The organism is Loktanella agnita, from assembly GCF_046640325.1.
In the GTDB taxonomy this organism is placed as follows: Bacteria; Pseudomonadota; Alphaproteobacteria; order Rhodobacterales; family Rhodobacteraceae; genus Yoonia; species Yoonia agnita.
Map to the genome: position 1 here is coordinate 222,037 of NZ_JBJMBF010000005.1, position 51,373 is coordinate 273,409.

The window sequence follows — 51,373 nt, forward strand, 5'->3', positions numbered from 1 at the left end:
AGGCCTTCATGCACCAAACGACAAAACAAATCCTCGGATTTGTCGGCATCAAACCCACCCGTTACACGTGGTTTTCCCCGGCGAGCGAGGCAACAGAACAGCAAGTCAGACGCTGGTCAAAAACCGTAAGCAATCTTGGGAAAATCGCAGCCTGAATCCTGTTGGAATAAGTTCTTCCAAAACCACAAAATCTTGTGTCATTCGCGTGACAACCTCCCCCAAAACGCATATATTTTGGGCAAGAAGTTACGGGACAAGTTACATGGCCGAAGATAACAAGAACAACCAAGAATATGGCGCCGATTCTATCAAGGTTCTCAAAGGGTTAGAAGCCGTCAGAAAGCGCCCCGGTATGTATATCGGGGATACTGACGATGGCTCTGGCCTGCACCACATGGTGTATGAAGTCGTCGACAACGGCATTGACGAAGCATTGGCCGGTCATGCCGACCATGTTTACGTGAAAATCAACGCCGACGGGTCGGTCACCGTCGGCGATAACGGGCGCGGTATTCCGGTCGGCATCCACGAAGAAGAAGGCGTTTCCGCGGCCGAGGTTATTATGACCCAGCTCCACGCGGGCGGGAAATTCGACAGCAACTCTTACAAGGTCTCGGGCGGCCTTCACGGCGTGGGCGTGTCGGTGGTCAACGCGCTGTCCGATTTCCTTGAACTGCGCATCTGGCGCGACGGCAAGGAGCATTACGCCCGGTTCGAAGGCGGCTTCACCAAAGAACATCTGCGCGTCGAAGGCGACGCCAATGGTCGCAAAGGCACAGAGGTCACCTTCCTCGCCTCGACAGAGACATTCAGCAACCGGGATTACGAATTCCACACGTTGGAAAAACGGCTGCGCGAACTGGCCTTTCTGAACTCCGGCGTGCGGATCATCCTCGAAGATCTGCGGCCTGCTGAGCCGCTCAAAGTGGATTTATACTATGAAGGTGGCGTTAAGGAATTCGTAAAATACCTCGACCGCTCCAAGACCCCGCTGATGGACGCGCCGATTTATGTTGTCGGTGAACGTGACGATATCGGGGTTGAGGTCGCGATGTGGTGGAACGACAGCTACAATGAAATGGTGCTGCCCTTCACCAACAATATCCCCCAGCGCGATGGGGGGGCCCATTTGGCTGGTTTCCGTGGCGCTTTGACCCGCGCAATTGCGAAATATGCTGCTGAGACCGGGATCTCGAAAAAAGAAAAAGTGTCGCTGACCGGGGATGATGCCCGCGAGGGGCTGACCTGTGTGTTGTCGGTCAAAGTGCCGGATCCAAAATTTTCCAGCCAAACCAAAGACAAACTCGTCAGTTCCGAGGTCCGTCCCGCAGTGGAAAACCTGGTGGGTGAAAAACTGAACGAGTGGTTTGAAGAAAATCCACAGGTTGCCAAAATGATCATATCAAAGATTGTTGAAGCCGCCGCCGCGCGAGAGGCAGCGCGCAAAGCCCGCGAAATCCGACGCAAATCGGCGATGGACGTGAATTTCAACGCGTCAAAGCTGAAAGATTGCTCCGAAAAAGACCCTTCGAAGACCGAAGTTTTCTTGGTGGAGGGTGACTCTGCCGGCGGCTCCGCCCAGACCGGGCGCGACCGGAAAACACAGGCAATCCTGCCCCTGCGCGGTAAAATCCTGAACGTGGAACGGGCGCGGTTCGACCGGATGCTGTCCAGCCAAGAGGTCGGCAACCTCGTCATGGCGCTTGGCACCGGCATCGGGCGTGACGAATTCAACATCGATAAACTGCGCTACCACAAGGTGGTCATCATGACCGATGCTGACGTGGATGGCGCACACATCCGGACCTTGCTGCTCACGTTCTTCTTCCGGCAAATGCCAGAGCTGATTGAAGGCGGATACCTCTACATCGCGCAGCCCCCGCTCTACAAAGTGTCACGCGGCAAGTCAGAGGTTTACCTCAAGGATCAGGCCGCGATGGATGAATATCTGATCGAACAGGGCATTGACGGCGCGATGCTGCGGCAGGGCAATGGCGAAGAAATCGCTGGGGCCGATCTGCGCCGTGTCGTGGATGACGCGCGCCAGCTCAAACGTGTGCTGGACGCATTCCCGACCCACTACCCGCGCCATATTCTGGAACAGGCCGCCATCGCCGGGGCCTTTGTGCCCGGCGCGGTTGATTCTGATTTGCAAGGCGTGGCGGACCGGGTGGCCAAACGGCTGGACCTGATTGCATTGGAATGGGAACGCGGCTGGCAGGGGCGGATCACACAAGATCACGGCATTCGTCTGGCCCGCATCCTGCGCGGCGTGGAAGAGGTGCGCACGCTGGACGGTCCGCTGCTCCGCTCGGGCGAGGCGCGCAGAACCGGCTCCTTCACCCAAGGCTTGCAGGACGTCTACAACCTGCCTGCGACGCTCGTGCGCAAAGACCGCAGCCAACTTATCCATGGCCCGCTTGATCTGCTGAAAGCGATCCTCGAAGAAGGCGAAAAGGGTCTTTCGCTACAGCGCTACAAAGGGCTGGGTGAGATGAACCCAGACCAGCTCTGGGAAACAACATTGGACCCCGATGCACGCACGCTCTTGCAAGTCAAAATCGATGACGTCGCCGAAGCGGACGACCTGTTCACCAAGCTCATGGGCGACGTGGTCGAACCACGGCGCGAATTCATCCAGAACAACGCGTTGAGCGTCGAAAATCTGGACTTCTGAACGTTGTAGGATCGCGCATAACCTTACGTTCGACCCAAAGGTTTGCGCGATTCACCCAATAGTTTGCGCTGCCCCCGTTTGAAGCATTTTTTTCAAGGTCGAATTTTCTGCATGATCGGTGTCGTTTTTTCCGACAGTGAATTTTTGCCGAGTAGTTCACGGCGAGCGACAGAGGATCGATTACTACTCTCTATGATGTCGGTGTGCGTCGGGAGCAGTTTGCGGGTTACCGCAAAGCCCTGCTCGGGACATAACGGATGTAGCATTCGGCCCTATGCCGCCGTTCACTCAGGACGCTGCGCCGCAATGCGGCACCTCCGAAACGGTCGTTCGGTCTCCGGTGCAGCATTTCTAAGTGTAAAATGGTGGCTATGTTGGCAATGCTGATATTGCTAAGCCGCGCCACTAATGGGAAAAAGGGTGAGCGTCGGCTTCATCACTTTCGTGAATCGATATGGCGAAGCCGACACCATTCGCGATTATTTAGCCGCGAAGGAAAATATCGATGACTTTGCGCGCCAGGACGGCGCGCGCAACTGGACCATTCCGCTTGGGGTGGAATGGCGGATTATCGGCGGCACCTGAGGAGGTAGCGACATAGCACCATCAGATGGCAGGCCGCTTGAGATGAAGCCATGGAGGGAACCGAACAATGGACCAACAGAATACTGAGCCCTCGAACGAGGCCGCAGCGCTTGCTGATATTCTGAAATGGTCTGTCGATTTGCCCGGCTGGCAGCGCGACGCCTTGCGCCGGTTGTGCAGCCAGACCAAGTTGGAACCCGCAGATATCGCGGCGCTTGTCGCTGTCTGCAAGGGCAGCAATTCCGCAGCTCCGCTGGACGCCAGTCACATTCGTGATCCTGCTGCAAACCATGCGGTTGTTAGCCTCAGCGCCTTGCATGGACTATCGAATGTGAATGCACTCGCGCCTGGCGAGCAGCTGTCCTTCGGCAAGACCGGTCTTACCGTGATCTATGGTGACAATGGGGCTGGCAAATCCGGATACGCCCGCGTCCTCAAACAGCTTTGCCGGGCACGCTCACCGAAGGGTGATACCATCCTTCCGAATATCTATACTGGTGCAGGCGGCGTACCGACTGCCAGCATCGACTTCTTCATCGGCGGTCAGAAGCGAAACGCGACGTGGAATCAGGGTGGAGCGGTCGATCCTATGCTGTCCGCCGTCAGCGTCTTCGACTCCCGTACCGCCAATATCCATGTCGAGAACACCAACGATCTTGCCTATACGCCCCTTCCTCTCCGCATTCTCGCCGGCCTCGCGCAGGCGTGCCAGGATGTGAAAGCCGAACTTTCGGCCGAAATCCATAAGCTGCAACAGCAGACACCCGTCGTCCTCTCGAAACCCGAATGCAAGCCGGATACGGCGGTCGGCAAGATGATTGCCGGATTGTCTGGAAAGACCAAACCAGAAGCCATTGAGAAGCTGGCAGGCCTGAACGCGCAGGAAGACGCTCGGCTTCAAACCCTCATTTCCGACCTCGCCAGAGATCCCGCCCGGACAGTACGTCAGCTCCAGGCTAAGGAAACCCGTATTAATGCGGTGATCGAGCAGATAAGTAAATTGACCGCCGCCGCCTCTGACCAGAAACGGACCGCGCTCCGCGAGGCTCATGGGCGTCTTGCGACTGCGCGGGCGGCTGCGTTGGCCGCATCCGTCGATCTTTTCGCTGCGGAACCTCTCCCATACATTGGCTCGGACATCTGGAGAGCCCTGTGGGACGCGGCTCGAACCTATTCACGCGAAGCGGCCTATACCGAAAAGCCTTTTCCCGTGACGGACCCCGATGCCCATTGCGTCCTGTGCCAGCAGCCGCTCAGCGAGGAAGCCGCTAACCGACTGAGCAGCTTCGAAGCCTTCGTCCAGAACGAAAGCAAACGTCGTGAAGAGGAAGAAGCCGCAGCTTATGCCGAGCTGCTGGAGCAGCTATCCTCGCATAGCTTCCCCATGAAAGATCTCCCCTCGTTCGTCACTCTGATCCGCGACGATGTCGGCAAGGACGAGCTGGCGAAGACCATTCGCCGCCAGATCGTCCAGCTGTCCTGGCGACTACGGGCGGTGCTTCGAACCCACGCCGACGAGGTTTTGCATACGTTGCCGCCGGACGTGATCCCGACACCAGAGGAATTACGTGATGTGCTGGACGGGATCGCCACGCGCATCGAAGGCTTGGAATCGGAGGCAGGCTCTCCCCAACGTGCCGCCCTTATAAATGAGCGCGACGGCCTGGCCGACCGGAAGTGGCTCGGCGTTGTGCAAGCCGATGTTTTTGCCCAGATTGAGCGCCGCAAGGCCATCGAGGCCCTGGAAAAAGCCAGAAAGGACACGACCACAAATAAGATCACGACGCAGAGCGCCCGGATCGCCCAAGCTCTTGTGACCAATCGCCTGCGCGGCCGCTTCGCGACCGAAGTCGACAAGCTCGGCGTCGCCGGCCTCGCCATCGAGCTTCAACAGGCTAAGACCTCAGCGGGGGTGCCCTTTTTCTAGGTGCGTCTCATCAACAAACCGAGTGAACCCGTCGGTAAGGTTTTGAGTGAAGGCGAGCATCGTTGTGTAGCGCTCGCCGCCTTCCTCGCCGAGCTGTCGACCATCGACGCGCAGTCGGCCATCGTTTTCGACGACCCGGTTTCCTCTCTTGACCACCTGCACCGCGATCGGGTCGCCGCACGCCTGGCCGAAGCGGGTGCCACCCGCCAGGTGATCGTGTTTACGCACGACATGGCCTTTCTGCTGCTGCTCGACGAAGCCTGCCGTGCAACCAAGGATCGCGAGGCAACGCCGGTCGCGTACCGCCTGATTAGCCGTGGCACCGATAATTCTGGCTTTTGCCATCAGGATCCGCAAGCCAGCGTCATGCCGCTCGACAAGGTGGTCGACGGCATGAAGGCTCACCTCGCCAATTTGAAGATTCATCACGAGCGCGGCGACCAGGCGAAATGGTTGCGGGAGGTGACGTCCTTCCAAGACCAGCTTCGCACTTGCTGGGAGCGTGCGGTAGAAGAGGTAGTCGGACCTGTAATCCGTCGCTTGTCGCGCAAAATCGATACGACTGGCCTGATCAAGCTTACCATCCTCACGGACACAGACTGCGCTACGATGCGTGAGGCCTTCGGCCGTTGCTCCGCGCTCCTTCATAGTCAGCCCGGCAAAATCAATCCCCGCTTGCCCTCAGCGTCGGTGATCGAATGCGAAATCAGCGCGCTGGCGAACTGGATCGACGACATTCGAGCCCGCCAGGAGAAGGTTGCATGATGTTGCTCTGTCGCGCCAATGAGATGGCAGAAGAGGACCGGATAGTTGTCAACGACGATCGCGACATATTTGCCAGAATCAATGCTGATCAGGATCGGTCCCGATCTGCGAATCCTGGATGAGAGCGGCGCGCCGATTCCATTCCCCACCGCTGAGGCGTTTGCCTGGTTTTTCCATGAGTATGTGCATTACCTGCATAATATCTCGACGGCGAGCGGTATTGCCGCTTTCGTCAATACACTTGAGTTGTGGCGGTGCTTTCGCCCGACGATAGACGAAGGCGGCAATAGTCTCGGTTCGGCACCTTTAGAAGCCGAACGAAACCGGCATTTGCAGGAGCTAACTGCGTATCTGGACGGCGCTCGGCGTAAGAACGTGCCGCTGATAAAACGACTGGTTGATGTAGCCTCGGTCAAAGTGCTGTCGATGAGCAAATCGTCTGGCATAGTGACGAAACAGGGTACGCTGCTGTCCGTTGTCGTATGTGAAGCCGAAGCGATGGATAGGGGCGGACAGACCGAAGCGCTTACCGTTAAAATCGGAACCTTGGAGTTGCTGGAAGGCGCAGCTTGGCTTCTTGAAAAGAAAATGGCCGTTGCCATCGATCCCTGCGCAAATGTTGTGCCGCCGGCCGTCTTCCCGTACCGGATCGCTGAGGCGGTGGTCGACTACATCATGCCCGGCGTTGATGATGAGGGTGTGCTGGCCTTTATCCTCGCGGCACTCCAGAGTTCGGATGCACCCGGCGGGTTTGCGGAGTTGCTTTCCGCCGCTCAACATGTCGAGTTGGACCCAGATGACGCGCCCGCGTATCTACGCGCGCAGGCGGAATGCGCTATCGCCCAGAACAAGGCAGGACTGGAGGCACAGCTTAGCGCCCTTGAAGCAGAATTCGCCAATGAGGGGGCTATGGCGAAAGCGGTCCTTCATGTGATCAGCATAGCCCGCCAGAGCTTCGCGGAGCGCGAACGAGACCCATTTTTTGAACTGGAGATGATCGCGGCTTTTCGGGATGAAACCCAGAATCCGGTTCAGGTGCTCAGCCAGCTTCTGCCCTGCGCCGTCCTACAACAGAACCCGGGTCCCGCAGATCAGGTACAGCGGGATTTTCTTTTATCGTTTTATCCGGCCACCGATATTGCGGATGAGGACATAGAGAGCCTGATGCGCGTGGTGCAGGCTATCTTTCATTATGTCGGTGTTCACCGCTCTGTCTCCGGTTTCGTGGAAACTCAGCGGGCGACGCACCGGCCATGCCCGTTCTATTGTTGCTGCAATCTCGCACTGCGGCGGGAAGACCCGGCTGTCTGCGGTCAATCACCGTGGCAGGCGGCAGATTGGCAGACTTGGGATGAGAATAAGGGTATGTGCTGGTATGGTGCCGCCGTGCGCATTACCCGCCCGCCGCCCGTGTGAAAACTATCGGCATCAGCCCGTCGGCGTCGGCGGATCTGAACCGTAGTACATCCGTCGGGAGCATGGATATCAGGTTGCCCCGGCAGCTTCACGCCAACCACTCGTTCGAGCGGAAGTGCCAAGCCCTGCAATTCTCCCTAAATTTCGGAAAAGCGTGCCTTAATGTTAGCGGCCACTATACGCGACGCGACCGGTTAAGCAGGGAGGCGAGACGCTGAGGACTTTTACTGGCTGCAAACAGGTATCCGGGAAACTTTTGTAGAATCTGATGAGTGTTTGAAGCATAGAAAAGTCTTTCCATAGTCAGACTGAACGCACCGAGCCGTGGCCGAGGGACGCCAGTTTAGAAGAGAACCGCAAATTAAAAAAGGATTGCGGCGATATGTGTCGAGCAACCGCTTACACAATTCCTGCAGGCGATTGGCTCAGTGCCCGTTTCGTAGATTCGGGCAAGATCTGAAGAAAATGAACCTCAAGCATTTCACCCTCAAACGAGACGGTGATAAGGGCAGGTTTCATCCAGTTCATGATATTTCCAGTACCTTCACCTCTCGTACATAAGCGCCAACCTGGTATTCAACTGACTCGCCAACTTCTGCGTCGAGCAAAGCAGCTCCGAGAGGAGAGTGTATTCCCACCAAACCTTGGTCTGGATCATTCTTTCCGTCGACAAGCTTGAAGGATAGCTTCTTACCGCCGTCGGAAAGACTCTCGACCTTGACTTTGCTACCCGGACCGATCGCAATCCGTTCCGTCTTAACCTGAGGCGCGAAGGTCTCGGCAGCTTTTTCTGCCGCTACACGGTGCGAGAATAGATCATCGCTGTCACCGATAGGTAAGGCTTCTTGCACCATGCGCCGTGTATGCGCTTTCTCTTCAACCGGACCTTCCGACATCGGGCGGTCAACATTTCGGACGATATCATCGATCATTTCCATCGCGCTGGCGGGAGACAACTTTGGAGGAGCTTGTCTCGAGGTTCTTAATAAAAAAACTCCTCTAATGAGTCGTTCTCCTCCTCCCATTTAGAAACAAAATCTTGCACGATCTTATTGCGGTCCCGTTCCCGCTCGAACTCATCGATGATCAGGTCCTTCTGGTCACTGTTCATCGTGCAGACGCCTAATGACTGATCTGGATGACGGGTCATGTGTCTTACAACAGCACTTACAACTGCCCGAGCCTCAATCTCGTTGCGACCAGATTTGTAAGCGCCAGGCACCTCAACTATATGGACACCCATGTAAGGGTCGTCCTCTTGTGGCGATGGGAAGATAGTCAACTCTTCCTTGTACATCATCTTGTTGGAGAACTGGATTAGGGCCGAGTGCCGAGATCTATAATGCCAGCGGAGCTGGCGGATCGGCATGAAGGCGACGTTCGCCATGTCCAGAATGCTTTCGCTATCCTCACGCAGGTCCTCATCGATATCCTCATCGTCCAGCATTTTGCGAAAGAACGATGTCGGAGGGAGCTGCTTGGTATCCCCGACGACCACCGCCTGGCCAGCACGACTAAGCGCCCCGATCGCATTCTCCGGAGTCATTTGGGACGCTACATCGATCACCACGAGATCGAATTCCATGCCCTCATGCAAATACTGTGCTACTGCCAGTGGCGACATCATCCAACAAGGTTTCAGCTCCAACAACGCTTGGCCAGCCCGCTGAGTAAGCTCTCGAATGCCAAGGCGATTCCGTCGCTTATTCATCTCATTAATTATCAGGCTCATTTCGGTATAAGTCGACTTGCGACCGATACCGTTTCCCTGCGGCGGACGAGCATCGCGCAACAAACCCTGACGAATGACCTTGCGCGACATCCGGATAAGTTCGCGGTCACGCTCGATGATTTCTTCACGAATCCGGTCAAAATCCTGCCCGTCGTAGTCCTGCAATGCAGAGCCGTGAATGGTGAATGCTTTGTCGACCATATTTTTGGCGATGATCGCTCGCATCACCTTGGCAAGCCGAGTGGGATCAAAATCCTCTAAATCACTGTAGGCCCAATCGACCAATTCAGTGTACCCTTGACGACGCAAGGTATCTTCGGAACGCTTGAGTTGTGCACGATCCAACAAAGCGTCTGGATCCAGCGACGCCGCTTCCAAATCAGATTTGTGATCAAACAAAAATTGCAGGGACCTATAATCTACCGGCAGATGGACACTATCGCAGAATTCTCCAGCCCGTGCGGCCAAATCGTTGCGACGCTCATCTATTTCCATGACTGTTCGCAACAGGGAATCCGCATCGGCTGAGCGCAGGATAGATACTGCCAGATCAGTATTTTCGAAATCGAGTATCGCCCTCGCCAAACGAACCTCTCTTTCCACAGCCACGATCGCGGTAGCTTTCCCCAGATAGCGATCTCCAAGAATGCCCCCAATCTCAGAAGTCGCGAGTGAACTCTCCAATGATTGGATGCGGGCCCTGTTTCCGATAAATTCTTCGATTTCGTGCAGATCAATATCCGAACGGCCTTGGAATAGGGAAAGGTAATTTCGCGATGCAGTAAGCGCGTCATTTCCGGCAGTAATATCGTCGTTCAGGATTTCGGTATCTCCGCGGAGTTCAGATAGGGTTGGGGCAGTTGAAATCCCATAACCAATGGCTTGATGGACAGTCATACCAGTATGCCCCAAGGGCTTACCCAGCGCATCGAGGTAGCCTTGCAAGATAGCCCGCCGGCGTTCCAGAGCGTTCTTGCGTGACTCAAAGTCACGTCCTGCGGAATCGCCGCCACGCCCCAGCGCTATACGCTCCTCAAGGCTTTCATAAATCTTCTCGCGCGTCCCGCGTCCCGCCTGTAGGGGCAGTATGAAAGGACCAATATCGGCGGCCTCGAGGCGGGCTTTGACCACATCGAGAGCGGTTAGCTTCTCGGCGACGAAAAGGACCTTTTTTCCATCAGCCAGTGCGGCCGCGATTAAGTTGACGATAGATTGGCTTTTCCCAGATCCAGGCGGTCCTTCGAGAGCCATGTTATCGCCTCGCGCCGCGTCGACCAAAGCCGAGTATTGCGAGGCATCAGCGTCCATGACCAAGTGTGGAACCATGCGGGCTACTTCAGGGTCATCAGTTTCATATGTCTCCGCATATGACCCGTCTCCCACGCCCGAACTTGCCAACATTGTGGCGACGACCTCGTTGTCAGCAAGTGCGCGGCGCGACGGGTCAAGATCGTGATACATGGCAATTTTTGAAGATGGGAATATCCCAAACATAACTTCTCGCCGTATCTTCCAGTCCCAACCCTTTGGTGCAGCCTCCTCCGCTAAGAGAAAATAGTCCTCAATACTGCCGCCTTCATATTCAGGTAACGCAAGGCCATGCTCAGATTGCAGCTTCTGCATAAGCGTGGTGTTCATCGACATTTTTTCGATGCCACTAACATGGAACTCAGCGCTTCTGGGTGACTGCTTTCGGTCAACCCGGATCTCAATAAGTAGAAGGGGGCTGAGGAATTTAGAACGTTCTGCTGGATCTTTCCATTCCAAAATACCGAAGGCTGCATGGAATACGTTTACGCCGGTTTCTCTCTCAAAAGAGCGCCCTTTATCGATGATGCTTTTTGCTACACGTGTAAGCCGATCGGGCAGCATTAACGTCTGAATATCGGTGTCCTGGTGGCGCCCATCCTCATTTTCATCTTCAGGCATCGGTAAGATGTAACTTGGTGAGATTCCATGGTTGTCCGCATGCCGGACCAGATTTAGATCCTCTTTTGTCTGCCGCACAGGTAGATTCAGCGCCTCGCGAACTCGATCTTTGAGTGCGCGTTCAATCTTCAGAAGTTTGCCCTCTGCCTTCTCAGACTCGGGGTCGACCTTTGCTATTTCGGCAAGATATAGCTCATCCTCTTGCCGTGCTGCGTATAGCGCCTCGAGAAAGGTATCATCTTGCTCGTCGGGAAGTTCCTCTTCCAGGGCGGGCAGTGGAACGATGCGCATCGACTTGCCTGTCGTTAGGTTGTGGCGCAAACCTCGTTCGCAGCATCTGGGACATCTCACGCGCGGAAATGGCTGGACTCTACGATGTCGATGCGAACGTATTGGACAGGAGCGATGATCCGGCGCGTGATCTATCGCGCTTGGCCGGCATCAGCCGCTTGATGACCGACAGCCGTGCCTATCTGAAAACCTGCATTTCATGGCGAAGAGAGATCACCGAAAAGCAGGATCAAGATGCGCAGCTGGTTGACAGCCCGGCTTCGCAAGATGGTTCTTTATGAAGCGGGGTCGCGTTAGGTGCAAACTTTCGAGATAAAACCTGAGCCTAAGTCTTTCGGCTTCCTGATAGGGACGCCCACCCACCTGTCTGCGCTCAACTACTCGTTTGAAGTTGCGGACGACGACTTTCCCCGGGTTTCTCTGGACCAGAACCGGCCCTTCCAGCCCGAAAAGCTTTCCAGTCCGTCGAATGCGCGATTCCTCGAAATCAGCGGGCAGGCCAACTCGATCGCCGTGGCAGCGACCATCCGGTCGAATGGATCAAGGTGACTCCAGTCCATTCCGCCTGACTGCACCGCCATCTCGGCAGTGATGGGGGTTACAACTCCCCCTGTGCCCGCAACAAGGCAGGGAGTCGGGCCATGATGACGCCGATCTCAGGCCATTTCCCGGATTGATGCTATTGCATGATCTCGTTGAAGCTGCGGGGTGAAACGTAGAAGGTCTGCGCAACCGTTATTGCCGCCCTGGCCACCGGATCGATGTCCGGCATATCGAGGAGAGTGCAAACCAACGTGTGTGTATCCAACTGGACTGTCGTCATTCCCAAAGAGCAATCTCTTCGTCGGACATGGGCTTGAGGAAGTCCGGAACGCATGTCACCTCACCTGCGGCAACGCCGAATCTGAATTTCGGCGTTGGCGGGGCCGTCGGCACAAGGCGCACAACCGGGTGCCTGCCCCGCACCAGCACTACCTCCTCGCCGCGCTCCGCGGCGGCGACAAGTTCGGACAGCTTCGCCTTTGCTTCTGCGGTATCCATCTGCATGTGATGTGTCGCTCCTACTTTGTTGGAAGAACACCTGGTCCAGGTTGGTCGTGAAAGTTCAAAATGGCAAGCATGGTCCTGCAACCGGAGTTCCGGTAACAACTCGCCTTCACGCCGCCGCTCGACAGCAGCAACGGCTGTACCCGGGCGCAGGGTCTTGGCCAGGTTCCATCCTTTAACGGCATCAGGGCATTTGTCGATCCACTCCGAAGTAGCCGATCTCTGATCAGGTAACCGTGCGGTAGGTGGGGTTGAGACACCAGATACCTTCGACTTGAGATTTCGATAGCATTTCGCCTGCAAGTACAGGGAGAAGACGATGCGCTTTGGTGCGGCCAATAGTTCCGGCCGTTAGCCAGATCTCGTTTGTGGGTTCGGCTACCTGCCGATCACATCGCTGCGTGAGCGCGCCAAAGTCTGAGGCAGCGGATGTTATAGCGCCCCGCCTTTAACTTGCGACATATCCTGCGGCCTTGAAGTAGTTCCAGCATTCTTGAGGCGAGTAGAGATCGCACACTTGAGCGATGGCCTCGAACATATCGGTGAACGTCCTCGCGCCGATGCGCCTGAGATGGGCCTTGAGCTTTGAGAAGGCCATTTCGATGGGGTTCAGGTCCGGGCTGTAGGGCGGCAGAAAGAGGAACCAGCAGCCAGCATTCTGCATCGCCTTGGCCGCGACCGCGTTCTTCTGCGTGGCCAGGTTGTCCAGAATGACCACGGTGCCGGGTTCCAGTTCCGGGATCAGCACCTTTTCGACGTAGGCCGCGAAGGCCGGGCCAGCCATCGCGCCCTATAGCGTTTGACGAAATACCTGAGACATGACGTATCTGCTAACGCGTTGAAATCTATGATTTCAGGCAGCGTTAGCTGATGCAGGTTTTTCGCATAACGCTTTAAGTGCGTCCGGCAAAGGTGCTGACATGATACATCCTCCCAAACAGGATGAATCACAATTTAGCTCTCATGGGAATCCCAATGATTCAGGTTTTCGGCGGGAGGCTTTAGTCCGAAGGGCGAGGTGCATCCTCATAATCGGCAAAGCGAAAAATTATGCTCTCACCAAGGGAAAAAAATTCAGCTCAGCTATCACCTATCCCCTTGGATTTCAGTAGGGGAAGCGCAAAATTATCCGCACCCCTACAACGTGGCCGCATCGGGAAATACCTAAAATGGGTCTATGACAGGCTGCGGCTGGTCATAGGGCCTTGATCGCGGGTGCAGGCTTTTCAGCCTGCGCCCGCGCGAGCGCTTCATGTTTCGGGGCCGCCGCGCCAAAATAATTGCCCTGCGCGGTCTGTGCGCCCATCGCGCGGACGATGTCGGCCTGCTGCCGGGTTTCGATGCCCTCGACGATTACGGCCAGTTCCAGATTTTCCGCGATATCCAGAATGGAATCGAGCAAAAAACGTGATCTATCAGAAGTTTCCACATCCTCCACCAGCGAGCGATCAATCTTGATTTCATCTGCGATGGTCGTGCGTAGATAGGCCAGTGACGAAAACCCAGCGCCAAAGTCATCAATCGAAATCTTCACCCCCAGATGATGCAGCGCGGCGATGATCTGTTTGGCAGCGCGCCAGTCTTGCATTTCTGCCGATTCTGTCATTTCGATTGTCAGAAGGCCGGGTGGCAGACCGGACATGGCCAGCGCATCGGCCACCGTATCGACAAAGCGTTGCGACGTGAAATGTAAGGTCGAGAAATTCACGCTGACTGCAAAACGCGTGCCGTGCTGAAGGTTGTGGGCGGCCAGATCACGCGTTGCCGCCCGCAGAACGCAGTAGTCAATATCGGTGATCAGCGCGCTTTCCTCGGCAATTGCGATGAAATCCAGCGGAGAGATAAACCTACCATTTCGATACCAGCGCACCAGCGCCTCGAACCCGTGGGTTCGACCCGTGTGCAGATCGACCTTAGGTTGCAAGAAATAGTCGATACTGCCATCCGCAATCGCGCGAGGGAGCTGGTCAATCATGGCCCGCCGCTCAAGGTACTTTTGCTCTAAAACCTTGTCGTAGAACGTAAACCGGTTCTTGCCCTGCGATTTTGAGGCATAAAGCGCGAAGTCAGCAAACCGTGACAGGCTGTCGACATTCGTACCAAATTCCGGATGCATTTGCCGGCTGAGCGCCACGCCAATGCTCGCGCCTGTACTCAAAACCTCGCCCTCATAAAGGATAGGTTCACTGATTTCTGCAATCAGCCTACTGCAAATATCACTAATTTCTTCGCAGTCATGGGTTTGCACGATGATCGCAAATTCATCCCCGCCCAGCCGGGCGACAAATGCCCTGTCGCGTTGGGTATGTCGCTTCATTTTTGCTGACACGTGGCGCAAAATAGCGTCCCCGGCCGCATGCCCGTAGGTGTCGTTGATCAGCTTGAAACCATCGAGGTCAACCAGCAGCAGGGATACGATGTTTCGACCATTCAGCAAGGTATCCAAGTAGTCCTGAAATGAGGTTCGATTGGGCAGACCGGTCAACGTATCAAAGAATGCAAGGTGCCTGATCCGTTGCTGGGCAAGATGGCTCGCGCCACGGGCCCGCACCTCGCGGTACAACAGAAAGACCGCCACAACGGCAAGGGCTAACAGACAAATCAGCGTGCCCCAGACCACGCGCTGCTGTCGGGCAATTGCATCCGACTGCCGGACAGAAATCCGATATTGTAGTTCTTGCATATCATCCAGATAGCTGATCAATGCACGGCGGGCCGCCTGTGACCGCTGAGTCAGGGCGATTGATGTGTTACTCAAGTCGGCAAAGTCGGTGGCGAGCAAATGATCGGCGAGCGCCTGCACTTGCTCCAATTGCCCAATTGAAATCATCATCTTATCTGCGCTAGCCCCGTCCTCCAAGGCGCGACCCAGATTGTCGATCCGCACGAACAGAAAATCGGCAGCGGCTTGAAAATCCGCTGCGGCCTCTGGCGAAACCTCTCCTTGCCACGCGGCTTCCTGCAAAATCGCCACCAAACGCTGCGCATCGTTCATAGCAACAAAGCCATTGCGCAGTTGCTGGTCATAGATGGTGCGGTGGGTGTCCTGCAACTGTTGCATTGTGACCTGAATGTATCTGCCCGCCACCAGACAGACCGCAAGAATACCAAGGATGCAGACACCCAAAATCACACGGCGAAACACCGATCGGTCGGCCCGATGCATGGCGTTTTCTCGTGCAATCTTGGTGTCCGACACCGGGTTTACTCGGGCTGAATTCGTGCGGCCATCCAAACCAAATATGATTCATTGGCTACCGGGGACGATGTATATTCATCCATCGGGATCACAAATTGAATCGGCCCGCGGGCGCGTCGGGTGTGGGGCTCACCATCCACACGTGTCGCGACTAACACTGTCACATTTTCCCACAATTCACGGGGGATCGTCGTCGAATAGTCATTTTCGGCGAGCGTACGGATTTGATCCAAACTGTCCAGACCGGCAGATGCCAGTAAATCGCGCAGCAATATCCCATCAAAATCAGCGGGTTCATCGCGCCATGGTGTGGTCGTGCGCAGTCGATAGGTTGGAAAATTTTCCAGTGTCTCGGGCGTATAGCTGGTCTCGTGCCCGTCGGGGTGGACAAGAACCAATTCGGCCTCTGCGTGGGTGATCGGCTCAAGGGTAACAGGGTGCAGTTCTGCCGCTATGGCCGCCGAGGCCGAGATGACAACCGCGCAGGCAGAAAGTATAAGTCTGAACAGCATAGCACGCTCCGGTATGTGGCGAAAATCCGGGACGTTATAGGGGCTGAGAGTTAACCGCACGTATGTGAGCGTCACTGCGATGCGCGATATTTAGGAAAAATTGCCAGCAAGTTTGTTGAACAACATCATTGTTTAAACCAGCTAGCTGCCACAGAAGGTAAAATCCTTACAAAGGATTTTCCCCAGATTTTTTGTAAAAGTCTGACTGGCGCTTGCCGTCGCCTGCGCGGCTTACAGCCCACCGATGTGATGCGTGCCACGGGACTTGGCCAGCGCGATCTGCTTTTGCCGCTCGCGGAAACGGTCCTTGTCGTCCTCAGTCGTCTCATCGACACACTGGTGACAGGCTACACCTTCTTCATATGCGGGGTGGTTACGATCCGCAGGAACAAGGGGGCGGCGACAGGCATGGCACAGGATATGCGGCCCCTCTTCCAGCCCGTGACCAACGCTGACCCGCGCATCAAAGACGAAACATTCCCCGTCCCATTTGCTATCTTGTTGGGGCACCTCTTCAAGGTACTTCAGAATGCCGCCTTTCAGATGATAGACGTCCTCAACCCCTTGACCCATCAGGTAATTCGTCGATTTCTCGCAGCGTATGCCGCCGGTGCAAAACATCGCGATCCGCTTGTTATGGAACCGGTGCTTGTTTGCTTCCCACCAGGCCGGAAATTCACCAAAACTTTTGGTCCCCGGGTCAATTGCCCCGTCGAAACTACCGATGGCGACCTCATAATCATTGCGGGTATCAATCACCGCCACATCGGGGGCGCTGATTAGATCGTTCCAAGCGGCGGCCTCGACATAATGCCCAGTACCATTGGCAATCGGGTCTACATCAGGCTGACCCATTGTCACGATCTCGCGCTTCAGGCGGACTTTCATCCGGTGAAACGGCGGGGTGGTGGCAGTGCTTTCTTTCCACTCCAGATCCGCACAGCCGGGCAGGGCGCGAATATGGGCGATGACCGCATCAATCCCCGCACGATCTCCCGCAATCGTGCCGTTGATCCCCTCTGCCGCCAGCAACAGCGTGCCGCTGATCCCGCGCGCCTTGCACAATTCCAGCAACGGCAAGCGCAGCGCAGCCGGATTATCGAACCGGGTAAAATGATAAAGTGCAGCAACAGTATACATGGGCAAGCAAATACGCCGATGGGGTCAATTGGGCAAGTCGCGCGATGCGGCGATTGCCAGCCCATCAGCCACAGCGGTAAAGGCTTCAGCGCTTTCCTGTGCGGCATGCGGAAACAGCCCGCCCATGACGTCCCGGACCACCTGCAACAGGCTGGACCCACCGACAAAGACGATCTTGCCGATCCGGTCGGCCGGGATATCCGCCATAGAAAGGGTTTCGACAGCACATTTGTGGATCGCAGCGGCGTGGCTGGCCAGCACGGCATCCATCGCGGCTTGGGTCAGCGGGGCCTGCAACTGCGGGGCAATCACACCCAGCCGGATCGCGGCCTCTGTCACATCGGGGGCGTTCAGGTCAATCTTGCCTGCCTCGACCGCAAATGCAATGTCATGGCCCAGCTCCATCTCAAGCACGGTTTTCAGCCGGGCAAAACGGGCAGGATCAACGCCCAGCTTGGCGAAATCTGTGGCCATGCGCCGGTTTTCGGGGGTATAGACAAAGGGAATTTTCTGCCATGTCGCCAGATCGTTGAATATCGCATTGGGCGCGGTGTGGCTGCCGGAACCCATCACATTGCGCACCTCTGTCCCGCGGCCCAGCAACGGCATGACCTCGGCAATACTGATGGCGCGGTCAAAATCGGTGCCGCCCACGCGGACACCATGGCTGGCGATGATGCGGGTCGCGTCTCCATCGCGCGCGAAGATCGAAAAATCTGAAGTGCCACCGCCAATATCCACAATCAGACCCAACGCGCCGGGGGCAAGCGGGCCACTGGCCAAGGCGGCGGCTTCGGGTTCATACATGAAATCCACATGATCAAACCCGGCCAGCCCATAGGCAGCGCGCAGGTCAACTTCGGCTTGGGCATTGCGCGCGGCATCGGTCGAATGAAACTGCACAGGGCGGCCTGACAGGGCGCGATCAAAACGCTGCCCGGTTTCCGCCTCCGCGCGCTCACGGATCATACGCAGAAAGCGGGCCACGACCTCAATCAAGGTCAGCCGCTCATGGGCGATGCGGCGCTTTTCTTGCATCAGCGGGGTGCCGAGCACTGATTTCAGCGCGCGCATAAAGCGGCCTTCGCGGCCCTCGATCAGGGCGGCATTGGCATCGGAACCATAGGTGGTGACCTTGCGATCATAATCAAAAAAGACCGAGGTCGGCAGTACAGTGCGCCCCGGCTCAACCGCGATCAGCTGCGGACGACCATCCCGCATCACCCCTGCCGCCGTATTGGAGGTGCCAAAGTCGATACCCAATGTCGCCATGATTACCTCCGTATTCATCAGGGAAAGGCGGGCCTGATAGACAAAACAGGCCCATCGCACAACCCCGCACCGGACTTGATTTGGAAAACCTGCCGGGCCAACGTGCCAAAGAAGGAGACCACCCCATGACCAAGATCATCTGGATGACCGATCCGCATTACCAAAGCGCGGGCGATATCGCCGGGCTTAACCCGCGCGTGCGGCTGGCCACAGCAATCGACCATATGAACACGCATCACGGTGATGCGGCATTGGCGGTTATCTCAGGCGATCTTGTGGGTGATGACATCGGGAATGATTACGCCGGTCTTTCCACTTATCTGGCGCGGTCAAACGTTTCCATTCACGCGCTGGTTGGCAACAATGATGACAGGGCGGGCTTTCGGGCGCATCTGCCGCTGCCAGAGGATGCGATGCCTGACTTCGTCCAATATGTACTTACGGTCGCAGGGGCACGGCTGATCTGCCTTGATACCCATAAACCCGGTTCGCATGCGGGTGAATTCTGCGCAACACGGCAAGATTGGTTAAAACAGATGCTGTTGCAGCAGCCCGATCTGCCAACCTATATCTTCATGCATCATCCCCCTATGGCGCTGGGGTTGCCAAAGCAGGATGAAATCAGGCTGGAAAACGGCGACGCTTTCCTCGATTTGATCAGCGGCTACCCCAATGTCAGGCATCTCTTCATCGGGCATGTGCACCGGCCCACCTGTGGTACAATCCGGGGCATTCCTTTCGTGACCTTGGGTGCGCTGTCTTTTCAGGCACCCGCGCCCCAACCTGATTGGGACTGGCAGAGCTTTAAAGCGGCGGAAGAACCCCCGCATTACGCCGTTCTTTCCATTCAAAATGGCGATATTACCGTGCAATTCACCCAGTATTGCACCTATGCGCATGGGATGGAGGCTGCACCACAGGCCTGACCTCGCACAGGTTTTCTTCCACCTCCAACTGGGCTAAAAAATCCTTATGCAACGCGTGATGATCTGTGGCGGGCCGGGCTCCGGCAAGAGCACGCTCGCCCGGATTTTGGGCGAACGGACAGGGCTGCCTGTCTATCACATGGACCATATCCATTACGCCGCAGGCTGGGTGCCTCGTCCAACAGAGGATAAAGACAGGATGAGCTGCGACATCCATCGGCGCGAATCCTGGATTTTCGAAGGCGGCCATTCACGGACATATGCGGACCGGGTGGCCCACGCAGATACGTTCATTTGGCTGGACCTGCCGGTTGGCCTGCGCTTTGCTCGGGTGATCTGGCGCACCCTGCGAGACTACGGCAAAACCCGACCGGACATGGCACCCGATTGCCCCGAAGGCTTCCACGCGGAAACCTTGCCCTTCTGGCGGTGGATCTGGCGCACACGCCATGCGTCGCGGATCAAACTTGCACGGATTGCCGATCAGCCCGGCCACCTGACCGTCTACCATCTACAAAGCCGCTCGCAGGTACGGCAGTTCATTGCTAACCTGCCCAAAACAAAGGAGCCCGCCAATGACCCATGCCCTGCTTGTGATTGATGTTCAGAACGACTTCTGCCCCGGCGGTGCGCTGGCCGTGGCGGGGGGTGACGACATTGTGCCCGGCATCAATGCGGCGATGAATGACTATGCGGCGGTGATCCTGACGCAAGACTGGCACCCGGCGGGGCACAGCTCTTTCGCCTCCAGTCACGGTGCCGACCCGATGAGCATGGCAGAGATGCCCTACGGGCCGCAGGTGCTCTGGCCGGATCATTGCATCCAGGGTTCGGTTGGGGCGCAGTTCCATCCGAACCTGACTGTGGACCGGGCCGACATGATCATCCGCAAAGGCTATAACCCGGCCATCGACAGCTACTCCGCGTTTTTCGAAAACGACAAAACAACGCCAACCGGGCTGGAAGGCTACCTGCGGACACGGGGGATCGCTACGCTGACGCTGGTCGGACTGGCGACGGATTTCTGCGTCAACTACTCTGCCGTAGATGCGGCACGGCTTGGGTTCGATGTGACCGTGCAGACCGATCTGTGCCGAGCCATTGATTTTAATGGATCACTGGCCGCCGCGACGAAAGAAATGATGGATGCGGGCGTCGTGCTCAAATAGCAGTGCAACGCAGTCCCGGACCCGATCCGGGACCTCAGTTGGCGCCCCCATCAACGTCCCCGCCCCGCGAACCAGACTGACGACGCGCCTGCCAGCATGATGACGATCAACCCGACAAGGCTCAACTGATCGGGCCATTGGCCAAACACCAGCAGACCGATGATCATTGCCGCCAGCAACTGACTATAGATCAGCGGCGCAATCACCCCGGCGGGCGTTGTGCGATTGACCAAAACCAACAGCAGGTTTCCCGCAGCGGACCCCAAAGCAGATACCGTGATCATCCCCAGCACTGGCCACGTCAGTGCCGGCACCGATTGAAACGCAAAGGGCAGCAACAAAACCGCCCCGATCAGCAATTGCGACAACAGCAGAAAACGGGGGCGAAATTCACCTGCCAGCCAGCGGGTCGCCACCAGATAACACCCGTGAAAACAACCCGCCAATATGGCAAAGCCCATGCCCGCCGTCATGCCAAAGCCGGGGCGGACAACCAGCAAGACGCCCAGAAAACTGACAAGTAGCAGCAGGGTGCGGGCGACGCTGATCCGCTCCCCCAACAGCAATGCCGACAGAAAATAAGACACCACCGGGCCTACAAAGAAACCGCCAAACACATTGGCCATCGGCTCTGTCTTCAGGGCGGTCAGGATGCACAGAATCCCGCCCACGATCAGCCCCGCGCGCAGGGCCAGGCGCCAATCCAACATCAACGGCAGCTCCGTCCGTTTCAGCCCTGAAAAGGGCAACAACAGAACAGCCGCCAGTGCAAAGCGGGTCCAGGCCACAAATGTCTGCGGAAATCCTGCACCGGTCAGCACGGTCGCCGCGGCATCGCCACCGACGATAAAAAACATCGCCACCACAACCATGCCGACGACCTGCACGGAATAGCGACCCATCGGCGCAGGGGGGCGGGATGTCAAATCAATCCAGCGCCATCAAAGCGGCAACCCCGATCAGGATTACCCCCAAGGCCAGACCAACCATCGCCAAACCTTTTGCGCGGGACGGCTGCATCGCCCGCATGATGTCATCCTCGTCGAATTCAAACGCCTCACCGTTATCCGTCACACTGACGGTAGGCGACGTTTCGGGCTGGGACACCCGCGCTTCAGCCACAGGGGTGACAGGGCGCGGCTCTCGCTTGGGCGGGGCAGGCATCTGGGATGCGGCAATCGGTTCTGCCGTTCCCAGATAACCCAGAAACGCACGCAGATCGAAACCGCCCCAGTTCAGGCCTTCGACATCCACGTGATGCACATTAGTGGTCAGCTTGCCGATAATATCCGCGCGGGGCTCTTCATCCGCTTCGGGATAACGACCGGACGGGGCACCGCTGTCATAGGTGGCCGCGCCAAAGCCTGAATCGCGGAAATATTTCTGCACAACCGGATCGGCGCGGCGCAAGGCGGCCAGCACTTCCGGATCGCGCCACATGGCGACTGGGGCGGTGCCGGGCACGGCGGCAATATCAAAATCATACTGTAGCGGCATCAGCGGCACCTTTCCGGCAATATGTCCCATGCGCGCGTGATCAATGACATCCGGGCATTCCCCTCTCCCTATACGCAGGTCAGATCACCGCAACTTTGGGGAAAATGCAACCGATGCTTCGCGAACCGGCCAAATCGCGCCGGGGGAGCGGGCCAGCAGGGCTTGCCTCCGCCGCACACGCTTGGTCTAACGGTGCGGCAAAACGGGGGGACCCTATGGTCGATATCGCCACACGCGTCTGGAACCACAAATGGAAGATCGACCCAATTGTGCGGTCGCTCATCGACACGGATTTCTACAAACTGCTTATGTGCCAGTCGGTGTTCCGCAACCACCCCGACACGCAGGTCACCTTTTCGCTGATCAACCGCAGCAAATCGATCCGTCTGGCCGACCTGATCGACGAAGGGGAACTGCGCGAACAGCTTGACCATATCCGGTCGCTCTCGCTCACACGGGGGGAAAGCACATGGCTGCGGGGGAACACCTTCTACGGCAAACGACAAATGTTCACCCCGGCCTTTATGGAATGGTTCGAAAACCTGCGGCTGCCGCCCTATCACCTGGAAAAGCATGACGGGCAGTACGAACTGACCTTCGAAGGTAACTGGCCAGAGGTCATGCTCTGGGAAATCCCGGCGCTGGCGGTGCTGATGGAACTGCGGGGGCGGGCGGCGCTGCGGGACATGGGGCGGTTCGAATTGCAAGTGCTCTACGCGCGGGCGATGACGAAACTCTGGGAAAAAGTCGAAAAGCTGCGGCCCATCGACAACCTGCGGCTGGCCGATTTCGGGACACGGCGGCGGCATTCCTTCCTCTGGCAGGACTGGTGCGTGCAGGCGATGACCGAAGGGCTGGGGGAACGGTTCGCCGGGACCTCCAACTGCCTGATCGCCAAGAACCGGGATATGGAGGCGATCGGGACAAACGCCCACGAACTGCCCATGGTCTACGCCGCGCTGGCTGACAGTGACGCGGCACTGCGACAAGCGCCCTATGACGTGCTGGCCGATTGGCATGAAGAGCATGAAGGGAACCTGCGGATCATCCTGCCCGACACCTATGGAACCAAAGGGTTTCTGGACGGGGCACCGGACTGGCTGGCGGGATGGACCGGGATCAGGATCGACAGCGGCGACCCGGCAACAGGGGCGGAAAACGCGATCAACTGGTGGAAATCACGGGGGGAGGATCCGCGGGAAAAACTGGTCATCTTCTCTGACGGGCTGGACGTGGACAAGATCATCGAGCTGCAAAAGCAATTCGCCGGACGGGTGCGGGTCAGCTTCGGCTGGGGGACCATGCTGACGAACGATTTCAAAGGGCTGACGCAGAACGAAGCACTGGTGCCATTCTCACTGGTCTGCAAAGCGGTCAGCGCCGAGGGGCGACCCACGGTCAAGCTGAGCGACAACCCCAACAAGGCGATGGGACCGGAGGACGAGATCGCGAGGTATAAGCGGGTGTTCGGGGTCGGCGAGCAGGTTGGGATGGAGGTTGTGGTTTAGGTTGTTTTTAATTATTGAAAATCAATCTAAAGGATAAGTAATGATTACTGTTCAGCTCCCGAGACAATTTGAGGCCGATAGACTTTTTCTCTTCATTAAAGAGAATTTTGGAACCTTTGAGTCTGTGCCGGACGCTGTTGAATTCGATTTTTCAAGAATGAATTTTGCGTTTCCTTCGGGCGTCGTCTTTTTAAGCAACTTGACACGTTTCCTGCTGCGTCAGGGTTGTGAGGTAAGTTATTCTGGTATGGATACGAACAAAGAGTGCATCAAATTCTTAGACGACTCGTTGTTCTTTCAACAGCACCTTCGAGAAAAGCTATCGCAGCATAGTGCCCCTCGCGTCACCACTCAGCCGCTCATTGAGTTGCGCCATAAGGATTGTCATGCGTGGATACATAATATCTTTGCGCCTTGGTTGAGCGAGATATCAGGCGTTCCAATGTCTGGGTTGGCTGAGTTTCAGACCTGCATGTCTGAGTTGTTCAACAACATCAATGATCATAGCGCTTTCGACGTTGGTAGTGTCTTTGCTCAATGGTACCCACAAAAGAAGAATCTGCAAATCGTCATTGCAGACTTTGGGCAAGGTATCCCGGAAACCGTCCGAAGAATTGAGCCTCACCTGTCGGACAGCGAAGCGATCATTCGTTCATTTGATGAGGGTTTTTCATCACGGAGCACACCACAGAACCGGGGTCAGGGACTATACTACCTGAGGCAAAATGTGCTTGAACACCTTGGTGGTGCGCTAACCGTTCGTTCACGTGAAGGTGCGGTGACGTTCCGAAAAAGTGGAAATTCTTTAACAGTTGTGCCATATGTTGTTCAAGGGTTCTGCCCGGGAACAATGATTGAGTTCAACATACAGACTGATGTGATTGAATTTGAAGAGGAAAATGGCGGAGACTTCGAATGGTGGTAAGCGTCAAAAATTTGGTCAATGGCTGCGATACGAATGATCAAGGTATCGTGATCTATAAACATGTCTCCTCGTGTCTTAAGGCGGGCACTAAGGTCACTCTCGATTTCTCAGGGATCTCGAACGTTACCTCTTCGTTTGTCAATTCTTCCGTCGTTCAGCTTATAGATGATTTTGGCTATGATCATGTCCGGTCGTTACTGGTGATTAAGGGTGTCAATAATCAAATTGGAAGCCTTCTTCGGGAGCGCATGACGAAGATTGCAGCCTAATATTCGGTGGGTGCGTGCAAAGCACACACCCTACGTGTCCGGATCGACTGCCCCCCGCAACGCCTTCACTTCTCCGCGCACCTTCTTCCCTTTCAACCGCCGTTTGACCGACCCATAGGTCGGTTTCGTCGTTATCCGGCGCTTGGGGGTGACCGTGGCTGTCCGGATCAGATCGGCCAGCCTGTCCCACGCGATCTCGTGGTTGCGGGCCTGGCTGCGGGTGTCTTGCACAAAGATCACCAGCGCCCCGTCCGTGGTCCAGCGCCGCCCTGCCAGCCGCCGCAGCCGCCGTTTCACCGGGTCGGGCAGGTGCGGCGAGCGTTCGGCCTCGAACCGCAGCTCCACCGCCGTGGACACCTTGTTCACATTCTGCCCGCCGGGTCCGGACGCGCGGGTGGAGTTTTCGGTCAGCTCCCAATCGGCGATGGTGATCCGGTCGTTAATTGTCACAGCCTGCACCGTGCGTAGGGGGCCAGCATTTTGCCGACACTTATCCGGGACCTCAACAAACTATTAACACTCACCAAAGCCACCGTGCCGTGCGGACCGATGGAAGTCCGACGCATATCCGACGTAATTCCGCATGCTGAAAATTGTAGCAATTGGCCATCGATAACGAAAAAGGGCCACCCCGGCGATGGGATGGCCCTTTCCTGAATTACGGAGGCGGGTCGGTTAGGTTGCCCACCTTATGGTCTTCTCAGCCAAGGGCTGCCTCAGCTGCGACCCCCATAAGTTGTCCCGACACACTTCTCCAATACCTCATGATGCACTGGATCACCTCCTTTCAATATGTTTCGCCTACAAGAAGGTTCGCACAGATTTGGTATATTTCAAGTAAAATTATACCATTCATAGCGATTATATGGCGGGTTGCAGCCGATGCCTAACAATCAGGCGGAACGGAATCAGCGCAATCAAAGCCACAAAAACCTTCACCCCCCAATCCGCCACCGCCAACGACACCCAAAGAGGGACCGTGGGGCCGGTGTTCAGGAAGGGGACCATGTCTTGCGCCCAGATGATCTGCTCTGCGGCGAAGCTACTGAAACTGTTGAAAAAACCGGCGAAGGCAATGGTGAAGAAAATTGCCGTGTCCACGACAGACCCGACAATCGTGCTTGCCAGTGGCGCTTGCCACCACGCGCCGCCGCGGAACCGGTTGAACACCACGATGTCTAAAAGCTGCGCCACTAGAAATGCTGTTGCGGATGCAATCGCGACCCGGATCGGCACGGCGGGCCCGAACTCCAGCATGATCTGCGAGCCAATGAGGCTACAGATGATTCCGGCGACCAGACCGGCAAACACCACTTTGCGCGCGGCGGCGGGGCCATAGATCCGGTTCATCACGTCGGTGACCAGAAAGGCCAGCGGATAGGTGAACGCGCCCCAGGTCAACAGACCGTCTAGGATCAAAAATTGTACAAGGATATTCGACGCCACAACGATGGCGGCCATGGCGATAACGCCGGGAAGGATACGTGTCATGATGCTGTATTCCGTTTTGACAAGGGTGCGGCACTTGGTCCCCGATCCGCCGGGGACAGCGCGCAGTAACGCCTCGTGCCTAGTCCGTCAATCTGTATTCCACGATTTCCGTGCGCTGGAAGAACTTGAAATTATCGTCCGAGATCATGGTCAGCCGCAGCCCGTCCGCATCCTGCCAGACACTGATCCCTTCCAGATTGTCATGCAGGCGACTACGGGTTTCGAGCAATGTTTCCTCACCCGTGCCATCCATGGCAAAGCGGCGCACGCGGGTCCGGAATCCAAGTCCGGTGAAATCCCGTTCTAATAGATACAGCTGATCGTCCGGTCCGATGTCGGCACCGACGATCAGGAATGGGCCGCGACGCGGAATGGCAAAGGGCTGATCCCAGATGCCCTGCCGTAGTCGATATACCGGGAAAGGTGTGCTCATCCAGCCTGACCGCTCGGGCAAGGTATAAAGGGTCCCATCTGCGTCAATCGCCAATGCTTCCAGTGATGCGTTGGGCTGCATTGTCGCAAAGGCAGGCGCGGTGATCAGATCTGTTCCGGGTTGATCAATGCCGGGAAAGCGGCGCAGCCCGTGATCCCACTCGAAAGAGACATAAATCGTCCCATCGGGCGCGATGGCCAAGCCTTCGCTATCGTTGTCAGGGTGACCAAGTGCGGCACCATCGGGACCGCGCAGCGGAACCATCGCCCCGGACGTCACGCCAGTGATCACCCCATCCTGCCGCTGAAATACGCCGCCGAAAAGATTGCCCCGATCACTGAGCGCGAGAAACCCCGTTCCGTTGGGCGAGAGGGTGATCGCGGAAAACCCGCCAAAACGCGGGTCATCATGTTTCCATGTGTAAGCCCCGATCAGCACGGCATCGGCCAGCGCAGGTGCGCCGCAGAGCAGCGCGATCAGGCAGAGAAGGTGACGCACTTATTGTGAGTTCAGCACATTCAGGCATTGGCCCGGCAGGGTCGCCATCGTGATTTCCGCACGCGGGCGGGGTGGCGGTGCATTCGGGTCCGGGGGTGGCGGGTTCAGGATATTGTTCACCCATTGTTGCGCATCCGCACAGCCATCGCCAGCAGGGGGCGGGGCCTGGTCAGTACAGCCAACAGCGCCTTCGGGGCAGTTCAACCGCACGTGGAAATGATAGTGATGTCCCCACCAAGGCCGGATTTTATTCAGCCATGTCCGGTCACCGGTTTCGGCATTGCACATGGCCACTTTGGCGCCGGGAAAGACAAAGATACGGGCTACGCGCGGATCGGAACCTGCTGCGCGCAGAATTTCCATATGCTGCGGTGTCCAGCTATCATTGGTGTAAGCCCCGGCGTTACGGCGCATCGAGATTGAGGAGATCTGCTCGCGCTCTTGCACGCTCAGGTCCAGTCGATCCGGGGGCAGCATCCAGATATCCGCGTCCAGACCCGTCTGGTGGCTGGCATGGCCGGTCAGCATCGGCCCGCCGCGCGGCTGGCTTAGATCGCCGACATACAGGCCTTCCCAGCCGGGTTGGGTCGCGGCAAAACGGCTGAGATCCTGAATAAATCCAATCGTTTCCGGTTGCGCCCAGTTACGGTTGCGCGACAGGCGCATGGCCTGCCAGGTGGGGCCGGTTTCGGGGAGTTGCTGCGCGCCAGCTTGGCAGCCTTTGGCATAGGCACCAAAGGACTGCGGCTGCTGCGCCGACCCGCGTGCCATCGCACCAAAAAGCGGCTTGGCAAGGCGCAGATCACTAATGCTCTGCGATGAGACCTGCGGCGCGGGTGGCGGGCTAGACTCGTCTGCTTGGCAAGCGGCTAGGCCGAAGGCGAGGGTGATTATTGCAATGAAGCGGACCATTCTGCGCGATCTCCGTCTTTGTTGACCCACCGTAGCAGCAAAAGTCCGCCGATGAAAAGAAGAAGAACAGGCGCATAGCCCAGTTGCACGCTCCCCGTCAGATAAGAAGCAAGCGCGATGAGCGCAGGCGCAAGAAAGGCCGTGGCCTTGCCTGACAATGCAAACAGGCCGAACGCCTCGGCCGGGCGGTCGGGATGGCTATGGCGCACCATCAGCGAACGCGACGCCGCGTAAACCGCCCCGCCAGCCCCGCCGATGATTGCCCCACAGATGAAAAAGATCGTGTCGGGCAGCGTTGATTCTGCTTCCAATGGTATCCCGAAGAGCGCTGTGCGCGACATGCCGACGATCACGACTGAAACGCCGATCATCGCCCAGAGTGCTGTGATGATGACCGGCTTCGGGCCAAAACGGGCATCGGCCAGCCCGCCCGCCCACGTGACGATGGCGGCAAAGATTGCCGCGACAACACCGAATATTCCGATATTCGTGATCGACCAATCCAGCACCAGCGCAGCATAGATACCCCCATAGGCATAAAGCGCATTCACCCCGTCCCGGTAGAGCATGGAGGCCAGCAGAAAGTTCCGCAGGCTTTTCCGCTTTGCGACGCCTTTCAGATGCCGCCCCAGATCACGAGCGACCGCGCCCAACCGGACCTTGCCTTGCTGCGCGGGGGCCGGATCACGGACCCACATAAAGAAGGGGATCATGAAAACCGCGTACCAGAGGGCGATGAACGGCCCTGTGGCGCGTGTGCCTTCCATCTGGTCCGGGTTCAGACCGAAAAGCGGCGCGCGCCCGATCAGGGTCCGGCCGCTGTTACCGTTTTCAGCAAAGAGCAGCAGGATAATCACAAGTGCCGTCACCCCGCCCCAATAGCCAAAGGCCGCACCAGAGCCAGAGATGCGCCCGACCTCTTTTTCATTGCCGAGGCTGGGTAGGATGGCGTTGATGAAATTCAGCGCGGACTCGGCGGCGACGAAGCCGATAAAGAAGACCGCCATGTAGAACCAGACCGCCTCGCTATCAGGCATCATGCCCCAAAGCGATGCGGCGGCGATGACGTAGATAACCGAAAACAGCGCGATCCATGGGATTTTCCGCCCTGAATGGTCCGCATAGGCCCCAAGGAATGGTGCGGTAAAGGCGATAAACAGCCCGGCAAAGACCTGCCCCGTAGACCAGATCGACTGTGCCTGCGCGCGAGCGGTGTCGTCATCTAGGCCGGTTCCCAGCAGATAGGCTGTGGCGACCGAGGCGAAATAAGGTCCGAAGATGAAGGTCAGGCCGAGCGTGTAATAGGGCTGCGAGGCCCAATCGAATGCCATCCATCCCCAGATGCGTTTCTTGTTCGCCGTCATGACCCTGCCCTTGATTATGCTTGGGCGGATCAAACACTGCAATGCGGGCCGGTGGCAAGTGTTAACCTTTACGTGTGGGCAGAGGTCCCGGATCGGTTGTCCGGGACGAGGTTACACCCCATTGCCGTCGTCTGTCGGGGGCCACGGGCGGGTGGCGTCGGCGTCAATCCAGCGCTGCACCCAGTCCGGCAGGGTCGGTGCCTCGCCCGTGTATCCGATGGCATCAAAGACCCGTTGCGGCACAACGATCCCGGATTTGTCGGTGACCGCCGACCGGTAAAGCGCCTGCACCGCGCATTCATCCCCGATCCAGATCGACTGATCGAGATAGAAAAACCGCTGATCCCAGCCCACCGCTTTGCTGACCGTTCGGAATTTTACAAAGGGGCGGATGCGTTTGCGATAGCGGACCGATACGCCTGCCATGGTTAGCCCCCACCCATTTGCCCGCAGGGTGCGCAGCAAGCCCACCCGGTGCGCCAGAGTTGTACGCCCCAGATCAAGGATGGTCAGGATGCGCCCATTGTTCATTTCCATGAACAGGTCGATATCCTGCGGCCAGCACCGGTGATGTGACACATGGGTGCCAAGCGTGGGCAGTTCCCCGGCTTTGCGGTGCAACGCAAATTCCTTGGCAAGACGGATCAACGGGTACATCTGGGCTCTTTCCTGCAATTCCCCGGCGGCCATGATGCAGATTGACGTGCGCGTCAACTTTAACTTTGCGGCAAGGGAAGGCTTGTCCGACAGGGCGCAACCGCTTACCTGATGGAAAACCAGACGCAAAGGGCCCGGTCATCATGGTATCCGTCATTCAAATTCTGCTGCTGCTGCTTGATGTGCTGTGGTTCTTTGTCATCGCTCATTTCATCATGAGCTGGCTGATCCGGTTCGAAGTGCTCAACGTGCGGCAGGAATTCGTGGGTCAGGTTTGGTACACGCTTCAGCGTATTCTAGAGCCGGTATACAGACCGATCCGACGGATTATGCCTGATCTGGGCGGGATCGACATTTCCCCAATCATCGTGCTGCTTGGTATCCAGATCCTGCGCATCCTGATTGTGAATAATGCCGGTGCCTTTGTGTGACGGCTTTCCGCGCATTCGCCCTGTGCGCGGCAGCGAGTGCTTGCGCGTCTGGGTGAATTCCTGAAAACTGCCCCTGTGGAATAACAAGGCGGCTCACGCAGTCGCCGAAACATAGGGACAAATACATGGGTATTCTGAATATCAGCAAAAAGGGCATGGCCATTGCTCTGTCAGCACAGTTGGTGCTGGCAACACAGGCGGTGACACTGGCGCAGGCCGAAATGCTGGGCACTGATGCGGCGATCAGTAAATATACTGCCTTGTCCAATCGCGCGGTGCTGATGGATGAATTGCAGCGCGGTGATGTGCGCGATCAGATTGTCGCCATGGGCGTTGACCCGGTCGAAGCCGAAGCGCGCCTTGCCGCCCTGTCTGACGCCGAAGTGGCAACTATCCTGACCCAAATGGAAAATGACAGTGCCGGTGCCGACATCCTTGGCATTCTGTTCACGGTCTTTGTGGTTCTACTGGTCACCGATCTGTTGTGCTTTACCCGGTTCTTCAACTTCACCCGGTGCGTACGCTAAGCTTTCTGCGTCGGGCGGCGGCGCTGGCATCGCTTTGCTGGCTCGCCGCCTGTGCCGCGCCTTTTGATCCAGATGCAAGTATCACCGCCGATGTGCCCACGCGGGCGGCGGTGCAGGGCGTGCCTCTGATCGAACAAGCGTCTTTTTATTGCGGGCCTGCTTCTTTGGCGATGGTGATGCAATGGGCCGGGCGGGATGTCACGCAGGATGAGATCGCGGCGCTGTCCTTTACCGCAGGGGCGGGCGGTACCTATACGGCGGATATGATCGGCAGTGCCCGGCGCATGGGCCAGATCGCGGTGGAACTGCGCACGCTTGACCAGCTTTTGGGCGAAGTCGCCGCAGGTCATCCTGTCATTGTCTTTCAAAACCTTGGGGTTGGTATCGCGCCGGTCTGGCACTACGGTGTTGTCACCGGCTATGATCTGCAAACTGATACGGTCTCCCTGAACTCCGGTCAGCAGGCGCAGATGGTGCTGCCTTTTGGCATTTTCGACCGGTCTTGGGAGCGGGGTGATCGCTGGGCGCTGGTGATATTACCGCCGGATCAACTGCCCGCGACTGTGCCTGAGGCGGATGTGCTATCTGCCGCCGCTGGGTTGGAACGGGTAGGGCAGTTGGACGCGGCAGAAACTGCCTATAAAACCGGGGCGGCGCGCTGGCCTGAAAATTGGCTTTGGCAATTCGGGCTGGGCAATACGCGCTATGCGATGGGCGATTTGCGCGGGGCGCGCCGCGCATTGCGCCGCGCCCGTAATTTGGCCCCCGATATTCCGGAAATCCGGGCCAACCTCGCCCATGTAGAACGCGAGATCGCAGGCTGATTAAGAAACCATCTGCAACAGCACACCCGAGATGACCGCCCCTGTCAGCCCCAGCCCGATATAGGCCGCAAAGACCTGTTTATTGACGAGCGACCACACCGCGGCCATCGCAGGGACAGAGCTGACAGCGCCCGCAATGATAAAGGCCATGGCCGCACCCGTCGTCATGCCCTGCGCCATCAACCCGGCCAGAAGCGGCGGCGCGACATAAGAGTTCAGATAGGCAGGCATGCCAACAAAGGCAGAGATGATGATCGGCACGATGCCTTCGCCGCCGACAAGCCGGGCAATCGCCTCTGCCGGGATGTAGGTGACCAGCAACGCCTCGAGGACATAAGCCAGCGCCAGCCATTTGATCAGGAACAGCGCGTTTTGCGTCAGCTCTTTGCAGAAAACGCTACCGCGGGTGCTTTCGGACCAAAACCGCCAGACAGGTTTGCCATCAAACGGGTTTGGTCCGCAGCCACAGCGCGGGGCGATCTGCGCGCGCAGCGGGCTGGCAAACCAGCCTTGCGCCGTCATCGCCTTGATCGCGAAGCCGCCCGCTAGGCCAAGGCTGACAGCAACAATCGCCTTGGCCACTGCAAAGGGCCAGCCAAGTGCGGCGGCGGTGATCATCAATGTGGGCGGGTCAATCAAAGGCGAGGCGAGCCAGAACGCCATGACCGGCGCCAGTGGTGTGCCAAGCGCCAACAGCCCGGCGATAAAGGGGATCACCTCGCAGGAACAGAACGGGGCCAACCCGCCAAACAGCGCAGCCATGACGATCATCCGGCTTTCGCGCCCTTTGAAAGCGCGTGCGACTGAGGCTTCTGCCCCCGCTGCTTTCAACCATGCGATCAGCAGCACGGCAAAAGCGATATAGGGGAGCGTGCCCAGAAAAGCCGCGAGCGCAAAGCGTGTGACCGCGTTGAAATTTGCCGGGTCTACAAGTGCGACGATAATCGGCGCTGCAATTGTGATGGTCCAAGGGCTGGCAAGCTGCCGGGCGAATTGGTCTGCCGGACTGGGAATGGGTTTGCTGATATCTGTCATTGTCTGTTGTCCATATCCACGCAGCATTCCTCAAGAATGAAGGCTGCTAGCTGTTCTAAATGTTTAAAATTGGCGCGGTTCATCACAGTACGTCCCTGCTTTTCCTGCAGGATCAGACCAGCCGCTGTGAGAAATTTCAGGTGGTGAGCGAGGGTTGAAGGCGGGATGCCGGTGCGGCTTTGGATGTCGCCAACCAAAAGACCGGCGCTGCCCGCACGGACAAGCGCCTGCAAAACATCCAGCCGGGATTCGGATCCCATGGCTGAAAAACCCTGTGCCGCAGTAACCTGATCCATCAAATGCTCCCAATGATTCGATATAACTAGAAATATAGAAATGAATGCTCGCGTCAACCCAGATGGCGGCAAAAAGAAACGATGATCGCACATCGGAAATCTGCGTGCCGCAAAAACAGCGACCTTCGTCGCACATGACCTTTCAGCTATGCTGTGCGCATGATGTAGATTGACTAACGTGGCGGAGAACGCAGATGTCAGATCAGATTACATTCACCCTCGACGGTCAGACCGTGCATGCCCAACCGGGTGAAACAATCTGGGATGTCGCAAATGGGCGCGGTCTGGTCATCCCGCATCTGTGTCACAAGCCCAGCCCCGGTTATCGCTCTGACGGGAATTGCCGGGCCTGTATGGTCGCGATCGAAGGCGAGCGGACGCTGGCCGCGTCCTGCATCCGCGAACCCAGTGACGGCATGGTGGTGACCACCGATCAGCCGCGCGAAACCCAAGCGCGCCGCATGGTGATGGAATTACTGGTGGCCGATCAGCCAGAGCAGGCGGTCGCGCATGATAAATCCAGCCATCTTTGGGATATGGCAGCCAAGCAGGATGTCAGCGAAAGCCGCTTTCCCACGATGGATGCCGACCACATTCCGCTGCTTGATGACAGCCATGTGGCGATGTCGGTGAACCTTGATGCCTGCGTTCAATGTGGGCTCTGCGTGCGGGCCTGCCGCGAGGTGCAGGTGAATGACGTAATCGGCATGGCGGGTCGCGGGCATAATGCCTATCCGGTGTTCGACATGGATGATCCGATGGGCGCGTCTTCTTGTGTGGCCTGCGGTGAATGCGTGCAAGCCTGCCCGACCGGCGCGCTTTTGCCTGCGACCGTCACCGATGAAAATCAGCAAGGCGACACGGCGGATTATGATCGTGAGGTGAAATCGGTCTGCCCCTTCTGTGGGGTCGGCTGTCAGGTGTCGCTGAAGGTCAAGGATAACAAGGTCAAATTCGTCGAAGGGATCGACGGCCCCGCGAATGAAGGGCGGCTTTGCGTCAAGGGCCGCTTTGGTTTCGACTATATCCACCACGAACATCGGCTGACCAAGCCGCTGATCCGGCGGGAGGATGCGCCGCCAAAGGGGCTAAACGTCAACCCCGGCAACTGGCAGACCCATTTCCGCGAAGCCACATGGGACGAAGCGTTGGATGTCGCGGCCAAGGGGCTGAAGGATATCGGCGGGCGCGGTGTGGCCGGTTTCGGCTCGGCTAAATGCACGAATGAAGAAGCCTACCTGTTCCAGAAACTGATCCGGCAGGGGTTCGGACACAACAATGTCGACCACTGCACCCGGCTGTGCCATGCCTCTTCCGTGGCCGCGCTGATGGAAAATGTCGGCTCCGGCGCTGTGACCGCGACTTTCAATGAGATCGAAAACGCGGATGTCGCCATCGTCATCGGCGCAAACCCGATCGAAAATCACCCTGTCGCCGCGACCTATTTCAAGCAGTTCACCAAGCGCGGCGGCAAGCTGATCGTCATGGACCCGCGCGGGCAGGCGCTGAAACGGTTTGCCAGCCATATGCTGCAATTCCGCCCCGGCGCGGATGTGTCGATGCTGAACGCGATCATGCATGTGATCGTGGAAGAAAGCCTTTACGATCAGCAATATATCGACGCGTATACCGAGAATTGGGAGGCCGAGAGGAAACACCTCGCCGATTTTACCCCGGAGAAGATGGCCAAGATCTGCGGGATCGAGGCCGAGGTGCTGCGCGATGTTGCCCGGACCTTTGCAGGCGCGAAATCCGCGATGATTTTCTGGGGTATGGGCGTCAGCCAGCATATCCACGGCACCGATAATTCGCGCTGTCTGATCAGCCTCGCGCTGATGACCGGGCAGGTCGGGCGGCCCGGCGCGGGGCTGCACCCGCTGCGAGGTCAAAACAATGTGCAGGGGGCCTCTGACGCGGGGCTGATCCCGATGTTCTTGCCCGATTATCAGCCTGTGGGCGATGACGGGGTGCGCAGTGCGTTCCAAGAGGTCTGGCAGGACGGGCAGATTGATCCACAGCGCGGGCTGACGGTGACGGAAATCCTTGATGCGGTGCATGCGGGCGATATTCAGGGCATGTATATCCTGGGCGAAAACCCGGCCATGTCGGACCCTGATGTGGAACATGCGCGTGACGCGTTGGCCAAGCTGGATCATCTGGTCGTTCAGGATATCTTCATCACCGAAACCGCCAATTTCGCCGATGTGATCCTGCCCGCGAGCGCCTTTGCCGAAAAAACCGGGACGGTCACCAACACCAACCGGCAGGTGCAAATGGGGCGGCCAGCGGTGCCACCACCCGGCGACGCGCGCGAAGATTGGTGGATCACGGTGGAACTGGCAAAGCGGCTGGGCCTGCCCTGGACCTATACGCATCCCTCAGATGTGTTTGGGGAAATGACCAAAGTGATGAAGTCATTTGACAATATTACATGGGATCGGCTCGAAACCCAAAGTGCCGTAACCTACCCTTCGCTGTCACCCGAAGACCCCGGTCAGCCGATTGTCTTTGCCGATGGGTTCCCTCGTCCTGAAGGGCGGGCGCGGTTCACCCCGGCCAATGTGATCGCGCCGGATGAAACGCCGGATGCAGACTATCCGATGATCCTGACAACAGGGCGGCAGCTGGAACATTGGCACACCGGATCCATGACGCGGCGTTCACGCGTGCTGGACGCGGTGGAGCCAGAAGCGAATTGCTCGCTGCATCCATCGACTCTGCGCAAACTGGGGGTGGCGCCGGGCGGTATGCTGCGGCTATCGACGCGGCGCGGAAGCATTGAGATCATGGCCCGTGCTGACCGGGCCGTCTCGCCAGACATGGTATTTCTGCCCTTCGCCTATGTCGAGGCGGCGGCAAATATCCTGACCAATCCGGCGGTCGATCCCTACGGAAAAATCCCAGAGTTCAAGTTCTCGGCCGTGCACGTGGAAGCGTTGGATGTGATGGCGGCCGAATAGGTCGCCATCGTCATAGTGCCAACCATGTCATTACGGCGCTTCTGGATACCCGGCGATACCACCCGCAAAAACAATATCGTCGCTGTTGCCATGGAACGCGCCCCAAAGTGCATCGCCGACTACACCCGAAACCTCGCCGTCAACACCGCGCCACGTCACATCGCCTTCAAAGCCTGTGCCGCTATCGGCGATTTGACCATCCATTGTGAACAAGTCGCTGGTTCCAGTGATTGCATGCGTGTCGAAATCGGCCGTGATCAAGATATCGCCTTTTATAACAACATCAGCAGGCAGATCGGGCTGGGATGCCGCATTGGTGACTTCTGAGACCCAATATTTTGTCTCATAAGTGATGGAACCCGTGGTCGGTCCGGGCTGCACATGGGTCAGGGTATGGTCAGACAGCGTGGCAACACCAAAATACATACGGTCTTCGCCGGTCTCAAAATACCCGACAGCGGCATAAAATGCCCGTTCGCCGCCATCGCCCACATAGTATGTGTGTTCCCGCTCATCTGCCGCATCTGCGTAGTATGATCTGAAAGCTAGAAGGCTGCTACCTTCACCAAACGCTGAAACAGTGGGTCCCTCGTCTACAACAGGATCCGTTCCAGAGCTGGATCCACATGCGGCTAGGTGAAAGGCAAGCAAGGTTGTAACAATTGTACCTGTCTTCATATTGAAAGTCCAATTTATGATTTGTGGTCTGGTGTTGACGAAGCGGTGCGACCGCCGAAGTTTTTTGGAAAGTGATGTCAGCGATGATTATTTCGCGTCAGCGTCTCCACTAATTCCCCCAGTAAACACCGCATTGTTATCGTGGCCATGAAATGCACCGATCATAAAGCTATCGCTCGCAAGCCCGGTGATGTCGCCATCAACCCCACGCCAGGTGACGGTCCCTTCAAAGGTTTCCGCATTCAGGGTTGCATCAATGGTTAACAAATCCGACGTGCCGGTCATCGCCTGGTCGGCAAAATTTGCAGTCATTGTAATTTGGCCTGCGCTGTTAAGATCATTATTTCCCGCAAAAACCGGATTTGACCCAACATTCTGAACCTCCATTATGCGGTAGTTTGCATTGTATGAAACAGTGCCGCTAATGGGCCCGGAAACGCGAGTGGTGGATTGCAACATGGCCAGCGCGCGATAGTCCATTGTATCGTCATTATCGAACCGACCCAGCGCCATGCGATATCCGCCCGGGCCGTTGTCGATACCCAATTCGAGCGATCATGTGCGCGGTTCATCGGCACCGTCGAGGTTCACCAAGAGCTCAGACGTGGTATCCCCTGCGACAAAACCCGACATTGTGGTTGCCGGCACCGTAACGACGTCCGGCGTGTCACTGCCGCCGGAGCAGGCAGACAGGGACAGGGCTGCGAGGCCCATAAGCGTATATTTCTGTTTCACGTGTATTTTCAATTCTTATTTATCCAGCGACATCAGTGGGACAGTCGCCGGTGTAGTTTTGCGATGTGCTGCACGCACAGTGCTTAAGGTTGCTGTTCCTTACCGCTCATGCCGCCTGCAAATACGGTTTCGGGGGTACTTGCATGAAACCCGCCGATAAGCGTGTTGCTTCCATCAGAGTCCCTGCCAACCCCGCCGCGCAGTTCGGCATCCACACCGCGCCAAGTTGCTGTGCCAACAAAGTCATGTCCGTTGAGCATAGCCTCGACGTTGAGAAGCTCTGATGTGCCAGTTACTTCGCCATCATCAAAGTCCGCAGTGATATCGATACGACCATTCGCAACAAAAGGATTATCGTCATCGCTATAAAAGCCAAAATTGTCTGGGCGTTCTGTCATATCGGTCATTTCAAAGACGTGATAATATGTGCGGTAGGTAACGGTACCAGTTGTAGGGGCGGGGCTTATAAAGTCAGTGTCTAAACCGATGTTTGCAGCATATCCGTCAAAGGCGTCATTCGTTACTTTCCCCAGCATAATATTATAACCCATCCCACCAGCTTCCGTACGTTGTACGGAAAGAGGGCGGACGCTTCGGTCAAAGCCGTCGCCGACGGTGTCAAACGACCGAAACTCCGACCGTGTTGGCGCGGGTTCATTTGGTGTGGGTGTAGACGTGCTACTACCGCATCCTGAAAGTGCTATTATGCTGCATATAATTGCTGTTCGGGTTGTGTGCATTGGTGTCGTCCTATTCGGCAAATTCAAAAATAATTGATCAACCTGATCTGTTAGACAGCTAAATCGTTTACTGTAGCGATGTATTGAGATTTGCGACGCCGTGTCCATGTGCTTGATTATAATATAAATTCGCTCGGCGAGATGTTGCCGATCTAGTTAACTGAACGCTTGTTCAAAAAATGATTTGACGGGGCTGGGGGCTTGGTCACAATATGTTCTCCAAGGGGTGTGTCGTTGGGAGGCGACTCATCCCGGCATCGGCGACAAGCCGGTGAGGGAGGAAAAAGTAATGACCGAACCCGCGTCCAGCGGCATCAGAACCGTACCGGACCTTCTGGCCCGTAATGTTGCGCGCCATGGCACCAAAGCGGCTTATCGCGAAAAAGAATTTGGGATTTGGCAAAGCTGGACCTGGGCGCAAGCAGCGGCAGAGATTGACGCGCTGGCGATGGGTCTGCTGACGCTGGGCGCGGCTGTGGGGGATCACATCGCGATTGTGGGCCGCAATCGGCCTGCGCTGTATTGGGCGATGGTTGCCGCACAGCGTGTCGGCTGTGTGCCGGTACCGCTGTATCAGGATGCCGCTGCGGAAGAGATTGCCTATGCCCTTGATCATAGCGGCGCACGGTTTGTGGTCGCTGGCGATCAGGAACAAGTCGACAAGATTGCCGAAATCCGCGACGGGCTGACGGCGCTGGAGCATGTGATCTACCTTGATGGGCGCGGGCTGCGCAAATACGACCATAGCCACATGACATCTTACGCGAATGTGCAGGCGGCGGGCCGCAAATCAGGGCAGATCGCAGAGGTTAACGCACGCACGGGCGCGCGTACGCCTGATGACACAGCAGTGATGCTTTACACATCGGGCACCACGGGGCGGCCCAAGGGCGTGGTCCTGTCGCATCGCAATGTAATTGCGACATCTGAAAACTCTGCTGCGTTCGATCATTTGCAGGCGGGGGATGAGGTACTGGCCTATCTACCCATGGCTTGGGTGGGGGATTTCATTTTTTCCATCGGGCAAGCGATGTGGACCGGGTTCTGCGTGAACTGCCCTGAAAGCGCCGACACGATGATGACCGACCTGCGCGAGATTGGCCCCACCTATTTCTTTGCCCCGCCCCGCGTGTTCGAAACCCAGCTGACCAGCGTGATGATCCGGATGGAAGATGTAGGTCGCATCAAGAAATGGCTGTTTGATCACTATATGGGCGTAGCACGGCGCGTTGGTCCGGCGATTCTGGATGGGAATCCTGTCAGCGGGATTGACCGGCTAAGCTATTGGTTGGGCAATCTGCTGATTTATGGCCCGCTGAAAAATACGCTGGGCCTGAGCCGGGTGCGCGTTGGCTATACGGCGGGGGAGGCGATCGGGCCGGAGATCTTTGATTTCTATCGTGCGCTGGGCATCAACCTGAAACAGCTCTACGGCCAGACAGAGGCCACAGTGTTCATCACCCAGCAGCCCGACGGCGAGGTGCGCAGCGATACCGTTGGCGTACCGTCCCCCGGTGTAGAGCTGAAAATCGGCGATACGGGTGAGGTGTTTTACCGGTCCCCCGGGACCTTTGTCGCCTATTACAAAAACGCCGAAAGCACCGCAGATACCAAGGATGCCGAAGGCTGGGTCGCGACCGGTGATGCGGGCTTTATCGAAGAAGGCACCGGGCATCTGCGTATCATTGATCGGGCCAAGGATGTGGGCAAGATGGCGGGTGGCCGTCTGTTTGCGCCGAAATACGTGGAAAATAAGCTTAAATTCTATCCTAATATTCTTGAGGCCGTTGTGTTCGGGGCGAACCGATCCAATTGCGTTGCTTTCATCAATATTGACCTGACTGCGGTCGGCAACTGGGCGGAGCGGAACAATATCGCCTATTCCAGCTATCAGGAATTGTCGCAGCACCCTGCTGTGCTGAAAATGATTGCGGGGCATGTGGCAGAGGTGAACCAGTCTGTCGCAGCGGATGAGATGCTGGCGGGCTGTCAGATCCATCGCTTCCTTGTGCTGCACAAAGAACTTGACGCCGATGACGGCGAAATCACCCGCACCCGCAAGGTCCGCCGCCGGATGGTGGAAGAGAAATACGCGGACTTGATTGCCGCGCTCTATAGCGGCGCGGCAGAGATCTATACGGAGACCGAAGTGACCTATGAGGATGGCCGCAAGGGGAAGATCAAGGCGACACTGGATTTGCAGGATGCAGAGATTGTCGCAGTAGAACATCAGGTGGCTGCGGAATGACGGTGCGCCGCTCAGCTGCGCTGTCGCCCCGCCCGCCATCCCGACAGAAGGTCTGCGCGTGAAGGATACTGTAGAACCCTATACCACCCCGGATGGTCGTCAGATCGGTGACGTACTGATGGATATGCGCAATATCACCCTGCGCTTTGGCGGAGTGGAGGCGATCAAGGATATCTCTTTCGATATTCGCGAGGGCGAGATCCGGGCGATTATCGGGCCGAACGGGGCGGGCAAGTCGTCCATGCTCAACGTCATTTCGGGCTTTTATCATCCACAAGACGGCAAGGTCTGGTTTCGCGGCGAAAAGCGTCCGCCGATGAAGCCCTATCAGGTCGCGCGGCTGGGTATTGCGCGGACCTTTCAGAATATCGCCCTTTTCGAAGGGATGAGCGTGCTCGACAACGTCATGACGGGTCGCCTGACCCATATGAAAACGAATATGTTCTGGCAGGCGCTCTGGATGGGCCGGGCCGAGGCGGAAGAGGTCGCCAATCGCGAAATAGTTGAACAGATCATTGATTTCTTGGAAATTCAGGCGATCCGCAAAACGCCTGTCGGGCGGCTTCCCTATGGGCTGAAGAAACGGGTGGAGCTGGCGCGGGCGCTGGCTGCTGAACCGAAACTCCTCCTTCTTGATGAACCTATGGCGGGCATGAATGTGGAAGAGAAAGAGGACATGAGCCGCTTTATCCTCGACGTGAATGATGAATTTGGGACCACAATTGCGCTGATCGAACATGATATGGGGGTTGTGATGGATATCAGCGACCGGGTGGTGGTGATGGATTACGGGCGTAAGATCGGGGACGGCACGCCCGATGAGGTGCGCGGTAATCAAGAGGTGATCGATGCTTATTTGGGGGTGGCGCATGAATAGTCGCGGCGCTGTCCCGGACATGATCCGAGACTTCTACATCAACCACCAGCAAGAGACCCCGTATCAGCCCAGGGACTGTGGAGGCGCGCATGTCTACTGATTTCCTTTACGGCATCGAAGTTATTATCAACGGTCTGATGGCCGGGGTGCTTTATGCGCTGGTCGCGCTGGGCTTTGTGCTGATTTTCAAAGCCTCTGGCATTTTCAACTATGCCCAAGGGGTCATGGCGCTTTTCGCGGCGCTAACGCTTGTGGGGATCATGGAAGGGCAAGTGCCGTTCAGCCATTTGATCAACGCGGTCTTTGGGGCCGATATCCATCATTTCGGCTGGCACGTGCCGGCCTTGCTGGCCATCGCCTTGACGGTGATTTTGATGATCGGCTTTGCCTGGGCCGTGCAGCATTTCGTGTTCCGCCATCTTGTTGGGCAGGAACCGATCATTCTGTTCATGGCGACCATCGGGCTGGCCTATTTCCTTGAAGGGATCGGCGATCTGATGTGGGGGTCGGACATCAAGACGCTCGCCTTGGGCCTACCTCAGGGCGGGTCGCGCTGGGTGGAGGATATCACAGCGGGGCTGGGCGGCGATGATTTCTACGGCTTCTTCATCGACAAGCTGGATATGCTGGCGACACTGGTGGCGGCGGTACTGGTCGCAGGGCTGATCGTCTTTGCACAATACACCAAGCAGGGCCGTGCGATGCGGGCTGTGGCTGACGATCATCAGGCGGCACTATCCGTGGGGATTTCCCTGAATTTCATCTGGGTGCTGGTTTGGTCGCTGGCAGGCATGGTGGCTCTTGTGGCGGGTGTCATGTGGGGCGCGAAATCTGGGGTACAGTTTTCGCTGTCGCTGATCGCGCTCAAGGCGCTGCCGGTGTTGATGCTGGGCGGGTTCACCTCCATCCCCGGCGCGATTGTCGGCGGGCTGATCATCGGGGTGGGCGAGAAGCTGTTCGAATACACTATCGGCGCACCCTTCCTAGGCGGCGCGACCGAGAATTGGTTTGCCTATATGCTGGCGCTGATTTTCTTGGTGTTCCGGCCGCAGGGTTTATTTGGGGAGAAGATCATTGAACGGGTCTAGGTTTCTCTACCGGCGTCTGTGTACCGGCGTTGCTGCCCGTAAGGTGGGTTTTAACCCACCCTACTTAAAGGAGGTATTCTGATGCTCTACCGTGAAGCTGGAGACTTCAAAACCTCCTATCATGCCGACAGTCAAACCTTTCCGATCAGGTTTGACCGGATCGGGTTTTGGGTCATCATGGTGATTGCCTTTCTTGTGATCCCTTTCATGATCAATGACTACTGGGCAAATGCGATCTTTGTGCCTTTCCTGATCTACGCCATCGCAGCCATCGGGTTGAATATCCTGACAGGCTATTGCGGGCAGGTGTCGCTGGGTACAGGCGGGTTCATGGCGGTGGGGGCCTATGCTTGTTACAAGCTGATGACGGGTTTCCCGGATGTTTCGATTGTGATCCACATCGTCCTTGCCGGTGGGATCACGGCGGTCGTAGGGGCGGCTTTTGGGCTGCCGTCATTACGGATCAAAGGGTTTTATCTGGCCGTGGCCACGCTTGCGGCGCAGTTTTTTCTCGTCTGGCTCTTCAACAAAGTGGCTTGGTTTTATAACTACTCTGCCTCTGGCCAGATCAACGCGCCGGAACGGTTTGTGGCGGAGGTGGCGGTAACTGGGCCGAATACGGCCCCGGCGGCGCAATATCTGATCTGCCTTGTCTTCCTGACATTTTGCGCGCTGATCGCACGGAACCTGACGCGCGGGACCATCGGGCGCAGTTGGATGGCGATCCGGGACATGGATATCGCGGCCGAGATTATCGGAGTGAACCCGCTGCGCGCCAAGCTGACGGCCTTTGCCGTCTCGTCATTCTTCGTCGGCATCGCCGGGGCGCTGTTTTTCAGCGTCTATCTGGGCGCGGTGGAAGTGGGCGAAGCCTTTGGCATCCAGAAATCATTCCTCGTGTTGTTCATGATCATCATCGGCGGATTGGGGTCGATCTTTGGCAGTTTGGCCGGGGCGGCGTTTCTCGTGCTGTTGCCGGTTGCGTTAAAGGTGGTTGGGGTAAACGTACTGGGCTGGCCCACCGATCTGGTCGCGCATCTGCAACTGGTGATCGTCGGCGGGCTGATCATGTTCTTCCTGATCAAGGAACCGCATGGGCTGGCGCAGATCTGGCGGCTGACGAAAGAAAAACTGCGGCTCTGGCCGTTCCCCTATTAGCGCGCGGCGGAGGTCACGGATCAAGTCCGGGACGACGTTGCGCATGAGGTATTGGTACAATCTATGGGAGGAAAGAACCGATGAAGATCAAGACACTGGCCGCAATGGCTTTTGCAGGTACGATAGCTGCCGGCCCGGCGCTGGCCGAATTGGTCATCCCCGATCTGAGTTACCGGACCGGGCCTTATGCCGCGGGGGGTACGCCATTTTCGGACGGGTATCAGGACTATTTCAACCTGCTCAACGCCCGTGATGGTGGCATCGGGGGGGAGGTCGTACGTATTCTTGAATGCGAGACCGGCTATAACACCGAAAAAGGTGTGGAATGCTATGAAAGCACCAAGGGCGAAGGCGCGCTGATTTATCAACCGCTGTCCACCGGGATCACCTATCAGCTGATCCCCAAGGCCACCGCCGACAATATCCCGATGCATACGCTGGGATATGGCCGGACCTCTGCCGCGAATGGCGAGGTGTTCAACTGGGTCTTTAACTACCCGGCCAACTATTGGGACGCGGCCAGCGTGGCGGTGAACTACCTGCTGGATGAGAATGGCGACGATCTAGATGGTAAGAAGATCGCGCTGGTCTATCATAACTCCGCCTACGGCAAGGAGCCGATCCGCACGCTAGAGGCGCTGTCGGAGATGCATGGGTTCGAACTGACCCAACTGGCAGTGGATCACCCCGGTCAGGAGCAAAAATCGCAATGGCTGCAAATCCGCCGTGAACGGCCCGATTATGTGATCATGTGGGGCTGGGGTGTGATGAACCAGGTCGCCGTGCAAGAGGCTGCGAATATCGGCTTTCCGATGGAAAACTTCATCGGCAACTGGTGGGCCGGGGCCGAACATGACGTCACCCCTGCGGGCATGGCCGCTGATGGCTATAAGTCCCTGAACATGAACCGTGTGCAGGACTACCCGGTGCTGGATGAGATCAAGACGCTCGTCCATGATGCGGGCAATGCGGCGGGTGACGGGTCGAACCTTGGCTCAGTACTTTATGTGCGAGGCATGTATACCGCGATGTTGGCCGCCGATGCGATTGCCAAGGCGCAGGAAATCCACGGGGTGTCAGATGTGACCCCGCCCATGGTTCGCGACGGGCTGGAAGCGCTGGAAATGACCAATGCCCGCATGGCTGAATTGGGTATGGAAGGCATCGGACCGGAATTCTCTGCCAGCTGCCAGAACCACGGCGGTTCGGGGCAGGGTCTTGTGCAGCAATGGAACGCGGCGGACGGGGTTTGGGTCCCACTGACCGATTTCATCGCACCCGACGATTCCGTCATTGATCCGCTGATCGCCGAGGATTCAGCCGCCTTTGCCGCCGAAAACGGCATCACGCCGGGCTGCCTGTAACCTGATCTGATCCGGGCGGCCCCAATGGTCGCCCGGTCCCAACCGGAGACATCCCATGCTGGACAGCGCCAAGACGGAAACCCTGCTTGAGGTCAATAATATCGAGGTGATCTATAATCACGTCATCCTCGTGCTCAAAGGCGTGTCGCTGAACGTGCCCAAGGGCGGGATCACGGCGCTGTTGGGGGGCAATGGCGCGGGCAAGACCACGACGCTCAAGGCGATTTCCAACCTGCTACATTCTGAACGCGGCACAGTAACCAAAGGGTCAATCCAATATCGCGGTGCTCGTGTGCAGGATTTGTCCCCCGAAGCGCTGGTCAAGATGGGCGTCATTCAGGTGATGGAAGGGCGGCATTGCTTCGAACACCTGACGGTGGAGGAAAACCTGATGACCGGCGCCTATACCCGCAACGATGGCGCAGGGGCTGTCAGTGCGGACCTTGATATGGTCTACACCTATTTCCCCCGGCTGAAAGAACGGCGCAAAAGCCAGGCGGGATATACATCGGGCGGAGAACAGCAAATGTGCGCCATCGGGCGGGCGCTGATGTCGCGGCCCGAAACGATCCTGCTGGATGAACCTTCCATGGGGCTCGCCCCGCAACTGGTCGAGGAAATCTTTACCATCGTGAAGAACCTCAACGAACAGGAAGGCGTGTCCTTTTTACTTGCTGAGCAGAACACCAATGTCGCCCTGCGGTTCGCGCATCAGGGCTATATCCTTGAAAGCGGGCGGGTCGTGATGGAAGGCCCGGCAAAGGAGTTGCGCGAGAACCCGGACGTCAAGGAATTCTACCTTGGCATGTCTGACGAAGGGCGTAAAAGCTTCCGCGACGTGCGCAGCTACCGGCGTAGAAAGCGGTGGCTGGCTTGATGAAAACTCTTTCTTGCGGAGTTCAGAATTCTTTTGGAGCATGAGCAGGGTCGGGTTTGAGTCCTTACCAACCGATGCTGCATGGATCATTAATCTCGGCTTTCGCACCGACCTCACTGGGTCAACAACTGTGCGGCAATCGCTTTTGCGCGAGCATAGCTCTCTTTGTCGCCAAGCGACATATGCGTTACTGTTGCCCCCTCGATGAGCATAAATAGGGATTTGGGCACACTTTCTGGCTGTGCCAAATCGAGCGGCAAACAAAGAGAATAAAGGCGATCCAAAAACCGCATTTTGTACTGCCGAGCAATTTCGCCGATTTCATTTTGAGAAGCACTATACTCAGTAAGAGCGCTTACGAAATAACAGCCATTGAAGTCCGGTCTCCTAGACCAGTCCTGCATACCATCAAAGCAGCTTAGAATTTGGTCTTCTGCTCTAGGACCGGCGCGAACAATAAATGTCTCAAGATGCGCGGCCAACCGATCACCGCGTCTTCGCAACGTCTCGCAAATTAGCGCATTCTTACTTTTGAAACCTTTATATAGCGTCATTTTCGCGACGCCTGCATCCGCTAGTACGCGATCTACTGAGACACCCTTGAAACCCTCTTTCGAAAAGATGGCTTCGGCCGTTTGTAGCAAAAATTCACGCTTTGGCGCTGGCATGGGCAAGGTTCCGAAACAAGGTACTTGCACTGAGTAGACTGTATCGTCTACTCAGTGCAAGTAGGTAGACTATACAGTCTACTATCTGGCTTGATCTGGAGATGGCGATGAAACGTTTTTGGAAGCGAACCCTGGTAACCGTTCTTGCGCTAATTGTAGGTTTAGTTGGCGCTTCGGAAATTTGGCCCGAACGCGCAGCCAAATTGTTACTGGCCAGTCTAAATTTGTCAGCAGGCCTGCAAAGAAAATCCGTGGAAACGTCTTTTGGCAAAGTGCATTATTTGGAGGGTGGCGAAGGGCAGACCGTCGTATTTCTTCATGGCATCTATGCTTTGAAAGAACATTGGGTCGACATGTCCCGCCACGTCTCGGATGATTATCGTGTGATATTGCTTGATTTGCCGGGGTTTGGTCAAAATCGACGGCTTGATCCTGCGCAATACGACTATGAGCGTCAGGCCCAAAATGTGCTTGAAGCGCTTAACGAGATTGGCGTCGACCAATTCCACGTTGCCGCCAACTCAATGGGGGCACAAATCGCTGGACAAATTGCGGCGTCGATCCCCGAGCGCGTACAATCAGTTGCCTTTATCGGCAGCCCTGTCGGTATTAGCTCCCCTACGCCAAGTGACATGGAGCAGGCAATCGCGCGCGGGCATTTGCCGTTGGTTGTGACTTCTTATGATGAATACGATGCCCGTATGGCATGGCTGTTTCCCGAAGAACCCTTCATTCCGCGGCCTATAGCACGTTTCTGGGCCTCAAGCGAAGTGTCGAACGCTGAAAGCAACGTGGTAATTTGGAACGCCGTCGCTTCAAGTAACGTCCCCAAGCTTGAGGAATTGGCAACAAGTATTGTTCAACCAACCCTCGTGCTTTGGTGCGAAGAAGACAGAATTTTTCATCCTTCCGGTGCTGAAGTTTTTGCGGATGCCCTACCAAACGCAACACTTGTTATCGCCTCCGACTGTGGGCATCTGCCCATGTTGGATAAGCCTGCAGAGACTGCGCGGATCCTAAGTGATTTTATAAACTGACATCTTAAACCCGACATTGGCGCAACTGCAGCGAAAGAGCGCTTCGCCCCGCACAGCAGCCGCACCCAAACATCCCCCTTGATATCGCATAACACCCATGTTCCCCCTAGCTTTCGCCTGTCCGACCCGGCACCATAACCGGATCAGGGACAGGAGATTGCAATGACGACCTATTACGACGATCTGGAAACTCGCGACCCCGACGAACGTGCAGCGGCCCAACTGGCAGCACTGTCTGCGCAGGTCGCCCTTGTCAGGGATCGCGATGGGAGTTGCCTGCCGGATATTGCAATCAATGCGCTTTCTGACCTTGCGAAGTTTCCGGTCCTACGCAAATCCGATCTCTCTGCCTGGCAAAAGGACACGCCGCCTTTCGGGGGTATCCACACCAGCAATGTCACCCATATCTTTCAGTCCCCCGGGCCGATCTATGAACCTGGCGGGTCGTCGCATGATTGGTGGCGGTTCGGGCGCTTTTTGCAGGCCTGTGGGATCGGGCGTGACGATATTGTGCAGAATTGCTTTGGCTACCACCTGACCCCGGCAGGCACGATGTTCGAAAACGGCGCGCGGGCGGTGGGGGCTGCTGTGCTGCCTGCGGGCACGGGTCAGACCGAATTGCAGGTACAGGCCGCCGCCGATATCGGCACCACCGCTTATGCGGGCACGCCGGATTACCTGAAGGTGATCCTCGAAAAAGCGGATGCGCTGGGGGTGGCGTTAAAAATCACCAAGGCGGCTGTGTCCGGTGGTGCGCTTTTCCCGCAACTGCGCCAGTATTATGCTGATCGGGGGATCAGCTGCTTGCAATGTTATGCCACTGCCGATTTGGGGCATATCGCCTATGAAACCATACCCGGCGAAGGCATGGTTGTGGACGAGGGCGTGATCGTTGAAATCGTGACCCCCGGCACCGGCGATCCGGTCCCGGCGGGTGAGGTGGGAGAAGTTGTCGTCACATCCTTGAATCCTGACTATCCCCTGATCCGCTTTGCCACCGGTGATATGAGCGCGGTGATGGAGGGGCCCAGCCCCTGCGGACGGACCAATATGCGGATTAAAGGCTGGCTGGGTCGCGCCGATCAGACGACCAAGATCAAGGGGATGTTTGTACGCCCCGAACAAGTTGCCGAACTGGTGCGGCGCACCGGGGTAGACCGCGCCCGCGTCATCGCTGACCGGGATGGCGACAGTGATACAATGATTGTCCAAGTGGAGGGCGACGGGCCGGATCAGGCCGCGCTTGCCACTGCAATCAAGGATATTCTGAAACTGAAAGGCGACGTGCAGTGTTATCCACAAGGTACGCTGCCACGCGACGGGCTCGTGATCCAAGATCGGCGCAGCTACGAGACTTGAATAATAAGGACGACGAATATGCGCCTCTTTCCTCTGATTGCTAGCCTTTCCGGGCTGGCCCTGCCTGCTGTTGCTGATGATGCGGCCCTGTTGATCGGGGTCGAACGGTATCAGGAACTTCGGCGGGCCAGCAACGGCACCGATGTTCTGGCCGGGGCCGAGGCGCTGCGCGGTGCAGGCTATGCGGTCAGCACGCTGGCCAATGGCGGCTCTGCCGATATGCGGCGGCTTGTGCAGCGTTTTGCAGCAGAGGCCGCGGATGCCAACCGGCTGGTCGTCGGTCTTTCCGGGCGCTTCGTGACTGATGGCAGTCGCACATGGCTGTTGGCCGCCAATGCAGATGAACCTAGCCTGTTCGACACGCGCGAGATGTTGTCGGTGGACAGCTTGATGCAAATCCTCGCCCGCACGCCCGGGCAGGCCGTATTGGTCTTGGGCTACGATCAGGGCGCTGATGACAACCTCAACACCTATCTACGGCAGGGCGTCGGTGATCTGGAGATTCCACAGGGCGTCACCGTGCTCTATGGCGAGGCAAATGTCAGCGATGATGTCATTAGCGACGCGCTGACAGAACCAGGGGAAAACGTCATCGGCTTTGCCAATGATGCACGCTGGTTGCAGGTTGCCGGCTATCAGCCGCGCGTGCTCGTCATGCAGTCGGAAGAAGCGCAAGGTGATGCAGCGCCTGTTGTTGTCCCACCTATTGACAGCACCTATCCGCTCTGGATGCGCGCGCAAGAGGTGGACACGGCGGATGCTTACCGCGGTTTCCTTTTCGACTACCCCGACAGCCCCTACGCGGACCAAGCACGCGACCGGCTGGACGCTATCGAAAACAATCCACAGCGCCTAGCCGAACAGACCGAAGATGAATTGAACCTGACGTCGACACAGCGCCGGGGCATTCAGCAGGACCTGACCTTGCTAGATTACAACACACGCGGGGTGGACGGAATCTTTGGTCCCGGCTCGCGCACTGCCATTCGCAACTGGCAGCAGGAAAATGGCTATACCCAAACTTCCTTTCTAACCCGTGAACAGATCCTACGGCTTGATGCGCAGGCCAGTCGCCGTGCCACTGAAATCGAAGCGGAGGAAGAACGCGAACGCGCAGAACAGGAACGGCTCGATCGTGCCTTCTGGGACGAAACAGGTGCGCGCGGGGATGAAGCAGGCTATCGGGCCTATCTCGACCGCTACCCCGAGGGTATGTTTTCCGAGGAAGCAAGCCAAAAGCTCAGCGAAATGAGTAATGCCGATGCCGCAGCAGATGAAGAGGCGCTGAATATCAACCCAGTGCTGGCACGTCTGATCGAAAGCAGGTTGTCGCAGCTTGGCTACGGCCCCGGCCGGGTTGACGGCCGGTTCGATGCAAATACGCGTCAGGCGATCAGCCGCTATCAGGCGGATCGGAACCTGCCCGCGACCGGCTACCTGAACCAACCGACATTGGCGCGGTTGCTGACAGACACGTTTGGACGGTGAAAATCGTCCCGCTTTGGGAACGGCCCGATCTGATCGGGCCGACCGCCGCACTCTTTCGCGACATCTGGCCAGACCACTATGGGCCGGGCGGGGCAGGTGACGCGCAGGCCGACCTACAGAATAGATGCCGCGCTCAAGGGCTACCCTATGCTATGCTGTGCGTCGGGAACAATGGGCGGGTATTGGGCAGCGGTAGCCTGAGCGGGCAATCCTTCGGGCAAGAGCCTGGCGAAGGTCTCTGGCTGGTCGGTCTCTGCGTTGTTGCAGGACAGCGCCGAAAGGGCATCGGGGCAGGGCTGGTAAAAGCGCTCGCGCAGCATGCGCGCAGTCAGGACTATAGCGACTTATATACAACCACCCAAAACGCCGCCGGGCTGTTGCGGTCGCTGGGATGGGTGACGCTCCGCGACATTGGTAATGATGACGCGCGGTGGCAGGTCTTGAGAAAAGCGTTGTAAGTCGTATCGGTTCGGGCGGCGCAAGATTGTGTCTGCGGACGATCACCCCTGTCATAGCTATAAGATGCATCCCGGTTCGGCGCGGATGAGCATGACGGTGCGCCAAAAACAGCCGATCATCCGTTTCAGTGTTCGCGGCGCGCGCGCCTTTCCGTTTTCTCTTAGGAGATTTGCCCTGCATCGGTGCCGGCATGAGTCCGCAGGGCTTTTTGCACCCTGAATCTAGGGAATCGACCTCGGCCACGCGTCGCAACAGGTGAATCGAGGGCGATTCCACCTTGTCTTGCCTTGTGCGTCCTTGCGTTTCTTGTGTTGATGTTTGTGTTGAGCGCTAGATTTTGTGTTGAGTGTTTTTGTTTTGCCTAAGAATAATGCGTTGTTGGT

50 protein-coding genes and 1 pseudogene (1 of these 51 cut by a window edge) are annotated in these 51,373 nt (G+C 57.1%); 27 read left to right on the top strand and 24 right to left on the bottom strand.

The features are described from left to right. The 6 genes from ACJ5NV_RS07705 to ACJ5NV_RS07730 form a co-directional block, all read left to right on the top strand. Window positions 1–155, top strand: the 3' portion of a protein-coding gene (locus ACJ5NV_RS07705) for an NAD(P)H-dependent oxidoreductase (protein ID WP_411643069.1). 439 nt of this gene lie to the left of the window's left edge; 155 of the gene's 594 nt are visible here — the last part of the coding sequence; its start codon lies off the left edge, out of view; the stop codon is at window positions 153–155. Between the two features lie 107 nt (window positions 156–262). Further along, on the top strand, window positions 263–2,677 hold the full coding sequence (gene gyrB, locus ACJ5NV_RS07710; RefSeq protein ID WP_411643070.1) for a DNA topoisomerase (ATP-hydrolyzing) subunit B: 2,415 nt from the start codon (window positions 263–265) through the stop codon (window positions 2,675–2,677). A 420-nt stretch (window positions 2,678–3,097) separates the two neighbouring features. Further along, on the top strand, window positions 3,098–3,262 hold the full coding sequence (locus ACJ5NV_RS07715) for a hypothetical protein (RefSeq protein ID WP_411643071.1): 165 nt from the start codon (window positions 3,098–3,100) through the stop codon (window positions 3,260–3,262). Between the two features lie 67 nt (window positions 3,263–3,329). Further along, window positions 3,330–5,189, top strand: a complete 1,860-nt coding sequence (locus tag ACJ5NV_RS07720) for an AAA family ATPase (RefSeq protein WP_411643072.1) — start codon at window positions 3,330–3,332, stop codon at window positions 5,187–5,189. Next, the gene (locus ACJ5NV_RS07725; RefSeq protein ID WP_411643073.1) at window positions 5,190–5,954 is read left to right on the top strand and encodes an AAA family ATPase; all 765 of its coding nucleotides are present in this window, start codon (window positions 5,190–5,192) and stop codon (window positions 5,952–5,954) included. A gap of 45 nt (window positions 5,955–5,999) precedes the next feature. Further along, complete coding sequence (locus ACJ5NV_RS07730; RefSeq protein WP_411643074.1) at window positions 6,000–7,370, top strand: hypothetical protein; 1,371 nt, start codon at window positions 6,000–6,002, stop codon at window positions 7,368–7,370. Window positions 7,371–7,894: 524 nt separating this feature from the next. Here ACJ5NV_RS07730 and ACJ5NV_RS07735 read toward each other — a convergent pair. Further along, on the bottom strand, window positions 7,895–8,302 hold the full coding sequence (locus tag ACJ5NV_RS07735; RefSeq protein ID WP_411643075.1) for a GreA/GreB family elongation factor: 408 nt from the start codon (window positions 8,300–8,302) through the stop codon (window positions 7,895–7,897). A 50-nt stretch (window positions 8,303–8,352) separates the two neighbouring features. Then, a complete protein-coding gene (locus ACJ5NV_RS07740) occupies window positions 8,353–11,322 on the bottom strand; it encodes a DUF4011 domain-containing protein (protein WP_411643076.1) in 2,970 nt (989 codons plus the stop codon). Between ACJ5NV_RS07740 and ACJ5NV_RS07745 the strand changes: the two genes are divergently transcribed. Next, window positions 11,307–11,603, top strand: coding sequence for a hypothetical protein (locus tag ACJ5NV_RS07745; protein WP_411643077.1), 297 nt, complete (start codon window positions 11,307–11,309; stop codon window positions 11,601–11,603). The two genes, ACJ5NV_RS07740 and ACJ5NV_RS07745, sit on opposite strands and share 16 nt — an antisense overlap. A 96-nt stretch (window positions 11,604–11,699) precedes the next feature. Here the strand turns inward: ACJ5NV_RS07745 and ACJ5NV_RS07750 are convergent, their stop codons facing one another. From ACJ5NV_RS07750 to ACJ5NV_RS07780, 7 genes and pseudogenes are all read right to left on the bottom strand, one after another. After that, a complete protein-coding gene (locus tag ACJ5NV_RS07750; RefSeq protein ID WP_411643134.1) occupies window positions 11,700–11,915 on the bottom strand; it encodes a PIN domain-containing protein in 216 nt (71 codons plus the stop codon). 226 nt (window positions 11,916–12,141) lie between these two features. Further along, window positions 12,142–12,369 (bottom strand): type II toxin-antitoxin system Phd/YefM family antitoxin, encoded by a 228-nt coding sequence (locus ACJ5NV_RS07755; protein WP_411643078.1) that lies wholly within the window; start codon window positions 12,367–12,369, stop codon window positions 12,142–12,144. Between the two features lie 448 nt (window positions 12,370–12,817). Then, a pseudogene (locus tag ACJ5NV_RS07760) lies at window positions 12,818–13,159 on the bottom strand (transposase); the annotation flags it as partial. A gap of 405 nt (window positions 13,160–13,564) precedes the next feature. Continuing rightward, window positions 13,565–15,535: a putative bifunctional diguanylate cyclase/phosphodiesterase gene (locus ACJ5NV_RS07765; protein ID WP_411643079.1), complete on the bottom strand. Its 1,971-nt coding sequence runs from the start codon at window positions 15,533–15,535 to the stop codon at window positions 13,565–13,567. A 38-nt stretch (window positions 15,536–15,573) separates the two neighbouring features. Beyond that, entirely contained in the window at window positions 15,574–16,080 is a 507-nt protein-coding gene (locus ACJ5NV_RS07770; protein ID WP_411643080.1) for a hypothetical protein, read from the bottom strand. 231 nt (window positions 16,081–16,311) lie between these two features. After that, window positions 16,312–17,220 carry an oxygen-dependent tRNA uridine(34) hydroxylase TrhO gene (gene trhO / locus ACJ5NV_RS07775; protein ID WP_411643135.1) on the bottom strand — a complete coding sequence of 303 codons (909 nt, stop codon included), beginning with the start codon at window positions 17,218–17,220 and terminating at the stop codon, window positions 16,312–16,314. A gap of 24 nt (window positions 17,221–17,244) precedes the next feature. Next, window positions 17,245–18,492 (bottom strand): Hsp70 family protein, encoded by a 1,248-nt coding sequence (locus ACJ5NV_RS07780; protein WP_411643081.1) that lies wholly within the window; start codon window positions 18,490–18,492, stop codon window positions 17,245–17,247. Between the two features lie 125 nt (window positions 18,493–18,617). On the opposite strand from ACJ5NV_RS07780, the gene ACJ5NV_RS07785 reads away from it, so the two are divergent. Genes ACJ5NV_RS07785 through pncA form a run of 3 tightly spaced genes read left to right on the top strand, consistent with a single transcriptional unit; the run spans window position 18,618 to window position 20,587 of the window. After that, window positions 18,618–19,418 (top strand): metallophosphoesterase, encoded by an 801-nt coding sequence (locus ACJ5NV_RS07785; protein WP_411643082.1) that lies wholly within the window; start codon window positions 18,618–18,620, stop codon window positions 19,416–19,418. A gap of 46 nt (window positions 19,419–19,464) precedes the next feature. Then, the gene (locus ACJ5NV_RS07790) at window positions 19,465–20,019 is read left to right on the top strand and encodes a P-loop NTPase family protein (protein ID WP_411643083.1); all 555 of its coding nucleotides are present in this window, start codon (window positions 19,465–19,467) and stop codon (window positions 20,017–20,019) included. Continuing rightward, entirely contained in the window at window positions 19,994–20,587 is a 594-nt protein-coding gene (gene pncA / locus ACJ5NV_RS07795; RefSeq protein WP_411643084.1) for a bifunctional nicotinamidase/pyrazinamidase, read from the top strand. Before ACJ5NV_RS07790 ends, pncA begins: the two co-directional genes overlap by 26 nt. Window positions 20,588–20,637: 50 nt before the next feature. Here the strand turns inward: pncA and ACJ5NV_RS07800 are convergent, their stop codons facing one another. Next, window positions 20,638–21,489: a DMT family transporter gene (locus ACJ5NV_RS07800; RefSeq protein ID WP_411643136.1), complete on the bottom strand. Its 852-nt coding sequence runs from the start codon at window positions 21,487–21,489 to the stop codon at window positions 20,638–20,640. Window positions 21,490–21,514: 25 nt separating this feature from the next. Continuing rightward, the gene (locus ACJ5NV_RS07805; RefSeq protein ID WP_411643085.1) at window positions 21,515–22,114 is read right to left on the bottom strand and encodes a hypothetical protein; all 600 of its coding nucleotides are present in this window, start codon (window positions 22,112–22,114) and stop codon (window positions 21,515–21,517) included. 185 nt (window positions 22,115–22,299) lie between these two features. Between ACJ5NV_RS07805 and pncB the strand changes: the two genes are divergently transcribed. Genes pncB through ACJ5NV_RS07820 form a run of 3 tightly spaced genes read left to right on the top strand, consistent with a single transcriptional unit; the run spans window position 22,300 to window position 24,786 of the window. Further along, on the top strand, window positions 22,300–23,592 hold the full coding sequence (pncB, locus tag ACJ5NV_RS07810; RefSeq protein WP_411643086.1) for a nicotinate phosphoribosyltransferase: 1,293 nt from the start codon (window positions 22,300–22,302) through the stop codon (window positions 23,590–23,592). Window positions 23,593–23,632: 40 nt separating this feature from the next. Further along, on the top strand, window positions 23,633–24,517 hold the full coding sequence (locus ACJ5NV_RS07815; protein WP_411643087.1) for an ATP-binding protein: 885 nt from the start codon (window positions 23,633–23,635) through the stop codon (window positions 24,515–24,517). Then, window positions 24,508–24,786, top strand: coding sequence for an STAS-like domain-containing protein (locus ACJ5NV_RS07820; protein WP_411643088.1), 279 nt, complete (start codon window positions 24,508–24,510; stop codon window positions 24,784–24,786). Before ACJ5NV_RS07815 ends, ACJ5NV_RS07820 begins: the two co-directional genes overlap by 10 nt. A 30-nt stretch (window positions 24,787–24,816) precedes the next feature. Here the strand turns inward: ACJ5NV_RS07820 and arfB are convergent, their stop codons facing one another. The 6 genes from arfB to ACJ5NV_RS07850 all read right to left on the bottom strand — a co-directional run bounded on the left by arfB (window position 24,817) and on the right by ACJ5NV_RS07850 (window position 30,141). Next, window positions 24,817–25,236, bottom strand: coding sequence for an alternative ribosome rescue aminoacyl-tRNA hydrolase ArfB (arfB, locus tag ACJ5NV_RS07825; protein ID WP_411643089.1), 420 nt, complete (start codon window positions 25,234–25,236; stop codon window positions 24,817–24,819). A gap of 411 nt (window positions 25,237–25,647) precedes the next feature. Further along, window positions 25,648–26,277: a queuosine precursor transporter gene (locus tag ACJ5NV_RS07830; RefSeq protein WP_411643090.1), complete on the bottom strand. Its 630-nt coding sequence runs from the start codon at window positions 26,275–26,277 to the stop codon at window positions 25,648–25,650. A 79-nt stretch (window positions 26,278–26,356) separates the two neighbouring features. After that, a complete protein-coding gene (locus ACJ5NV_RS07835; RefSeq protein WP_411643091.1) occupies window positions 26,357–27,208 on the bottom strand; it encodes an esterase-like activity of phytase family protein in 852 nt (283 codons plus the stop codon). Further along, window positions 27,209–28,120 carry a penicillin-insensitive murein endopeptidase gene (gene mepA, locus ACJ5NV_RS07840; RefSeq protein WP_411643092.1) on the bottom strand — a complete coding sequence of 304 codons (912 nt, stop codon included), beginning with the start codon at window positions 28,118–28,120 and terminating at the stop codon, window positions 27,209–27,211. It abuts the gene before it with no gap. Next, window positions 28,099–29,484: an MFS transporter gene (locus tag ACJ5NV_RS07845; protein ID WP_411643093.1), complete on the bottom strand. Its 1,386-nt coding sequence runs from the start codon at window positions 29,482–29,484 to the stop codon at window positions 28,099–28,101. Before ACJ5NV_RS07845 ends, mepA begins: the two co-directional genes overlap by 22 nt. 111 nt (window positions 29,485–29,595) lie before the next feature. Further along, window positions 29,596–30,141: an acyl-CoA thioesterase gene (locus ACJ5NV_RS07850; protein WP_411643094.1), complete on the bottom strand. Its 546-nt coding sequence runs from the start codon at window positions 30,139–30,141 to the stop codon at window positions 29,596–29,598. Window positions 30,142–30,284: 143 nt separating this feature from the next. On the opposite strand from ACJ5NV_RS07850, the gene ACJ5NV_RS07855 reads away from it, so the two are divergent. The 3 genes from ACJ5NV_RS07855 to ACJ5NV_RS07865 all read left to right on the top strand — a co-directional run bounded on the left by ACJ5NV_RS07855 (window position 30,285) and on the right by ACJ5NV_RS07865 (window position 31,923). Then, window positions 30,285–30,572, top strand: a complete 288-nt coding sequence (locus tag ACJ5NV_RS07855) for a YggT family protein (protein ID WP_411643095.1) — start codon at window positions 30,285–30,287, stop codon at window positions 30,570–30,572. A gap of 125 nt (window positions 30,573–30,697) precedes the next feature. Beyond that, window positions 30,698–31,099, top strand: coding sequence for a PA2779 family protein (locus ACJ5NV_RS07860; protein ID WP_411643096.1), 402 nt, complete (start codon window positions 30,698–30,700; stop codon window positions 31,097–31,099). Further along, the gene (locus ACJ5NV_RS07865; RefSeq protein ID WP_411643097.1) at window positions 31,087–31,923 is read left to right on the top strand and encodes a PA2778 family cysteine peptidase; all 837 of its coding nucleotides are present in this window, start codon (window positions 31,087–31,089) and stop codon (window positions 31,921–31,923) included. Before ACJ5NV_RS07860 ends, ACJ5NV_RS07865 begins: the two co-directional genes overlap by 13 nt. Here ACJ5NV_RS07865 and ACJ5NV_RS07870 read toward each other — a convergent pair whose 3' ends face one another. Together ACJ5NV_RS07870 and ACJ5NV_RS07875 are read right to left on the bottom strand one after the other, a co-directional pair. Continuing rightward, a complete protein-coding gene (locus ACJ5NV_RS07870; RefSeq protein WP_411643098.1) occupies window positions 31,924–32,958 on the bottom strand; it encodes a permease in 1,035 nt (344 codons plus the stop codon). After that, window positions 32,955–33,254, bottom strand: coding sequence for an ArsR/SmtB family transcription factor (locus tag ACJ5NV_RS07875; protein WP_411643099.1), 300 nt, complete (start codon window positions 33,252–33,254; stop codon window positions 32,955–32,957). Before ACJ5NV_RS07875 ends, ACJ5NV_RS07870 begins: the two co-directional genes overlap by 4 nt. A 194-nt stretch (window positions 33,255–33,448) precedes the next feature. Between ACJ5NV_RS07875 and fdhF the strand changes: the two genes are divergently transcribed. Beyond that, window positions 33,449–36,214: a formate dehydrogenase subunit alpha gene (fdhF, locus tag ACJ5NV_RS07880; RefSeq protein WP_411643100.1), complete on the top strand. Its 2,766-nt coding sequence runs from the start codon at window positions 33,449–33,451 to the stop codon at window positions 36,212–36,214. 30 nt (window positions 36,215–36,244) lie between these two features. Here fdhF and ACJ5NV_RS07885 read toward each other — a convergent pair whose 3' ends face one another. The 4 genes from ACJ5NV_RS07885 to ACJ5NV_RS07900 all read right to left on the bottom strand — a co-directional run bounded on the left by ACJ5NV_RS07885 (window position 36,245) and on the right by ACJ5NV_RS07900 (window position 38,178). Next, window positions 36,245–36,892, bottom strand: coding sequence for a hypothetical protein (locus ACJ5NV_RS07885; protein ID WP_411643101.1), 648 nt, complete (start codon window positions 36,890–36,892; stop codon window positions 36,245–36,247). 87 nt (window positions 36,893–36,979) lie between these two features. Next, window positions 36,980–37,438 (bottom strand): hypothetical protein, encoded by a 459-nt coding sequence (locus tag ACJ5NV_RS07890; RefSeq protein ID WP_411643102.1) that lies wholly within the window; start codon window positions 37,436–37,438, stop codon window positions 36,980–36,982. A 9-nt stretch (window positions 37,439–37,447) separates the two neighbouring features. Then, window positions 37,448–37,627 (bottom strand): hypothetical protein, encoded by a 180-nt coding sequence (locus ACJ5NV_RS07895; protein ID WP_411643103.1) that lies wholly within the window; start codon window positions 37,625–37,627, stop codon window positions 37,448–37,450. Between the two features lie 83 nt (window positions 37,628–37,710). Further along, window positions 37,711–38,178, bottom strand: a complete 468-nt coding sequence (locus ACJ5NV_RS07900) for a HupA family protein (RefSeq protein WP_411643104.1) — start codon at window positions 38,176–38,178, stop codon at window positions 37,711–37,713. A 478-nt stretch (window positions 38,179–38,656) separates the two neighbouring features. Here ACJ5NV_RS07900 and ACJ5NV_RS07905 point away from each other — a divergent pair, with 478 nt between their 5' ends. From ACJ5NV_RS07905 to ACJ5NV_RS07930, 6 genes are all read left to right on the top strand, one after another. After that, window positions 38,657–40,615 (top strand): AMP-binding protein, encoded by a 1,959-nt coding sequence (locus ACJ5NV_RS07905; protein ID WP_411643105.1) that lies wholly within the window; start codon window positions 38,657–38,659, stop codon window positions 40,613–40,615. Between the two features lie 118 nt (window positions 40,616–40,733). After that, window positions 40,734–41,492, top strand: a complete 759-nt coding sequence (locus ACJ5NV_RS07910) for an ABC transporter ATP-binding protein (protein WP_411643137.1) — start codon at window positions 40,734–40,736, stop codon at window positions 41,490–41,492. A gap of 89 nt (window positions 41,493–41,581) precedes the next feature. Next, window positions 41,582–42,580: a branched-chain amino acid ABC transporter permease gene (locus tag ACJ5NV_RS07915; protein WP_411643106.1), complete on the top strand. Its 999-nt coding sequence runs from the start codon at window positions 41,582–41,584 to the stop codon at window positions 42,578–42,580. Between the two features lie 81 nt (window positions 42,581–42,661). Continuing rightward, complete coding sequence (locus ACJ5NV_RS07920) at window positions 42,662–43,738, top strand: branched-chain amino acid ABC transporter permease (RefSeq protein ID WP_411643107.1); 1,077 nt, start codon at window positions 42,662–42,664, stop codon at window positions 43,736–43,738. Window positions 43,739–43,818: 80 nt separating this feature from the next. Beyond that, on the top strand, window positions 43,819–45,102 hold the full coding sequence (locus ACJ5NV_RS07925) for an ABC transporter substrate-binding protein (protein WP_411643109.1): 1,284 nt from the start codon (window positions 43,819–43,821) through the stop codon (window positions 45,100–45,102). Between the two features lie 55 nt (window positions 45,103–45,157). Then, window positions 45,158–45,979 carry an ABC transporter ATP-binding protein gene (locus ACJ5NV_RS07930; protein WP_411643111.1) on the top strand — a complete coding sequence of 274 codons (822 nt, stop codon included), beginning with the start codon at window positions 45,158–45,160 and terminating at the stop codon, window positions 45,977–45,979. A 113-nt stretch (window positions 45,980–46,092) separates the two neighbouring features. On the opposite strand, the gene ACJ5NV_RS07935 is transcribed toward ACJ5NV_RS07930, so the two are convergent. After that, complete coding sequence (locus ACJ5NV_RS07935) at window positions 46,093–46,647, bottom strand: TetR/AcrR family transcriptional regulator (protein WP_411643113.1); 555 nt, start codon at window positions 46,645–46,647, stop codon at window positions 46,093–46,095. A gap of 107 nt (window positions 46,648–46,754) precedes the next feature. Between ACJ5NV_RS07935 and ACJ5NV_RS07940 the strand changes: the two genes are divergently transcribed. The 4 genes from ACJ5NV_RS07940 to ACJ5NV_RS07955 all read left to right on the top strand — a co-directional run bounded on the left by ACJ5NV_RS07940 (window position 46,755) and on the right by ACJ5NV_RS07955 (window position 50,989). Then, the gene (locus ACJ5NV_RS07940; protein WP_411643114.1) at window positions 46,755–47,684 is read left to right on the top strand and encodes an alpha/beta fold hydrolase; all 930 of its coding nucleotides are present in this window, start codon (window positions 46,755–46,757) and stop codon (window positions 47,682–47,684) included. A 162-nt stretch (window positions 47,685–47,846) separates the two neighbouring features. Next, window positions 47,847–49,043, top strand: coding sequence for a phenylacetate--CoA ligase family protein (locus ACJ5NV_RS07945; RefSeq protein WP_411643116.1), 1,197 nt, complete (start codon window positions 47,847–47,849; stop codon window positions 49,041–49,043). Window positions 49,044–49,061: 18 nt separating this feature from the next. Continuing rightward, window positions 49,062–50,531 carry a peptidoglycan-binding domain-containing protein gene (locus ACJ5NV_RS07950; RefSeq protein WP_411643118.1) on the top strand — a complete coding sequence of 490 codons (1,470 nt, stop codon included), beginning with the start codon at window positions 49,062–49,064 and terminating at the stop codon, window positions 50,529–50,531. Then, window positions 50,528–50,989 carry a GNAT family N-acetyltransferase gene (locus tag ACJ5NV_RS07955; protein WP_411643119.1) on the top strand — a complete coding sequence of 154 codons (462 nt, stop codon included), beginning with the start codon at window positions 50,528–50,530 and terminating at the stop codon, window positions 50,987–50,989. Before ACJ5NV_RS07950 ends, ACJ5NV_RS07955 begins: the two co-directional genes overlap by 4 nt. Window positions 50,990–51,373: the final 384 nt, after the last annotated feature.

What these genes read in the sequence shown, in the direction of transcription:
- gyrB (WP_411643070.1), top strand. Translation starts at nt 263, where the DNA reads ATGGCCGAAGATAACAAGAACAACCAAGAATATGGCGCCGATTCTATC.
- ACJ5NV_RS07720 (WP_411643072.1), top strand. Translation starts at nt 3,330, where the DNA reads ATGGACCAACAGAATACTGAGCCCTCGAACGAGGCCGCAGCGCTTGCT.
- ACJ5NV_RS07735 (WP_411643075.1), bottom strand. Translation starts at nt 8,302, where the DNA reads ATGATCGATGATATCGTCCGAAATGTTGACCGCCCGATGTCGGAAGGT.
- ACJ5NV_RS07740 (WP_411643076.1), bottom strand. Translation starts at nt 11,322, where the DNA reads ATGCGCATCGTTCCACTGCCCGCCCTGGAAGAGGAACTTCCCGACGAG.
- ACJ5NV_RS07755 (WP_411643078.1), bottom strand. Translation starts at nt 12,369, where the DNA reads ATGCAGATGGATACCGCAGAAGCAAAGGCGAAGCTGTCCGAACTTGTC.
- ACJ5NV_RS07765 (WP_411643079.1), bottom strand. Translation starts at nt 15,535, where the DNA reads ATGCATCGGGCCGACCGATCGGTGTTTCGCCGTGTGATTTTGGGTGTC.
- ACJ5NV_RS07770 (WP_411643080.1), bottom strand. Translation starts at nt 16,080, where the DNA reads ATGCTGTTCAGACTTATACTTTCTGCCTGCGCGGTTGTCATCTCGGCC.
- trhO (WP_411643135.1), bottom strand. Translation starts at nt 17,220, where the DNA reads ATGTATACTGTTGCTGCACTTTATCATTTTACCCGGTTCGATAATCCG.
- ACJ5NV_RS07780 (WP_411643081.1), bottom strand. Translation starts at nt 18,492, where the DNA reads ATGGCGACATTGGGTATCGACTTTGGCACCTCCAATACGGCGGCAGGG.
- ACJ5NV_RS07785 (WP_411643082.1), top strand. Translation starts at nt 18,618, where the DNA reads ATGACCAAGATCATCTGGATGACCGATCCGCATTACCAAAGCGCGGGC.
- ACJ5NV_RS07790 (WP_411643083.1), top strand. Translation starts at nt 19,465, where the DNA reads ATGCAACGCGTGATGATCTGTGGCGGGCCGGGCTCCGGCAAGAGCACG.
- pncA (WP_411643084.1), top strand. Translation starts at nt 19,994, where the DNA reads ATGACCCATGCCCTGCTTGTGATTGATGTTCAGAACGACTTCTGCCCC.
- ACJ5NV_RS07800 (WP_411643136.1), bottom strand. Translation starts at nt 21,489, where the DNA reads ATGGGTCGCTATTCCGTGCAGGTCGTCGGCATGGTTGTGGTGGCGATG.
- ACJ5NV_RS07805 (WP_411643085.1), bottom strand. Translation starts at nt 22,114, where the DNA reads ATGGGACATATTGCCGGAAAGGTGCCGCTGATGCCGCTACAGTATGAT.
- pncB (WP_411643086.1), top strand. Translation starts at nt 22,300, where the DNA reads ATGGTCGATATCGCCACACGCGTCTGGAACCACAAATGGAAGATCGAC.
- ACJ5NV_RS07815 (WP_411643087.1), top strand. Translation starts at nt 23,633, where the DNA reads ATGATTACTGTTCAGCTCCCGAGACAATTTGAGGCCGATAGACTTTTT.
- ACJ5NV_RS07820 (WP_411643088.1), top strand. Translation starts at nt 24,508, where the DNA reads ATGGTGGTAAGCGTCAAAAATTTGGTCAATGGCTGCGATACGAATGAT.
- ACJ5NV_RS07830 (WP_411643090.1), bottom strand. Translation starts at nt 26,277, where the DNA reads ATGACACGTATCCTTCCCGGCGTTATCGCCATGGCCGCCATCGTTGTG.
- mepA (WP_411643092.1), bottom strand. Translation starts at nt 28,120, where the DNA reads ATGGTCCGCTTCATTGCAATAATCACCCTCGCCTTCGGCCTAGCCGCT.
- ACJ5NV_RS07845 (WP_411643093.1), bottom strand. Translation starts at nt 29,484, where the DNA reads ATGACGGCGAACAAGAAACGCATCTGGGGATGGATGGCATTCGATTGG.
- ACJ5NV_RS07850 (WP_411643094.1), bottom strand. Translation starts at nt 30,141, where the DNA reads ATGTACCCGTTGATCCGTCTTGCCAAGGAATTTGCGTTGCACCGCAAA.
- ACJ5NV_RS07855 (WP_411643095.1), top strand. Translation starts at nt 30,285, where the DNA reads ATGGTATCCGTCATTCAAATTCTGCTGCTGCTGCTTGATGTGCTGTGG.
- ACJ5NV_RS07860 (WP_411643096.1), top strand. Translation starts at nt 30,698, where the DNA reads ATGGGTATTCTGAATATCAGCAAAAAGGGCATGGCCATTGCTCTGTCA.
- ACJ5NV_RS07870 (WP_411643098.1), bottom strand. Translation starts at nt 32,958, where the DNA reads ATGACAGATATCAGCAAACCCATTCCCAGTCCGGCAGACCAATTCGCC.
- ACJ5NV_RS07875 (WP_411643099.1), bottom strand. Translation starts at nt 33,254, where the DNA reads ATGGATCAGGTTACTGCGGCACAGGGTTTTTCAGCCATGGGATCCGAA.
- fdhF (WP_411643100.1), top strand. Translation starts at nt 33,449, where the DNA reads ATGTCAGATCAGATTACATTCACCCTCGACGGTCAGACCGTGCATGCC.
- ACJ5NV_RS07885 (WP_411643101.1), bottom strand. Translation starts at nt 36,892, where the DNA reads ATGAAGACAGGTACAATTGTTACAACCTTGCTTGCCTTTCACCTAGCC.
- ACJ5NV_RS07900 (WP_411643104.1), bottom strand. Translation starts at nt 38,178, where the DNA reads ATGGGTTATAATATTATGCTGGGGAAAGTAACGAATGACGCCTTTGAC.
- ACJ5NV_RS07905 (WP_411643105.1), top strand. Translation starts at nt 38,657, where the DNA reads ATGACCGAACCCGCGTCCAGCGGCATCAGAACCGTACCGGACCTTCTG.
- ACJ5NV_RS07910 (WP_411643137.1), top strand. Translation starts at nt 40,734, where the DNA reads ATGGATATGCGCAATATCACCCTGCGCTTTGGCGGAGTGGAGGCGATC.
- ACJ5NV_RS07915 (WP_411643106.1), top strand. Translation starts at nt 41,582, where the DNA reads ATGTCTACTGATTTCCTTTACGGCATCGAAGTTATTATCAACGGTCTG.
- ACJ5NV_RS07920 (WP_411643107.1), top strand. Translation starts at nt 42,662, where the DNA reads ATGCTCTACCGTGAAGCTGGAGACTTCAAAACCTCCTATCATGCCGAC.
- ACJ5NV_RS07925 (WP_411643109.1), top strand. Translation starts at nt 43,819, where the DNA reads ATGAAGATCAAGACACTGGCCGCAATGGCTTTTGCAGGTACGATAGCT.
- ACJ5NV_RS07930 (WP_411643111.1), top strand. Translation starts at nt 45,158, where the DNA reads ATGCTGGACAGCGCCAAGACGGAAACCCTGCTTGAGGTCAATAATATC.
- ACJ5NV_RS07935 (WP_411643113.1), bottom strand. Translation starts at nt 46,647, where the DNA reads ATGCCAGCGCCAAAGCGTGAATTTTTGCTACAAACGGCCGAAGCCATC.
- ACJ5NV_RS07940 (WP_411643114.1), top strand. Translation starts at nt 46,755, where the DNA reads ATGAAACGTTTTTGGAAGCGAACCCTGGTAACCGTTCTTGCGCTAATT.
- ACJ5NV_RS07945 (WP_411643116.1), top strand. Translation starts at nt 47,847, where the DNA reads ATGACGACCTATTACGACGATCTGGAAACTCGCGACCCCGACGAACGT.
- ACJ5NV_RS07950 (WP_411643118.1), top strand. Translation starts at nt 49,062, where the DNA reads ATGCGCCTCTTTCCTCTGATTGCTAGCCTTTCCGGGCTGGCCCTGCCT.